The organism is Frankia sp. AgPm24 (assembly GCF_023243055.1).
Lineage (GTDB): Bacteria > Actinomycetota > Actinomycetes > Frankiales > Frankiaceae > Frankia > Frankia umida.
The window spans coordinates 1,782-59,452 of record NZ_JALKFW010000169.1 but is presented as its reverse complement, the minus strand read 5'-3'; the positions used below and the strand labels follow the sequence as shown (position 1 = coordinate 59,452).

The following is a 57,671-nucleotide window of genomic DNA, read 5'->3' as shown; positions in this document are numbered from 1 at the left end:
TGCACGATGGCCGCCACCGCGCTGACCACGATGAGGGTCACCACGCCGAGCACGACGATCCGCCCACCCCGGCCGCCCGGCAGCACGATCGGGCCGGCTGCACCGTCGTCGCCCTCGGCGACCCGCAGCCGGTCGACGACCTGCCGGGCCCGCCGCGCGGGCGGGTCGAAACCGGCCACCAGCAGACGCCGCAGCGCCACGACCAGATGGCGGGCCCGGGGCACGACGACGTCGTCCAACCGGTCAAGCGCCCCGAGTGCCCCGAGTGCCCCGAGCGCTCCGTGCCCGCCGACACCCGGGCCGGTACCGGCGCCGGCGCCGGCCCGGGCGCGGGCACCGGCCGCCTCGGTCATGTCTGGTCCCGTAGCCGTTCCAGCGCGTCGGCGAGATCAGCCGGATCGGGGCTGGTGAACGTGACCTGGCCACCGTGCCCGGGATGTTCGAACGACAGCGAGGCCGCGTGCAGCCACTGGCGGCGCAGCCCCAGCCGCTCGGCCAGGGTCGGGTCGGCACCGTAGGCCAGGTCGCCGACGCAGGGATGCCGCAGCGCCGACAGGTGCACGCGGATCTGGTGGGTGCGACCCGTCTCCAGGCGCACCGACAGCAGTGACGCGGCCCGGAACGCCTCGTCGAGGTCGTAGTGGGTGACGCTGGGCCGGCCGTCGGCGACCACCGCGAACAGGCCCGGACGCCGCGGATGCCGGTCGATCGGGGCGTCGACGGTGCCACGGGACGGGTCGGGATGGCCCTGCACGACGGCGCGGTAGCGCTTGTCCACCTCCCGCTCCCGAAACGCCCGCTTGAGCAGGGTGTACGCCCGCTCGCTCTTGGCCACGACCATGGCGCCGGTGGTGCCGACATCCAGACGGTGCACCACGCCCTGGCGCTCCGCGGCGCCGGAGGTCGACACGCGGTAGCCCATCGCGGCCAGCGCGCCGATCACCGTCGGCCCGGTGAACCCGGGGGCGGGATGGGCGGCGACCCCGACCGGTTTGTCGACGACGACGATGTCGTCGTCGTCGTGCAGGATGCCAAGCCCCGCGACCGGCGTCGGTTCGACGGTGATGGGCCGCGGCGGCGCCGGCAGGCACACCTCCAGCCACGAGCCACCACGGACCCGGTCCGACCGGCCACGGATCTGACCGTCGAGGCTGGCCTGGCCGTCCTCGACGAGGGTCGCGGCCGCCGTGCGGGACAGCCCGAACATCCGCGCGATCGCCGCGTCCAGGCGAACCCCGTCCAGGCCGTCGGGCACCGGGAGGCTGCGCAGGTCACCACTGGTGTTCACCCGCGCGGCGCCTGCTGCTCGGAGTGCTCGGACCGTTCGGAGTGCTCGGGGGTCGCGCCATCCCGGCGGGCACCGTCCGGGGTGTCCGTGTGGTGGCTGCCGTCCAGACCGACGCCGCGCAGCGACAGCAGCACCGCCAGGACGCCACCGCAGACGATCGCCGAGTCGGCGACGTTGAAGATCGGCCAGTGGTGCAGGTGGACGAAGTCGACGACGTGGCCACGCAGCGGACCGGGCGCGCGGAAGATCCGGTCGATCAGGTTGCCGATGGCCCCGCCGAGCAGGGCGCCGAGCACGACAGCCCAACCCGTCGAGCGCAGCCGGCGGGCGGTGAAGACGACCACGCCGATCACCAGCAGGGCCACCAGGCTCAGCACCACGGTGGACCCGCCGGCGATGCTGAACGCGGCGCCGGAGTTGCGGGTGAGTTCGAGGTCAAGCACACCCGGGATCACTTCGACCGGGTTGCGGCCCGACAGCTTCGCCACCGCGAGATGCTTGGTGATCACGTCGAGGGCGATCAGCGCCGCGGCGGTCGCGACCAGCAGGGCGACGGGACGGCGGGCCGCTCCCACCCCCGCCGGGCGGCTGGCGGCGGGGGCACCGCGGCCGGTGGGATCTTCGGACACGCTGCTCCCGATGCTTGTCGTCGCGATACCGGCCGGCGTGACACCGGCCGACGCCACACTGGCCGACGAGACGCTGGTGGACGAGACGCTGGTGGACGAGACCCTGGTCGACGAGACCCTGGCCGTCCCGATGCCTGTCGCCTCCCCCATCGGGTCCACTTTACGGGCCACCCCGCGGCTTGCGGACGCCCCACGCCCCACGCGATCCCGACCGGGAGAACTGTCAGCCCGGTCGACTAGACTCGGTCGTGCGCGACACAGCGTCGATGGGGACGAGTAGCGGCGAGTGCGGCCCGAGCGAGCCGGGGTTGGTGGAAGCCCGGTGGCCAGCACGTCCGCGAAGATCACCCCTGAGCTGCCGGCAGAACGGAGCCCGCGCCCTGGCACCACCCGGTGCCGCGGGCCCTCAGTAGATCCGGTCGTCACGCGCATGACGAGAGGCCGCCCGGTCCACCGTCCCCGCCGTGAGTTCCGCGGCGGTGCCGGCACCGGGCGTGCAAGGAGGGTGGTACCGCGGTACCCCCGGCTGCCCGTACGGGCGTCCGGTGGCGTCGTCCCTCTGCCTGGCACCGATGCCCCTGTCCGGCACCGATGCCCATGACAGCGACGACCAGCCAGCGACGACGACCGAGGAAGACCGGGTCCGCCACGATGAACGACGCCCCACGCACCCCCCGTTACGCCCCGCTGCCCGCGCAGGCGGACCTGCCCGCCCTCGAACGCGAGACGCTGGCCCGCTGGCAGGACACGAAGGTCTTCCACCGGTCGCTCGCGGCGAGCGCCGACCGGCCGCTGTGGCGCTTCTACGAGGGCCCACCGACCGCCAACGGCAAGCCCGGCGCCCACCACGTCGAGGCCCGCGTCTTCAAGGACATCTTCCCCCGGTACCGCACGATGAAGGGCTACCACGTCCCCCGCCGGGCCGGCTGGGACTGCCACGGCCTGCCCGTCGAGCTCGCCGTCGAGAAGGAACTCGGTTTCACCAGCAAGAACGATATCGAGGCGTACGGCATCGCCGAGTTCAACGAGCGCTGCCGCGAGTCGGTGCAGCGCCACGTCGCCGAGTTCGCCTCGATGACCGAGCGGATGGGCTACTGGGTCGACCTCGACAGCGCCTACCGCACCATGGACACCAGCTACATCGAGAGTGTCTGGTGGTCGCTGCGCCAGATCTTCGACAAGGGTCTGCTGGTCGAGGACTTCCGCGTCACCCCCTACTGCCCGCGGGACGAGACCCCGCTGTCCGACCACGAGGTCTCCCAGGGTTACACCGACGTCGACGACCCGTCGGTGTACGTCCGTTTCCCCCTGCTCGCAGACGAGCTTGGCCTGGCCGAGCGGGGCGCGCACCTGCTGGTGTGGACGACCACGCCGTGGACACTGGTGTCGAACACGGCCGTCGCCGTGCACCCGGACGTCGAGTACGTGCTGGTCCAGGCCGCCGGCGGCGAGCTGTTCGTCGTCGCCGAGGCGCTGGTGGCCGCGGCCGTCGGGGAGGATGCCCGCGTCCTCGAGCGTTTCACCGGCCGCGCGCTCGCCGGTGCCCGCTACGAGCGGCCGTTCGACCTGCTCGACGCCGCGTTGTTCGCCACCGGCACCGGTGTCCCGCACACAGTGGTCACCGCCGCGTACGTCACCACCACCGACGGCACCGGGCTCGTCCACCAGTCCCCCGCGTTCGGCGCCGAGGACCTCGCGGTCTGCCGGGCCGCCGGGCTTCCGGTGGTCAACCCGGTCGGCCGCGACGGCCGGTTCGTCGCCGACACACCGCTGGTCGGCGGGCTGTTCTTCAAGGACGCCGACGCACCGCTGAACGCGGACCTGACCTCCCGTGGCCGGCTGTGGCGTGCGCTGACCTACACCCACAGCTACCCGCACTGCTGGCGCTGCCACACCCCGTTGATCTACTACCCGCTGCCGTCCTGGTACATCCGCACCACCGCGATCCACGACCGTCTGCTCGAGGAGAACGCCCGCACCGACTGGCATCCGTCCCGCATCCGTGACGGCCGGTACGGCGAGTGGCTGCGTGGCAACGTCGACTGGGCGCTGTCCCGCAACCGCTACTGGGGCACCCCACTGCCGATCTGGCGGTGCGCGGACGACCCGTCCCACCTGGTCTGCGTCGGGTCGCTCGCGGAACTGTCGGAGCTCGCCGGACACGACCTGACCAGCCTCGACCCGCACCGCCCGTTCGTCGACGAGATCACGGTGGCATGCCGCACCTGCGGGGCGGACGCCCACCGGGTGCCCGAGGTGATCGACGTCTGGTACGACAGCGGCGCGATGCCGTTCGCCCAGTGGGGTGCCCCGCACCGGGGCGCCGAGGAGTTCGCCCGGCACTACCCGGCGCAGTACATCTGCGAGGCGATCGACCAGACCCGCGGCTGGTTCTACACCCTGATGGCGATCGGCACGCTCGTCTTCGACCGCTCGTCCTACGAGACGGTGCTCTGCCTCGGGCTGCTGCTGGACGCCGAGGGCCGCAAGATGAGCAAGCACGTCGGCAACGTCCTCGACCCGTTCGAGCTCTTCGACCGGCACGGCGCGGACGCGGTCCGCTGGCTTATGCTCGCCGGCGGCTCCCCCTGGTCCGATCGTCGGGTCGGCCACGAGGCGATCGAGGACATCGTCCGCCGTGTCCTGCTCACCTACTGGAACACCGCGTCCTTCTTCGCCCTCTACGCCGGCGCCGCCGGCTGGCACCCCTCCACCAGCACGGACACCGCCAGCACGGACACCGCCGGCACCACGGCCGCCGGTGAGACGGCCCCGGCCGGCGTGCCGGCGCGCCGACACGTCCTGGATCGCTGGGCGCTGTCCGAGCTCGCCGACACCGTCGCCGAGGTGGACGAGGCCCTGGACGGCTTCGACTCGCTGCGCGCCGGACGACGCATCGCCCGCTTCGTCGACGACCTGTCCAACTGGTATGTGCGCCGTTCCCGCCGCCGTTTCTGGGCCGGCGACCCGGACGCCCTGGCCACCCTGCACACCTGCCTGGACGCCCTGACCCGGATCATGGCGCCGTTCACGCCCTTCCTCACCGACTGGCTGTGGGCGCGCCTGTTCGCCGACACCACCCCGACCACCCCCGACTCCGTGCACCTGACCAGCTGGCCCGAGCTGCCCACCGACCTGCACTCGGCGCAGCTGTCCGCGCAGATGGAGCTGGTGCGCCGGATCGTCGAACTCGGCCGGGCGGCCCGCGCGTCCAGTGGTATGCGCACCCGTCAGCCGCTGACCAGGGCCGTCGTCGGCGCCGCGGCCTTCGCCACCCTCACCCCCGAACTGCACGCCCAGATCGCCGAGGAACTCAACGTCGGGACGGTGGAGGCGGCCACGTCCGACCTCGTCGACATCACCGTGAAGCCCAACTTCCGCGCCCTCGGTCGTCGCTTCGGCAACCGCACCAGGACCGTCGCCGCCGCCATCGCCACCGCCGGCGCACCGGTGGACGGCCACCTCACCCTCACCGTGGACGGTGAGACCATCGAGCTCTCCGGTGACGATCTGATCATCACCGAGACCCCGCGGCAGGGCTGGGCCGTTACCGCCGAATCCGGCCTGTCCGTCGCCCTCGACCTCGAGATCACCCCCGATCTGGCCCGCGCCGGTGTCGCCCGCGACATCGTGCGCATCCTTCAGGACGCCCGTAAGGCCGCCGGTCTCGACATCACCGACCGCGTCGACGTCCGGTGGGCGAGCACCCTCGCCCCCACCGCTCTCGCCCTGCGCACCCACAGCCGGACCGTCGCCGAGGAGGTCCTCGCCGTCACCTTCACCGAGGTCGACCCCGCTGACCTGGCCCCCCTGCCCACCCAGACCACACCCCTCACCGGCACCGGCACCGACCTCGGCGCCAGCACGGGCACCGGCACCGACCTTGGCGCCAACAGCGACCTCGGCTTCACGTTCAGCCTGACCCGCGCGACCCTGCCCACCCCGGCCGCCACCGCCAGCTGACCGGCGCTGCGGCGCTGCGGCCGCCCGCCGCCATGCCACGTCCCGTCCTCCGCAGGGCAGCGCAGGGCAGCGCAGGGCAGCGCAGGGCAGCGCAGGGCAGCGCAGGGCAGCTGCCGAGGGTTGTAAGGGCGCATGCCGAGGGTTGTTCGGGTAGTCGGGGCCGATTTCCCGAACAACCCTCGGCATGTCGTGATCTTCATCGCGGGCCACAGCCGCGGGGGTGCTCGTTGCCCCAGTGGCATGACCCGACAGCCGCACCTGTCCGGCCGTACCGAGCGCCCGGCAGACGGTGATCAGATCGTGCTGAGGACTGGCGACCCGGTGGTCCCTCGTACATCCAGGGGCTGGCGCGGTCAGGGTGACATCTCGTGGATGACAGAGATGGTCGAGAACCCACGGGAAGCGGCCCGGGTGAATCCCGGGGGAGGATCCTTTTCGGATACCCGAAGCAACCGCCGCACCACAGGACGACCCGGGCGGCGGGCGGGATCGCGGCGCATCCTCGCGCCGCGGTGTTCAGGGAGCGGGGGTTCGGCGCAGGGCGCCCAGGGGTAGAAGAGCCGCCGCGACCAGAACGACGATCACGGACGCGTAGACGAAGCCGCTGCTGGCGACGATACCCAGCACAGCCAGCACCAAGCCGACCGCGAGCAACGCGCCACAGAGCGTCAACACGCGGCAGACTCCTTCACAGTGTCAGGCACAGCCATCCAGCACGCGGCGCGCGCGGCCGGCCCATCCGTCGGGTCGACACCACCGACGGAACCGAGAGCGCCAGGCCGGGGTGCGTCGGGGCGTGCCGAGCCCCCGAGCTCAACCGGAAGCCCGAGGCCGGGGTCGGGGGCGTCAGTACTCCTGGATGCCGGGGCCGTCGCGGCGGGCGGGGTCGAGGTCGGGGCGGCCGTGGCCGTTGTCGCGGGCCATCGCGCCGGCGGGCATCGGGGGGCCGGGGGGGAAGGTCGGCTGGTGGCCGGGGCTCTGCGGAACACCGCCCTGACCGGGGCCGGGGCCCGGGCCCATGCTGACGGCGGTGGGCGCCGGGGTGGGGGCGCCGGGGTTGAGGCCGGGGCGCTGTGGGGCGCCGGCGCCGACGGCGGGCTGGGTCGGCATGCCGTCAAGGTCGCGCAGCTGCATCTCGAGGTAGGCGCGCAGGCGGGTGCGGTACTCGCGTTCGAAGGCGCGCAGCTGTTCCACCTGGCCCTCAAGGCGACGCTTGTCCTCCTCGAGGCCGCCGAGCTGCTCGGCGACGTGGGCGCGGGCCTCGCCGATGATGCGGTCGGCATCGGCGCGGGCGTCGCGGCGGGCACGCTCGGACTCGGCGCGGGCTTCCCGCAGGGCCTCGTCGGCGGTGCGCTGGGCCAGGACGAGCGTGCGGGCGACGCGCTGCTCGATCTCGGCCTCGCTGGCCTGGCTGGGGCCGGTGCGGGCGAGGGCGCCGCCCTGACCGACGGCGGGGATGACCGTGGTCGGCGCGCCACCCTGCTGGGGCTGGGGGGGCTGCGGGCCGGTGGGAGGTGCGGCGGCGCGCTCACGGGCGGCCTGGGCGGCCTGGGCCTGCAACTGCGCGATCTGGCGACGGGACTCGTCCACCTGACGGCGCAGGCCCTGGTTCTCCTCCAGGATCTGCGCGGGCACCGCGGGCCCTCCGCCACCGGAGCGGCGGGCCTCGTCGAGCTGGCGACGCAGGTCGCTGTTCTCGTCGAGCAGCCGGGTCAGTTCCGCTTCGACCTCGTCAAGGAAGGTGTCGACCTCATCCTCGTTGTAGCCGGTGCGAAACCGCGTCGGACTGAAGACCTTGTTCTGTACGTCCTGTGGTGTCAGAGCCACGTCGCCTCCTCGTGCGGCATCGCCGCTCCCCGAAGAGAGGGCGGTCTGCGGGCAGTCTCCCGCGCCCGCGTTCGCGGTGTGCACACAACCCCGTTACAGCTTCTGGGCGTAGCTTCGCAACACGACGATCACTAGAAACAGCACCAGAAAGCCGAGGTCAAGTTGGACACTACCCACCCTCAACGGAGGCAGGATGCGCCGGATGAACCGTAACGGGGGGTCAGTCACCGTGTACACAGCTTCGAAGATCACCAACAGCGGCCCGGTGGGGCGAAACGAGCGGCCGAGGACGAGTACCAGGTCCGTGATCCAACGCGCGATCAGGAACAGAAGGTAGACCAGCAGCAGCCACGAGAGCAGCTGTCCTAGCGTGCTGATGGCACCCTCTCCTGTGAACCAGGGGGACGCGACCAGCTCGCGAACCCCGTCATGACTGGTTGTAGAACCCACCCTCACGGATGCGTCGCTTGTCCGTCTCGGTGACCTCGACGTTGTGCGGCGAGAGGAGGAAGACCTTGTTGGTCACCTTCTCGATGTCACCACGCAACCCGAAGATCAGCCCGGCGGCGAAGTCGACCAGCCGCTTGGCGTCGACATCGTCCATGTCGGTGAGGTTCATGATAACGGGCGTGCCGTCCCTGAACTCCTCACCGATCTGGCGAGCCTCATTGTAGCTACGTGGCTGGAGCGTCGTGATCCGGTAGGGGTGTGGCTCCTCGACGGGGGCCACCCGGCGCACCGGCACGGGTCCGGCGGGGCGAAGCGGTTCGACCGGTGGACGACGCGGCATGGCGACCGACTCCTCCCGTGCGTCGATCCGGCGGACCGAGCGGTCCATCGGAACCGGATCATGCACCATTCGGCGATCGTCAAGACGCCGATCGTCATGGTCTACCGCACGACCGTCGTCGTCGTAGTCGTCATCGAGATAGTCGTCGTCCTCCTCGGCCAGACCGAGGTAGACCATCGCCCTGCGCCCGAGCCCCATGGGCGCGACTCTAAGGGACACCAGGCCGTTCACCGAACAAAGCGGTCCCGATCCGTAGGTGTGTCGCGCCCTCGGCGATGGCCGACTCGAGATCTCCTGACATGCCGGCACTGATCACCGTGGCTCCAGGGTGGTCTCTGACCAGGCGTTCCGCGACGTTCCGCAGACGGGCAAATGCGCCACGTGGCGACTCACCACGTGGCGCAACCGCCATCACCCCGCGCAGTGTCAGCCCGGGTGCCCGCGCGACGAGATCGGCGAGCTCGCTGACGGCGCCCGGATCGATGCCACCCCGGCCCGAAACGGCAACCCCACTCGAATCCGCCCCACCGGAGGCCCTCGGGGGGTCCAACGAGATCTGCAGGCAGACCGACAGTGGCCGGCCGCGCTCGACCGCGGCGCGTGACAGGCCGTCCACCAGGGCCGCACGGTCCACAGACTGCACCCAGTCCGCCCAACGGAGCACGGATCTGGCCTTGTTGCGCTGGAGTTGTCCCACGAAGTGCCACACCGGCCGGTCGGGCACCGCCAGCCCGGCGCCCGGCGTCGACGCCGCCTTCGCCGGGTCCGCCGCCGCCCGCGCCCCCGCGTCGGGTCCCCCCGCTCGTGGCGCACCGCCCCCAAGGAGCTGGTGTGTGACGAGGTTCACCTTGGGTCCGGCCTCCTGCTCCCGGTTCTCCGCGAAGTCGCGCAGGCCAAGAGTGTGCAGGATCACGGCGTCCTCGGCCGGATAGGTCTTGCTGACCGCGACAAGAGTGAGCGCGGCGGGGTCTCGTCCGGCGGCGACGGCTGCGGTGGCGATCCGTTCCCGCACCGCGGCCAGCCGGCCAGCAAGATCCGCCCGGCGCCGTTCGTCGACATGGCGCGGTTCGTCGGCGTGGCGTGGCTGGTCGGCGTGGCGTGGCTGGTCGGCGTGGTGCGCTGGTCTGGCGGTGTCCGTCATGACGGCAGCCAGGCGAGGCCGGCGAAGCGGCCGGTTCGTCCGTCGCGGCGGTAGGAGTAGAGCGAGAAGTCCTCGGCCGGACACCGAGCGGACACCGCGACGCGAGTCACACCCATCCTGGTGAGCTGGCCGAGGATGCCGGCCCGCAGATCGATGGCCGCACTGCCCTGCCGGGTGTGGGCCGCGCTGCCCGGCACGAGACGTTCGACCTCGGCGCGCAGCGGCGCCGGAACCTCGTAGCAGCCCGCGCACACGCATGGCCCGATGGTGACCTCGAGCTGGTCGGGGCGGGCCCCCAGATCGGTCAGCGCCTCGACCGTCGCGCCGATGACGCCCTCGGCCATGCCCACCCGGCCGGCGTGGGCGACCCCGACCGCGGTCGGCGCCTCGAACAACACCGGTGCGCAGTCGGCGACCATCACCGCGAGTGCGAGCCCAGGCACATCGGTGACCAGCGCGTCCGCCTCGGGCGGCGGCCCGGGATCGCGCACCAGCGCGACCCGGCGACCATGGACCTGGCGCATGTACCGGACCGGCACGCCCAGCCGGGCGGCCAGCCGAGCCCGGTTGGCCGCCACCGCGTCCGCGTCATCCCCGACATGGTCGCCGAGGTTGAGCCCACCAACCACGTCGGGCCGGCCGGCCGTGTCGAGCCCGGTGGCGGCGTCAGGCCCGCCGAAAGGTGGTGCGCTGACCCCGCCTGCCCGGGTCGTCACGAGAACCGGCATGGCCGGAGTCTCCCCTGGGTCGGCTACTTGAGGAAGTCCGGCACGTCCAGTTCGTCGTCGTCGGCGACCGGGCGGACGGGACGACGCGGCGGGTAGGTCGGCCGGGGGCCGCTGGCGCGCGGCGGCTCGGACCGGTGCTGGGCGCCATAGCCGTGATCGCCCGTGGACGGTTCGATGTTCGTCTCCCGCGCCGGCGGCGCGACCCGGGACTCGACCGTGGGGATCACCGTGGAGTCGCCGGGGTTGGCGCTCGGGCGGGTCGCCGGCGGGTCGGGCAACGGGTCGGGGTGGTAGTGCCCGACGTTGGACGAGCTGATCGGCGAGGGAGGTGCCTGGAGGTAGCTGGGCGTGGGCGCGGCGGCCTGCGCACGGGCCGGGGCCGGCGCGGGAGCCACGGGGGCCGCTGGTGGAGTCGCCGGGGGCGGCGAGGACGGCGCCGCGGTGACGGTACGTGGTGTGCCCGGGATCGTGGGCAGCGGCGGGAGGATCGTCGTCGACGCGGCGCCGGTGGCGCCGGGTGGCAGGGCCGCGCCCCCGCCCGCCGCGCCAGGACCGGTCGCACCGGGACCGGTGGCACCGGGAGCACCCGGGCGGCGCTGGGTCGCGTTGAGCGTGCGGGTACGGCGGTCCTGCACCGTGTCGAAGCCGGCGGCGATGACCGTCACCCGCACCTCGTCCCCGAGCGCGTCGTCGATCACGGCACCGAAGATGATGTTCGCCTCGGGATGGGCGGCGTCCGCGACCAGTTCGGCGGCGGCGTTGATCTCGAACAGGCCGAGGTCGGAGCCACCGGAGATGTTCAGCAGGACGCCCTGGGCACCGTCCATGCTCGCCTCCAGCAGGGGGGAGGCGATGGCCTGTTCGGCGGCCACGGTGGCACGGTCGTCACCTCTGGCTCGGCCGATACCCATCAGGGCGCTGCCGGCATGCGACATGACCGTCTTGACGTCGGCGAAGTCGAGGTTGATCAGACCCGGGGTGGTGATCAGGTCGGTGATGCCCTGAACACCGGAGAGCAGCACCTGGTCGGCGCTGCGGAAGGCGTCCAGAACGCTGATGTCGCGGTCTGTCATCGCGAGCAGTCGGTCGTTCGGAATGACGATGAGGGTGTCAACCTCGTTGCGCAGGGTGTCGATACCCGTGTCGGCCTGGGTGGCCCGGCGCCGGCCCTCGAAGGTGAACGGCCGGGTGACGACACCGATGGTGAGCGCGCCCAGCGAGCGGGCCACGTTCGCCACCACGGGGGCGCCACCGGTTCCGGTGCCACCACCCTCGCCGGCGGTCACGAAGACCATGTCGGCCCCCTTGAGGACCTCCTCGATCTCCTCGCGATGGTCCTCGGCGGCCTGTCGGCCCACTTCGGGATCGGCCCCGGCGCCAAGGCCCCGGGTCAGCTCACGGCCGACGTCCAGTTTGACGTCGGCGTCGCTCATCAGCAGGGCCTGGGCGTCGGTGTTGATGGCGATGAACTCGACGCCCTTGAGACCGACTTCGATCATCCGGTTTACGGCGTTGACACCACCACCACCGATCCCGACGACCTTGATGACCGCGAGATAGTTCTGGGGGGCAGCCATGCGGTGTCGGTCCTCCAGCGGCGTCGGTGGTCGGACGGGGATTAACCCCGCCCCTGCGGCACCGCGGGACGGCATTGCCGCGCGGCGAGCGGGGGAAACAGTCAGAGTCTCAACCTTCACCGTCAGCTAGACGGTTACAGTTATGTCAACTTCCGGCTGTGGATCGGACAGTAGGCACGGCTTAGGCACTGGTCAAGGAAGCTGCCGGCGCGTCATCCCGCTTCGTGTCCCAGCTCTCCCCAGAATCCTGACACAGCCCGCTCCGCACCGCTGACACCGCTGTGTCCCTCGCACCACCGTGCGCACCCGGATGACACGTGCGGACTCACCCGGACGGCCCTACCCGGACGCATCAGGTCAGGTACCGAGGATGATGTACTGCCCCCGTGACCCGTCAGCGGACCCAGCACGTCCACTTCCTCGGCATCGGCGGTGCCGGGCTGTCGCCCCTCGCCCAGATCCACCTGGCTGGCGGCGGTGCCGTCAGCGGAAGCGACGCGGAGGACTCACCCCGGGTGGCGACGCTGCGCGCCCGTGGCGTCCCCGTGCGCGTCGGCCCCGCCACCGGGCCGGGGGCCCTCGCCACCGAACTGGCCGGGGTGGACGTGGTGGTGGCCTCCAGCGCCCTGGCCGACGACCATCCCGAGATCGTCGCCGCCCGTGAGCTGGGCCTGCCGGTGCGCCGCCGGTCCGAGTGGCTGCCCGAACTCACCGCCGGCTACCGGCTGGTCGCGGTCGCCGGCTCACACGGCAAGTCGACGACGTCCGCGATGCTCGCCCTGGTGCTGCGCGCCGCGGGGCTCGACCCGACCGCCGTCATCGGGGCGGAGGTCTCCCAGCTCGGTGGCAACGCGCTCACCGGGGCGGGCGACGTCTTCGTGCTCGAGTCCGACGAGTACGGCGGGGCCTTCGCCGGCCTCACCCCCACCCTGGCGATCATCACCAACGTCGAGTGGGAGCATCCGGACATCTTCCCGGACGAGGCCGCCGTGCGCGCCGCCTTCACCGCCTTCGCCGGGCGCATCCGCCCCGGTGGTCACCTCGTCGCCTGTGGGGACGATCCCGGCGTGAGCGCGGTCCTGGCCGCCCTGCGCGCCGACCCCTCCTGGTCCGCCGGTGTGACCGTGACCGACTACGGTTTCGGCGCTGGTCGCCACTGGCGGGCCGTGGACGTCGTCCCCGCCGCCGACGACGACACGACCCGGGCCCGGGTGCTGCGGGCGGGCGAGGAGGTCGGCAGCCTGGTCCTGGCCGTGCCCGGCCACCACTCGGTGCTCAACGCGCTCGCCGCGCTCGCCGTCGCCACCGAGCTCGGCGTCGAACCCGCCCAGGCTCTGGGCACCCTGGCGACCTATACTGGGGCCGCGCGCCGGTTCGAGTTCGTCGGCTACTGGCAGCCGTCCGTCCGTCCGCCGGCGGAGATCCTGCCCGCGGGTGTCTCCCCCGCCGCCGTGCCCCTGACCGCCACCGCCGTGGACGGCACACCCCTGCCCGTCACCTCCGCCGCGGCCGATCCGGACGGTGTCCACAGCCTCGAGATCATCGACGACTACGCGCACCATCCCACCGAGATCCGGCTGACCCTCGCCGCGGCTCGCTCCCGCGCCGGTGACCGCGACGTGTGGGCGGTCCTGCAGCCCCACACCTACAGCCGCTTCGCGGCCATGCTGGACGGTTTCGCCGCCGCCTTCACCGACGCCGACCGCGTCTACGTGACCGACGTCTACGCCGCCCGCGAGACCGACGACCTCGGTCTGCATCCCAGCGACCTGGTGAGCCGCATCACCGCACCGCCCGCCCACTACGTACCGTGGTCGACCCTGATCGACCGCCTCACCACCGATGTCCACACCGCACTCGACGACCCCGCGTCCGTCCCCCCCGCGCCCCGTGTCCCACCGTCCAGCGGCCCCGTCGACGGCAGCCCCGCCGCCCCTGAATCCTCGGGGCGGGGAGCGACCCGGGGTGTGCTGCTGCTGACGCTCGGCGCCGGGACGATCACGACCGTCGGCCCCCGCCTGCTCGCCTCGCTGGGCATCCCCCTGCCCGCCTGATCGCGCCGCGGTCCACCAGTCCGACGCGGCGAGGCCGACCGATCCTGCGTGCCCTCACGCGGGACGGATGGTTGACTGCCGCAACACGCCCACCGCCGGCTCCGGCCGGCGGCGCCCGGTGAGAATGGATTGAGACGATGGCTGACACGCAGGTTCCCCGCACACCCGGCTTCGACCTCAAGGCCGTCAACCAGACCGTGATCGCCGAGTACCGGGCGACCGGTGGCGTCCTGGAGAAGACCCTGCCCGGCTCCCGTCTCGTACTCCTGACGACGATCGGACGGCACTCCGGCAAGGAGCACGTCACCCCGCTCGGCTACGTCGCCGAGGCCCCCACCCCCGACGCCGGCCCCGCCACCGACGGCAGCACCACAGCCGACGGCAGCACCACAGCCGACAGCAGCACCACGGTCAGCAGCGGCACCGCAGGCGAGGGCAGCAGCACAGGCGAGGGCGACCAGCCGGCCGCCGCGGGCGGGTCCGGGGTCGATGCGCGGCGATCCGACCGTCTCGTCGTGTTCGCCTCGAACATGGCATCGTCGCGCCATCCGGACTGGTATCTCAACCTGACCGCGAACCCCAAGGTCGTCGTGGAACTCGGCCACGAGCGCGTCGACGCCGAGGCGACGACCGCCACCGCCGACGAGCGGGTCCGCCTGTACGCCGCGCTGGTGGAGACCATGCCCGGTATCCGCGGCCACCAGGACCAGGTCGACCGCGAGATCCCGGTGGTCGTGCTCGCCCTGCTGCGCTGATCACCCCGCCGCGCACACCGGTCCCGTCCGGGTGGTGCGGCCCCGGACCCCCTGACGTCCACGGCCCCCCTGACGTCCACGGCTGGCGGACGAGCTCAATAGGCCAGGCCGAGGACCGGACAGCGGCCGGCAGCCGCGACGACGGCCGTGCTCAGGAGGCCGCGTGGCGGGGGCGGGAGCGACGGGTGCGCCGGCGAGTGGCGGCGGCGGTGTGGATCAGCTCGACGATCGCGGCGGCGGCACGGGGATGGCCGGTCCCGGCGCAGGCCGCCGACATCTTGGCCAGACGTTCCGCCGAGGTGAGTACCGGCAGGACGTTCTCGAGCAGCCAGTCGGGGGACAGCGCGCTGTCCTCGACGAGCAGGCCACCACCGGCCTCCACGGTCGGCAGGGCGTTGCGGCGCTGCTCACCGTTGCCGATCGGCAGCGGTACGTACGCGGCGGGTAGGCCCACCGCGGCGAGTTCCGCGCAGGTCATCGCCCCGGAGCGGCACAGGGTCAGGTCGGCGGCGGCGTAGGCGGACGGGATGTGGTCCAGGTACGGCCGCAGCTCGTAGGGAGCCGGCAGGCCGCGGGGCAGCGCCGCGGCGACCTCGTCGTAGTTCTTGGGGCCCGCGGCGTGCAGCACCTGGACGCCGGCGGTGGCCAGCGGACGCGCCACCGCGGTCATCACCTGGTTCAGACTGCGCGCACCCTGTGATCCGCCGAAGACGAGCAGGGTGGGACGGTGCGGGTCGAGGTGGTAGCGGCCGCGGGCGGCGCGCACGGCGGCGGGGGAACGATCCAGGGTGAGGATCTCCGCGCGCAGCGGGATGCCGGTGAGGGTCGCGCCACGCAGGGGCGTCCCCGGGTAGGACGTGGCGACGTACGGGGTGAAGCGGGCACCGAGACGGTTGGCCAGACCCGGCAGGGGGTTGGCCTCGTGCACGACGATCGGGATACCGCGGCGGCGGGCGGCCAGGTAGGCCGGCACCGAGACGTACCCGCCGAAGCCGACGACGACGTCGGCCCGGGTGTCGTCCAGGACGGAGCCGGCCTGGCGGATCGCGGCGCGCAGCCGCCCGGGCAGGCGCAGCAGATCGGGGCCGGGACGGCGCGGCATCGGCACCTTCGGCACCGTCGCCAGCTCATGGCCGCGCGCCGGCACCAGCCGTGCCTCGACACCGACCGCCGTGCCCAGCAGGGTCAGCCGTAGCCGCGGGTCAACGTCCCGCAGGGCATCCGCCACGGCAAGGGCGGGTTCGACATGGCCGGCTGTCCCGCCGCCGGCGAGCACCACGCTTCGCAACATCGGTCAAGACGATGACACATCACGGCGCACCGATGTCACCCCGGGCCCGCCGACGCGCCCGGCGGGCCCTGACGGCGCGCCCATCCCACGTCCCGGACGGCGCGGCCCGGTCGGCATCCGGCCACCGATGTCCCGATTGTCCACCCCCCGTGACCTGCGGCGACCTGGCGGATGGCCCTCCGGACCCACCGGGTCGTCACCGTCAGGCCGACCGCTCCCCCGCCCGGAGCCCCGCGAGCCACCCGCCGAGCGTGTGTCCCGCGTCTCACCTGCCTCCCGCCGCCCGCCGGACCCGCGCTGGCCCCCTCCACGCGGTTCACGCCGTTCACGCGGCTCTGTCGACGCACGCGGCTCGCGGCGTCCACGCGGCTCTGCCGGCTCACGCGGTGCGCGCGGCTCACGCGGTGCGCGCGGCTGGCTGGGTACGCGCGGCTGGCGCGACCTGCGCTCACGGGGCCGGCCGCGGCCACCCGAGCGGCCGGCCTCGGACGGGTCGATGCGGTTGCCCTCGATGGTCACCAGGCCGAGCACCGGACGGCGCGGACGCCGACCGGGGAGCAGCCGCTTGGTCCGCACCCGGATCGGGATGGCCCGGGCCGCCCGCCGTTCCTCGGCGCGTCGCCGCAGGTACTCGGCGGCAGCCGGTTCGGACCGGGCGAAGGCGAGCAGCATGCCCAGCGCCAGCAGTGTGGGCAGCAACGACGAACCGCCGAACGACACCAGGGGCAGGGTCACTCCGGTGATCGGCAGCAGGCCGACGACGGCGCCCATGTTCACCACCGCCTGCACGATGATCCACGCGGTGACGCCGGCGGCGGCGAGCCGGACGAACAGGTCGTCACTGCGGTGCGCGATGCGCAGCCCCGCGTAGCCGAGCACCCCGAACAGGCCCACCACCACCAGACTGCCGACCAGCCCCAGCTCCTCCCCGATGATCGCCAGGATGAAGTCGGTGTGCACCGCCGGCAGAAGGTCGGGCCACTTCTCCACGGACGCGCCGAGCCCCTCACCCCACCAGCCACCCGTCGAGAGCGCGTAGATGCCCTGAACGGCCTGGAAGCCGTCCCCGTTGGCGTCCGCGAAGGGATCGGTGAACGACAGCAGGCGACGCATCCGATAGGGCTCCAGCACCGCCAGCATCGTCGCGGCGACGATGATCGCCACGAGCATCGCGGCGTAGAAGCGCTTCGGGGTGCCGACCACCCACAGGATGGTCAGCGGCACGACGGTCACGCAGATCGCACCGCCGAGATCCGGCTCGAGCAGGATCAGCAGGTCGATGAACAGGAACATCGGCACCAGGGGCACCAGCAGGTGCTTGGCCTCCGTGAGCCGGCGGCGCTTGCGCACCAGCAGATCGGCGCACCACAGCACCAGCGCGATCTTCACCAGCTCGCTGGGCTGCACCGTGATCGGACCGACCACGATCCACTGCCGGGCACCGCCGCGGACACTGCCGATCCCCGGGACGAGCACCACCAGCAACAGGAAGATCGTGAAGCCGAGCAGCGGGTAGGCCACCCCCCGGAAGACCCGCACCGGCAGGCGGCTGGCCAGCACGGCGATCGGCACACCGATGCCCACCCAGATCGCCTGCCGGATGAACAACGTGTAGGACGAGCCGGAGTCCGCGTACGACCGTACGCTGGACGCCGAGAGCACCATGACCAGGCCGAGCAGCAGCAGCAGACCGACCGAGGACAGCAACAGGTAGTAGGACGCCAGCGGCCGGTCCAGCAGCGGCATCCGCGACGCCGACTCCCGATCCTGCTCGTCTGCCCCGCCTACCTCGCCTACCACCGCGACCGCCCGCGGCCGCACCGGAACCTCGTCACGTGGCAGCCCGGCACCCCGCGGCGACCCGGAGCCCCGTTGCGGTCCGGAACCGCGCGGTGACCCTGCACCCCGCGGCGCCCCGGAACCCCGTTGTGCCCCGGAACCCCGTTGTGCCCCAGAACCGCGCTCCGGCCCCGACCCCGCCACGCCTCACCCCTCTCGCGCGTGTACCGCCTCCGCGAACTGGTCACCGCGGGCCGCGTAGTCGCGAAACATGTCCATGGACGCGGCGGCCGGCGCGAGGAGCACCGTGTCGCCCGCCCGGGCGAACGATGCCGCAACCCTCACCGCATCGTCCATGCCGGCAGCCCGTTCCAGCGGGACATCGGGGGCGTGTCGGGCGAGGGCGGCAGCGATCTCATCCGCACAGGTACCGATCAGGACGGCCGCGCGCAGCACCCCACCGGCCCTCCGGACAAGGTCATCGAAGTCCAGGCCCTTGTTCAGCCCGCCGGCGATCCACACCACCGAGGAGTAGCCGGCCAGCGACGCGGCGGCCGCGTGCGGGTTCGTCGCCTTGCTGTCATCCACCCAGCGGACGCCGTTCACGACGGCCACCGGCGCGTTGCGATGGGCCCCGGCGCGAAATCCCGTGAGCGCCGCACCGATCGCGTCGGGCGCGATTCCCCGGGCACGCGCGAGTGCCGTGGCAGCCAGCGCATTGGAGATCATGTGATCCCCCACCACCTGAAGGTCACGGATAGCAACGATTCGGCCGCCACCAAAAGCATGATCCACAATGTGACCGTCAGTGACTGTGACGCCCTCACCAGGAAGTTCACGTCCGAACAGGACGTGGCGGCCGTGCGCCTTGGCCAGCAGACGCAGGCTCGCGGGGTCGTCGGCGTTACCAATGGCGATGGTCTGCTCGGCCGCGAAGATCCGTCCCTTCGCCGCGGCGTACGCCTCGGCACCGCCATGCCAGTCGAGGTGGTCGGGTGCGATGTTGAGCACCGTCGCCGCGAACGGGACGAGGCGCTCGGTGTAGTGCAGCTGGAAGCTGGACAGCTCGACGGCCAGCGCCTCATAGGGCGGATCGGCGTCGACGGCCTCGACGATCGGGGTGCCGATGTTGCCGGCGGTGGTCGCGCGCAGCCCACCGGCGACCAGGATCGCGCCGAGCATCTCGGTCGTCGTGGTCTTGCCGTTGGTGCCCGTGATGGCCAACCAGTCGGCCGAACCTCGCAGCCGCCAGGCGAGCTCCACCTCCCCCCAGACGGGTACCCCCGTCGCGGCCGAAGCGATGATCAACGGCGCGGTGGGGGGCACGCCGGGCGAGGTGACGACCAGCGACACACCGCCCGGGCCGGCCGGGAGTCCGCCAAGCTCGACCGTGGCGCCGAGTTCACGCAGCCGGGAGGCCGCGGCCCGCTGCCGTTCGCCATCCCCGGCGTCGACGACGCGCACCCGGGCCCCGCGGGTCAGCAGCGTCCGCGCCGCCGCCGCCCCGGACACCCCGATCCCCACGACCAGCACCGACCGTCCCGCCCACTCCGTCTGGCCAGCGGACTCGGCCTGGCCAACGGGCTCGGGCCGGCCGGCGGACTCGAGCCGACCCGTGGACGTCGCAGGGTCGGCTGGTGCCGGCCGGATGGGGTCGTTCGAGGCGCCGCCCGACATGCTGCTACCCTCCGCCGTGATTCAGGAACTCGGCGTAGAACAGGCCGAGGCCGAACGCCACCGCGAGGCCGGAGACGATCCAGAAGCGGATGATCACTGTTGTCTCGGGCCATTCGGCGAGTTCGAAGTGATGGTGGATCGGCGCCATGTTGAACACACGCTTCTTCGTCGCCTTGAAGAAGGCCACCTGGATCAGGACGGACAGGGTCTCGATCACGAACAGCCCGCCGAGGACCACCAGCAGCAGTTCGGTCCGGCTGACGATGGCGATGCTGGCGAACGCACCGCCGAGCGCCAGCGACCCGGTGTCCCCCATGAAGATCTTCGCGGGACTCGCGTTCCACCACAGGAAACCGAAACAGGCACCCATCGCCGCCGCCGCGACCAGTGCCACGTCCAACGGGTCACGCACCAGGTAGCAGCCCGACTGGTCGGCCGCCGACCCACACTGGTTACCGAACTGCCAGAACGAGATGACGACGTACGCGCCGAAGACCATCGCCGAGGTTCCGGCGGCGAGCCCGTCCAGACCATCGGTGAGGTTCACCGCGTTCGAGGTCGCCGCGATGATGATCCAGGCCAGCAACGGGAACGCGATGATTCCCACCGAGATCGACGTGTCCCGCACGATCGAGATGTACGTCGAGCCCGGCAGCAGCCCGTCGTGGTTCTTGAACCGCACCGCGAGCAGGCCGAACGCCAGCGCCACCGCGGCCTGGCCGGCGAACTTCATCCGCGCCGTCAGGCCCAGACTGCGCTGCTTACGGATCTTGATCCAGTCGTCCAGGAACCCGACCAGCCCAAGCCCGGTCATCACCAGCAACACGAGAAGTCCGGACGCGGTGAAGCCGATCCCGGTCACCAGATGGGCCAGGAAGTAGCCCACCAACGTGGCCAGGATGATCACGGTGCCGCCCATCGTGGGGGTACCGCGCTTGGTCAGGTGGCTGGACGGCCCGTCCTCGCGGATCTCCTGCCCGTAACCCTGCCGGCGGAACAGCCGGATCACCCAGGGCGTGCCCAGCAACGACACCACCAGCGCGACCAGCGCCGCTATCAGTACGCCCCTCACCCGGACGTCCCACCCGCAGGATCACGTCGATGCCGACAGCCGTCCGTCCTCATATCCCCTCGATCTCCGCACCGACCCGCGTGCCGGCTCCCCGGCCGACGCCGCTGTTCTGACCAGTTCCCCTGTCACTGCCGGCCGCACTGCCACTGCCGGCCGCACTGCCACTGCCGGCCGCACCGTCCTGCGCTGGGCCGAACGCCGCGGTCAGGTCCTGCGCGACCCGTTCCAGCCCGTACGACCGGCTCGCCTTCACCAGGACGACGTCACCCGCCCGCGCCCGCGCCACCACCGCCGCGACCGCCGCGTCGGCATCCGCGACCCACGTCGACGACCTGCCGCCACCGTCGACAGCACCGTCACCACCGCTGACAGCACCGTCACCACCGCTGACACCGCTGGTGGCCAGTGCGGTCTCGGCGGCGGCGTGGACGCGGCGGGCCGCTGCGCCGACGGCGACGAGCCGGTCGATGCCGAGGTCGACGGTGAGCCGTCCAAGGTCATCATGTGCCTCGTCGGCCGCCGTACCGAGTTCACCCATTCCACCCAGTACGGCGAAGGCCCGGCCCGACCCGCGCAGACCGATCAGGGTGTGCAGCGCGGCACGCATCGACTCCGGGTTCGCGTTGTACGCGTCGTTGACGATCGTGACCCCGGCCCCGGTCCGGCTGACCTCCATCCGCCAGCGGCTGCGTGGCCGGGCGGCCGTGAGGGTCGCCGCCACCCGCGCCGCCGGCAGCCCCAGCCGCAGTGCGACCGCCGCCGCCGCCAGCGCGTTGGCGACCTGGTGCGCGCCGACCAGCCCGAGCGTCACCGGATGCCGCTCTCCCCCGGCGACCAGCACGAAGGACGCCCGCCCGGCCGCGTCCACCCGCACCTGCCGCGCCCCGACCTCGGTCACCAGCGCCGCCGGTGGCTGCCCGCCGACGCCGGCGGCCTGGGTGAAGGTGATCACCTGGGCGGTGCGACGGACACGGGTGGCCATGGCGGCGACGAGGGGGTCGTCGGCGTTGAGGATGACGGTGTCGGTGGCGCGCTCGGCGAGTTCGCCCTTGGCCCTGGCGATCCCGGCCCGGCCGTCGGCGTACTCGCCGACGTGGGCGCTGCCCACGTTCAGCACCACGCCGACGCTGGGACGGGCGATCGCGCACAGGGCCGCGATGTGACCGAGCCCGCGCGCGCCCATCTCGAGCACGACGAACGCGGTGTCGGGTTCGGTGCGCAGCAGGGTCAGGGGCAGGCCGATCTCGTTGTTGAACGAACCCGGCGGCCAGATCGTCGGACCGATCTCGCCGAGCAGATCCGCCAGCAGATCCTTGGTGGTGGTCTTGCCGGCGGAGCCGGTGACCGCGACGACGGCCGCCGGCGACCGGTCACGCACCAGGGCCGCCAGCGCCGCCAGCGCCGCCAGCGGGTCGTCGACCCGTACCGAGGGCACCGTCACCGCGCGGGTGGCCAGCACCGCGGGGGCGCCCGCGGCGATCGCCTCGGCGGCGTGGTCGTGCCCGTCCACCCGTTCGCCGACGATCGCGACGAACAGGGTACCGGGGGCGACCAGCCGCGAGTCGACCGTCACGGCACGCACCAGGGCAGCCGGGTCCGCACCGGCCTCGAGGCGGCCGCCGGTGGCCGCGGTGACCTCGGCGAGGGTGAGCGGGATCATCCGCGCACCCGACCCGTCGGGCCCTCGGCCGCGGCCCGATGGCCCGCGTCCAGGGCGTCCAGCGCGGCCCGCAGCACGATGCGGTCGTCGAACGGGGTGATCACACCGGCCTGTTCCTGGCCGGATTCATGGCCCTTGCCCGCGACGACGACGGCGTCCTGCGGGCCGGCGGCGGCCACCGCGGCGGCGATGGCGGCGGACCGGTCCGGCCGCACCAGGACGCGACTGTCCACCCGCAGGTGCGCGGGAACACCGGCGAGCATCTCGGCCAGGATGGCCGCCGGGTCCTCGGAGCGCGGGTTGTCACTGGTCAGGATCGCGAGGTCGGCGAGTGTCGCGGCGGCCTCACCCATCAGCGGACGTTTGCCACGGTCCCGGTCACCGCCGCAGCCGAGCACGGTGATCAGGCGGCCCTTCACCAGCGGCCGGACGGTCTCCAGCAGTGTGGTCACCGCGTCGGGGGTGTGCGCGAAGTCGACGAGGGCGAGGAACGGCTGCCCGGCCTCGACCCGTTCCATCCGTCCGGGGACACCGGGCAGCGCGCCGATGCCCGCGGCCGCCCGGTTCGCGTCGACACCGACCGCGACGAGCAGCGCCAGGGCGCCGAGCGCGTTCGCGACGTTGAACCGGCCGGGCAGCGGCACCGACAGCGGCACCCGCAGGCCGTGCGGGCCGTGGGCGACCAGGTCCGAGCCGGTGGGGCCGGCGGACAGCTCCGCGACCGTCCAGTCCGCCGGGCCCTCGACGGCGAAGGTGATCGCGTCCGGGCGGCGGGCGGCGAGGCGGCGGCCCCACGGGTCGGCGACGCCGATCACGGCCACGTCGGCGCGTCCGGGCGCGAACAGGGTCGCCTTGGCCTCGAAGTAGTCCTCCATCGTCGGATGGAAGTCCAGGTGATCCTGGCTGAGATTGGTGAACAGCGCACCGGCGACGTGCAGCGCGTCCGCGCGGTGCTGGGCCAGCGCGTGGCTGGAGATCTCCATCGCGGCGGCGTCGACGCCGCGTTCCACCATCAGCGCCAGCAGCGCCTGCAGATCGCTGGCCTCCGGGGTGGTGTGGGCGCTGGCCAGCCGCTGCGCGCCGACACGGGTCTCCACCGTGCCGATCAGCCCTGTGGTGTGGCCGGCGGCCCGCAGGCCCGCGTCCAGCAGGAAGGCGGTCGTCGTCTTGCCGTTCGTGCCGGTGACGCCGAGCAGCCGCAGCCGGACCGACGGGTCGCCGTACACCCGGGCGGCCACCGCGGCGAGGTCGCGCCGCGGATCGGCGCTCACCAGCACCGGTACTGGCGCCGACCCCGCGGCCGAGGCCGGAGTCGGAGTCGGCGAACCATCGCGGTCACTGTCGGTGGCGATCAGATGGGCGCCCGCGGGATCGGTGAGCACGGCCACCGCACCCGCGGCGAACGCCTGCGCGGCGAACCGGGCACCATGCACATGTGCCCCGGGCAGGGCCGCGTACAGATCCCCCGGACGAACCTGCCGGGAGTCGTGGGTGACACCGAGGACGGCCACGGCGTCGAAAGCGGCGTCCGCGCCGGTGTCGGCGAGGATCGTGCGCAGGTCAGCCAGGGCACAGGGCGCGGTGGCGGCCGGTCGGGGTGCCGGAGAGGTCACGCTGACGACCTTAGTGGGCGCCGGCACGGGCATCCGCACGGGCGCCCGGGCATGGGGGTGGTCCCGCGCCGGACACGCCTGGACCCGGGCCCGACTCGCCGAACGAGCCTGGACACGCGGGGCATCCGCGGCTATTGGTCAAGGTCGAGGACGAGCGGGGAGGGCTTCGTCGTCGGCTGCGGCACCCCGAGGGTGGTCAACGCGAAGCTCATCACCTTCTGGAACACCGGCGCGGCGACCTGCCCGCCGTAGTACCCGTTCTTCGGGTTGTCGAGGACGACCTCGACCACCACCCGCGGGGCGTCGGCCGGGGCGAACCCGATGAACGACGACGTGTACCCCTGGTAGCCGCCGTGCACCGGGTCGGGCCGGTAGGCGGTGCCCGTCTTGCCGGCGACCCGGTAGCCGGGAACCTGGGCGAGCGGCGCGGTGCCCTCGTTGGTGGCGACCGTCTCGAGCATCGCGGTCAGCGTCGAGGCGGTCTGCGCGCTGATGACCCGCTGGCCGGGCGGATGCGCGGCGGTGGTGACGACACCGTCCGGGCCGGTGACGGCGTCGACGAGGCGCGGGGTGACCCGCACGCCGCCGTTGGCGACCGTGGCGTACACCGAGGCCATCTGCAGGGCGGTCGCCGACATGCCCTGGCCGTAGGAGATGGTGGCCGCCTGGCTGCCCGACCAGTCCTTCGAGGGTGGCAGCAGGCCGCTGCCCTCACCGGGGAAGTGCAGCCCGGTCCGGGCGCCGAGACCGAAGGCCCGCAGCGCCCGTTCGAGTCCTGCCCGCCCGACCTGGTCGGCGATCTCCACGGTGCCGATGTTGCTCGAGCGGGCCAGCACACCGGCCGTCGTCAGGTGCTCCACACCGTGCTTCTCGGAGTCCTCGATGCTCACCCCGCCGCGCACGATGGACGGTGGGATGGTCACCGGTGTCTGGTCGGTGATCAGCCCCTGGTCCAGCGCCGCCGCCATCGTGATCACCTTGTTGACGCTGCCGGGCTCGTAGGCGTCCCGGGTGGCCCGGTTACCCAGCGCGGCGGTGTCCTTGGCGGTGATGTGGTTCGGGTCGAACGTGGGCGCGTCGGCCATCGCCAGGATGTCGCCGGTGCGCGGGTCCATCACGACGACGGTGCCACCGTCCGCCTGGGACGACTGAACGGCCTCGGCGATGGCGTTCTGGGCGCTCCACTGGATGTCCCGGTCAAGGGTGAGCCGCAACGCCGAACCCGGCACCGGATCGGTCTGGGAGGTACGTCCGGAGGGGATCTCGATGCCCTCCGGGTTGGCCATCAGCTGGCGTTTGCCGTCGGCGCCGCGCAGCTGCTGGTCGTATTCGAGTTCCATGCCGCCACCGCCGACGAGGGAGTCGCCCTTGCCGCTGCGCATGAATCCGACGACGTTCGCCGCCAGCGACCCACCCGGGTAGGTGCGCCCGCGTTCCTCGGTGATCCCGATACCGGCCAGTCCCAGTCTGGTGACCTTGTCGCCGACCTGCGGGGTGAGTCGCCGGGCCAGGTAGACGAACTTGACGCCCGCGTCCGGGTCGGTGGTCATCCGCTTCGTCAGCGTCGCGACGCTCTCGCCGAGCAGCGGGGCGAGCCTGGCCGCGGTGAGCGGCACGTTCTTGATGTTCGACGGGTTGGCGTAGACGGCACGCAGCTCGACGTGCTGGGCGAGGGTGTGCCCGGTCCGGTCGGTGATGGCGCCGCGGGCCGCGGGCAGCGGGATGACCCGCAGCCGCTGCGCCTCGGCCTGGGCCGCGTACCTCGACGCGGAGATCCCCTGCAGCTGGGTCAGTCGCAGCGCGAGAATGCCGAGCAGTCCCACCATGAGCACGACCGTCACCCGGACCCGCCGACGCGGGCTGCCCAGGCGGTAGGTCCGCGGCACCACCGGCCGTGGCGGTCGCCGGCCGCCACCCGGACGCCCCCCGCCACGCAGACCGTCAGCCAGCCGACCCGCCGAGCCCCGCGTCACCGCCCCCCGGGTCGCCGACCCCCGCGGGGACGACTCCCCCCGCAGGGACGCCCGGGCGCCGACGCCACGACTTCCGGTGGTCCCGGTGCCAGCGCCGCGCGTTGCGGACCCGCGCGTCCCAGCACCTCGTGCCCCAGCACCTCGGGTCACCGAGCTACGGGTCACCGAGCTACGGGTCTGCGAGCTACGGGTCTGCGAGCTACGGGTCTGGGAGCTACGGGAGGTCGACGCCCGGGTGCCCGACGTCCGGCCGGCCGCGGATCTGCCCGATTCCGACGGGCGCGCGGCTGACGTGCGAGACCCGGAGGTCCTGCCCTCCGATGGGCGGCGGGCGTCGGAGCCTGACGGGCCGCGCTCGCTCGGGCTCACCGTCCGGTGTCACCCGGCCCGGCCTGCCCGCCGGTCGCGGCGGCGTCACCACCGGCCGCGGCGGCATCCGCGGTGGTCGCGCTCGTCCCGGTGGTCGCTGCCGTCGTGTCCCGCGGATCGACCGCCGCCGGCTGACCGGCCGTGGTCTGCGGATCGCCTGTGGTCTGCTGACCGGCTGTGGTCTGCTGACCGGCTGTGGTCTGCTGACCGGCTGTGGTCTGCGGCTCGGACGCCGTGGTCTGCGGATCGGACGCGGCCGGCTGTTGTGTCGCGGCCTGCTGGTCGGCCGGCGCGGGCACGATCACGAGGATGGCACCGCCTTCCGGCGACCGGGACAGCACCCGGGCACCGGTGGGCAGCGGCGAGCCGGGGGCGACATACTGCGGGACGCCACCGGGCACCATGCCGTCGCGGGCGGCCGCGGCGGCCAGGGCCGCCGGGTCGGAGAGCTGGTCGGCCTGGAGCATGAGGGCCTGCTGGGCGTCCGCGAGCGACGCCGCCCGGGTGCGCAGCTTGGACTCCTGGAAGGAGCCTTCCATCAGCGCCAGGTTGAGCAGCAGCAGCCCGAGCAGCCCGGCGCCGAGCAGTATGAGCAGCAGGAAGACGAAAGGACCCTTGCGGGCTCCCGGCGGCGCCGGCCGCACGACCGTGAGCCGCACCCGCACGGGTGCGCGTCGCGGTGCCGGCTCGAGGACGGGAGCGGTCGCGGCGGCCGAGCGGGCCGGTGCCGCGGTCCGCATCGACGCGGCGCGACCCGGCGGGATCGGTGGGCCCGCCGGCGGTTCCTCGGCCGACCGGGTCGCCGCGGACCGGGCGCGACCGGCCGAACCCGCCCGCCCCGACGAACCGGTACGACCAGTCGAACCGGACCGGCCCGAGGTGGCGGCGCGACCGGAGGAGGCCGGACGGGCAGCGCGATCGTCGCGGGAAAGCGGCTGCGCGGTGGCGGTCACGATGCACCTCCGATGGTGGGCCGGGCCTGACCCGGGTTCGGGGCCGTACGTTCGGCGGCCCGTAGTCGGACGGAGGCCGCCCGCGGGTTGTCGGACTTCTCTGCTTCGCTCGCGGGTTCGGCACCTCGGGTCAGCCAGCGCAGCCGGGGCGCGGCACCCGCCGGGATCACCGGCATGTCCGGCGGGACCAGCGTCTGCGCGTACGGCGCCAGCTGGTGCTTGACGATCCGGTCCTCCAGCGAGTGGTAGGACAGGACCACCACACGCCCGCCGACGTCGAGGGCATCGAAGGCCGCGGGCAGCGCCCGGGCCAGGACGTCCAGCTCGGTGTTGACCTCGATGCGCAGTGCCTGGAAGGTGCGTTTGGCCGGGTTGCCGCCGGTGCGCCGGGCCGGCGCCGGAATCGCGTCGCGGACCAGGTCGACCAGGCGGGCCGAGGTGGTGAACGGCGCGTCGGCGCGGGCTCGCACGACCGCCTCGGCGATGCGTCGGGCGAACCGCTCCTCGCCGTAGACCCGCAGAACGCGGGCGAGGGCCGCGGCGTCGTAATGGTTGAGGATGTCGGCCGCGGTCTGCCCGCCGCTCTCACCGCCGTCCATCCGCATGTCCAGCGGGGCGTCCCGGGAGTAGGCGAAACCGCGTTCGTCGGTGTCGAGTTGCAGGGACGACACCCCGAGGTCGAACAGCACTCCGCGCACGGAGGCCCGACCCAGGCGCGCCAGCACCTCGCCGATCTCGTCGTAGACGGCCTGGACCAGCCGGAACCGGCCGCCGGCGACGACATCCAGGCGGGCCTGGCTGCGCGCGAGCGCCTCCGGGTCGCGGTCGAGCCCGATCACCTGGAGCTCGGGGAACCGTTCGAGCAGCGCGGCGGTGTGCCCACCAAGACCCACGGTCGCGTCCACCACCACGGAACCCGGCATGGTCAGGGCCGGGGCGAGCAGATCGAGTACCCGGTCGGTCAGCACAGGCGTGTGCATCGCGTTCAGTGCTGAGCCTCCCTCGACCGCTCGTGAACCTCGTCTTCTTCAGCTGTGCGTGAGGGCTTCCACGCCCACCTGGCGCCGGTCGCCGGGGAAGAGGCGGCCGGTGAAGGTGAACGGGAGGCGGGCCGGGCGGACCGCGACACGCGCGGCCCAGGACGACTCAGATCACTCCGGGCAGGACCTCCTCGGACAGCTCGGCGAACGATTCCTCCTGGCTGTCCAGGTAGGTCTGCCAACGCGTGGCATCCCACACCTCGACCCTGGTGTTCGCACCGTTGACGACGCACTCTCGGACCAAACCCGCATAGGCGCGCAGCGGGCCGGGAATGGTGATTCGCCCCTGCCGATCGGGTACGTCGTCAGCGGCGGACGAGAAGAAGATCCGGCTGTAGTCACGCAACGCCTTGGCGGTTACCGGAGCTGTGCGCAGGGACTCGCTGATCCGGGTGAACTCCGCCATCGGAAAGACATACAGGCAGCGTTCCTGACCCTTGGTGATCACCAGCCCCCCTTCCAGCTCGTCCCGGAACTTCGCGGGCAGCGTCAACCGCCCTTTGTCATCCAGCCGCGGCGTGTGACTGCCGAGGAACACGGCGCCCTCGACCTCCCTGCCACGACCACTTACCGGGAGGACAGCGCCCGACAGCCCAGAACCGGCCGCCGGACCCATCCGCAGGACCCGTTCGCCGGGCCCTTCCGCCAGGCCCACCCGCTGGGCTCACCTACAGAACCCATCCGCAGGCCCATCTGCACGCTGATGCCCCCCACTGCGCGCCACTCTACTCCACTACCCCCCACCCAACGCTCCCTCGACACCCCGCGCCAACCCACCAGGAACACTCCATCAGCGGGCGCCTGCTATGCCCTGTTACGGGGTGGTATAAACCGCGAAAACCAGACAGAAACAGGCTCTACCTGCAACGCCTCGGTCGACCAGATCGCACGTCGGTGGAACGCCTCCGGCACGGGTGGGTGACCCCCGCCCGGGGGCCCCGACCAACCCCGTACCAACCCGGCACCGATCTGTGGGCGTCGGTCGAGTCCGTCCGGCGGCTGTCCGTACACAAGCGCGAGGACGTGAGATTCCGCGACCACCGTCTCCTGCGGCGGACCTGCGGATGTCACACTCAAAAGAAACGGGCACTGCCCGAACAAGCCGCGCGCCGACCGGTGACGAGACGCTCGCGGGCGGTGCCGCCCGGTGCCGAGCCCCTCACGGTCTCGGCACCCGAACGCGCGCCCGAACGCATCGACACCCGAACGACCGACTCCCGGAGGGGGACACTGGTGGTGACCGATCCTGGTCTGCGTCACTGGCGTGACCCGGTGACCGACATCGGTCATCTCGCCGAGGTGGCCGGGCGCGTGCGCGCCTCGGTCGAGACCGTCATCGACGGCAAGGGCGAGGTGATCACCACCGCGCTCGTGGTGCTGCTCTCCGAAGGCCACCTGCTCATCGAGGATGTGCCCGGCGTCGGCAAGACGATGCTGGCCAAGGCCCTGGCCCGTTCCATCGATGCCCGGGTGCGCCGCATCCAGTTCACGCCGGATCTGCTGCCCGGTGACGTCACCGGCGTGAGCGTCTACAACCAGGGCACCCGCGACTTCGAGTTCCGGCCCGGCCCGGTGTTCGCGAACATCGTCGTCGGCGACGAGATCAACCGGGCCGAGCCCAAGGCGCAGTCGGCCCTGCTCGAATGCATGGAGGAGCACCAGGTCACCGTCGACGGCGTCACCTACCGGCTCGAACCGCCGTTCATGGTGATCGCCACCCAGAACCCGGTGGAGATGGAAGGCACCCGGGCGCTTCCCGAGGCCCAGCGCGACCGTTTCACCGCCCGTATCTCGATGGGCTACCCGTCACCCGCCGCCGAGATGGCGATGCTCGACTCGCACGGCAGCAACAATCCGCTGACCGGCGTCACCCCGGTCACCGACGCCGCCGAGATCATCCGGCTCGTCGCCCTGGTTCGCACGGTGCACGTCTCCCCCGAGGTACGCCAGTACATCGTCGATCTGGTCGGCGCCACCCGCGCGCATCCTGATGTGTCGCTCGGCGCCTCCCCGCGGGCGGCGCTGCACCTCATCCGCACCGCCCGGGCGCGGGCCGCCCTCGACCAGCGGGCCTTCGTCCTACCCGACGACGTCCAGGAGATGGCGATTCCGGTGCTGGCCCACCGGCTGCTGGCCCATCCGGAGATCCTGCTTTCCGGTGAGCCGGCCACCGAGGTATGCGGCCGTATTCTGGCCGACATTCTGGATCGGGTGCCCGTTGTCCGGCCCGGCGGGGCACGCCCGCTGCGCCACGGTCGTTAGAGCTGCGTGTGCGGGATTTTGTCGCGGCGCTACGCGGCCTGACGATCCGGGGCCGCTCGTTTCTGGCGGCCGGAGCCGCCTGCGTGGTGTCCGCCGTCCTGCTCGGCGAGCAGGATCTGCTGCGCATCGGGATTCTGCTGGCCTGCCTGCCGATCCTCGCGGCGGCCGTGGTGTGCCGCACCCGGTACCGGTTGTCGTGCACCCGGCGCCTCGAACCACGTCGGGTCACCGCCGGTGACCGGGTGGCCGTGCGCATCCAGTTGGAGAACGTCAGCCGCTCGGCGTCCTCGGTGCTGTTCGTGGAGGACACCGCCGGTTCCGGGCTCGGCGGCGGGGCGCGGTTCGTCCTCGACCGGATCGAACCGGGTGGCCGCCGTGACCTGACCTACGCGCTGCGGGCGACGACCCGCGGGCGTTACCAGATCGGCCCGATGGCGATCCGCCTGGGCGACCCGTTCGGCCTGTGCGAACTGACCCGTAGCTTCCGCAGCCTGGACGAGCTGGTCGTCGCCCCGGCGCTGGAGCGGCTGCCCCGCGCGCTGCCCCGCGGGTCGGCGAGCCAGCGGGCCGAGCAGCGTCGCGTCAGCGGCCTCGTCGGGGAGGACGAGACCACCACCCGTCCCTACCGGCCGGGCGATGACCTGCGCCGGGTGCACTGGAAGACGACCGCCCGCTCCGGCGAGATGATGGTCCGCCGGGAGGAGCATCCGCACACCAGCGCCGCCACCCTGCTGTTGGATTCCCGGGCCCGGGCGTGGCCCGGCTCCCCCGGCTTCACCGGCGCCCCCGGGTCGGACGCGTTCGAATGGGCGATCGGCGCCGTCGGCGGCATCGGGATGCACCTGGCCCGCGGCGGGCATCGCGTCCGGCTGATCACCGACCGTGGCCCGGTCACGACGATCGCCGGCACGGCCCTGTCCGGCCTGCTCGACGAGTTGTCCACGCTGTCCCCGGCGCAGACGGCGTCCCTGCGTCCGGCGTTGGCCGCGGCGCGGCGTCCCGGCGCCGGTGCCGGCCAGGGCGGCATGATCGTGGCGGTGCTGGGGCACGCCGATTCCACGCTGGCCACGGCGCTGTGCGGGCTGCGTCCGACCGGCGCCCCGGCCATCGCCGTCCTCGTCGACGTGACCAGTTGGGATCCCGGCGCCGCACCCGAATCGGCGGCCGGCGACCTGGTCGCGGTGCGCGGGGTTCTGTCGCGGGCCGGCTGGGCGGTGCTCGTCGCCCCACGTGGGGCGCGGCTGGCCGCCCTGTGGCCGGGCGCCGGTGGCACTGCCCGCGGTCCGGCGGCGGCGAGCGGTCGCCTCGGCGCCACGGCTACCGGTGCGGGCGGTACGGGTGGGCCTGGCCGCCCGGGTGATCTCCCCGGCCGGGGTGTCGCGGCCGGTCGTGACGGTGCGATCGGGCCGGGCGTGTCGCCCGGGCGGGGTGCCCCGGCGGTTCCGGGGCTGCGCGGCGCGGCGGTGGGCAGGTGAACCGTCGCTTCGCGCCCACCGCGGTCACCACGGTGGCCTGTCTGCTGTCGTCCAGTGCGCTGTCCCGGCTGTTCGACGGCACCCGCTGGTGGCTGGTCCCGGTGGTGATCGCGGTGCTCGTCGCCGTGGTGACCGCGACGGTGAGCCGGCTGCTGCGGCTGCCCACCGTGGCCGGGTTGGTGATCAGCCTCGCCGGCCTGGCCGTGACGGTCACCCTGCTCTGCGCCCGTGGCACGGCGCTGCTCGGGCTGATCCCGACCCCGCTGACCGTAAGCACCCTGCGCGACCTCATCGCTGACGGCAGCTCGGACATCTCGCGGCTGGCCACACCCGTCCCGCACCGGCCGGGTCTGGTCGTGCTCATCGTGCTCGGCGTCTATCTGACCACCATGCTCGTCGAGCTGATCGTGGTGACCCTGGAACGGCCGACCCTCGGCGGGCTGCCGCTGCTGGCGTTGTACGCCGTGTCGGCGGCGATCCTGCCGGGCGGGGTCGGCGCGCTGGCGTTCGGCCTCGGCGCGGTGAGCTTCGTCGCCCTGCTCCTGCTGGATGGACGACTCGCCATCGGCCGGTGGGGCCGCCCCGTGGCCACGTCCACCGGGGCCGGCGCCGACGGGTCGGCCGGTGAACCGCCGCGCCCCCGGGTGGCCGTGACGGCCCTCGGGGTTTCGCTGGCCGCGCTGGTCGTCGCGGTCACGCTGCCGCTGGCACTGCCGTCGCTGGACGGTTCCGGGCTGGTCTCACGGCGCAGCGGCTACGGCGCTGGTGACGGCCCGAGTTCGGCCAGTGTCGTCCAGCCGATCGTCTCGGTCAGCCAGCAGCTGCACGCCGACGCCACCATCCCGCTGCTGCGTGTGCGCACCGAGACTCCCCGCTACCTGCGGCTGACCGCGCTGGAGAACTTCGACGGCCAGCTGTTCACCCTGCGGGCGCTCAACGCCACCCGCGACGACCGGGTGAGCGAGGGCCTCCCGAAACCACAGCTTGGTGGGACTACCAGCATCGCCAGCGCCGAGGTCACGATCAGCGACCGGTTCAACGAGCTGTACCTGCCAGTTCCCGGTATCCCGACGAAGATCAAGGGCCTGGTCGGCGACTGGCGGCTCGCCGATCCGACCGGCACCATCTTCTCGACCCGCACCTCGACGGCCGGTGTGCGCTACCAGGTCGAGGCGGTCAGTGCGGATCCGACCCGGGCGCAGCTGCTGAGCTCCAACGGCCGTGTGCCCGCGGACCTGGCCGTCGACACGCTGCTGCCGGCGAACCTCGACGGCCGGCTGCGCACCCTGCTCGCCACCCTCACCCAGGGTGCCGCCACCACCTACGAGAAGGTCTACGCCATCCAGGAGTACCTGCGTGGCCCCACGTTCACCTACGACCTGCAGGGCGCACCCACCACCCAGGACGGCGCACTCGCCGCGTTCCTGTTCGACACCCACCGCGGCTACTGCGAACAGTTCGCCTCGGCGATGACGGTGCTCGTGCGGATGATGGGGATACCCGCGCGGGTCGCGATCGGCTTCGTACCAGGTGAACAGCAGCCGGACGGCACCTACCTGGTCACCAACCGGCAGGCGCACGCCTGGCCCGAGGTCTGGTTCCCGTCGGTGGGCTGGCTCGGTTTCGAACCGACCCGCCGCGCTGACGGTGCGACCACCGCCCCGTCCTACGCCCCCGCCGGCGTCGAGGACCCGGACGCGGCGCTGGCGCCCGGCCCGCAGACCCAGGTCGCCCCCGAACCGGATCCCAGCACCGGTAGCGGGCAGGACCCGAGCGCGGCTCCCACCGCCACCGCCACCGATGGCGCGTCCGACACCGCCGCCGACGCTCCCCACCGCGCGACCGGCGGCGGCTTCCCCTGGTGGGCGATCGTGCTGCTCGTCGCCGCCGGCCCGGTGCTGCTCGCGCTGGCGGTGCCCGGGTTGATCCGGCTACGCCGCCGCCGCACCCGACTGCGTCCAGGCCGCCATGCCGGCGGTGCCGACGCCGCTTCCGGCGCCGGTGCGCATGGTTCGGTCGACCAGGTACACGACGCCTGGTCGGAACTGCTCGACGTCGCCGCGGATCTGGGCGTGACGATCCGCCCGAGCGACTCCCCCCGAACCGGCGTCGCCCGCCTGAGCAGCTACCTCGACGCCGAACCCACCCCCGGCGGCGGACCCGTGCGCGCCAAGGACTCCCCCGCCATCAGCGGTTCCCCCGCCCCTGACGAGCCCGGCCCGGACGACGACCTGACCCCGGACGCCGCACCGTCTCTCCGATACGCCCAAGCCCGCGAGGCACTCGGACGACTCGCGGCCGCCGAGGAACGCGCCCGCTACGCTCCGCAGGAACTCGCCAGCCCACCCCCGCCGGCCGAGATCACCAGGGATGTGCTGATCGCATCGGACACGCTGTGGTCGATCGCCCCCCGCGCACGCCGCATCATGGCCCGCCTGGCACCAGCGTCCGTGCTGTACCGCGCGCCGCGACCCGCCGCCTCGCCCACCCCGGACGCTGGTATCCCGACCGAGGAGCCTCCCGCGCCGATCGACCCACACCATCCGGACGAGTCGGACATCGGCCGCCCAGAACCAGCCATCAGCTCCCGCCGCTGATCGACGCGGGTCGCCACCGGGAGCCAGCGCGGACATGACCACGCGCCAGCCATCGCCGAACCACCCGGACGCCGACGGCTGTACCGCCGATGTCCGACATGCCACGGAGCGGATGCTCAGGGGCGGTCCTCCCAGCGGCGACGCCAACGCTCCTCGACGCGCTCCATGAACGGCGCCCTGGTGCGGGGCCGCGACTTCCCGCCGCGCCCACGGGCCACTGGACGACGCCCGCCGGTCTCCCGACCGCTGATCCGCCGTAGATCGGCGGCTCCGCGCAGGGCTGCGAGCAGCATCATCGCGAACCCGAGGATGCCCAGAATCACCGTGAGCGGCACCTGGTTGAGCACCACGCCGACGACCAGAACCACAAGCCCGAGCAGGAAGACGAACGCACTGCGGCGCACCCGGCGCAACAGATAGGTGCGGGGCTCCGTCGACCTGACTGCACTGGCGAACTTCGGATCATCCTCGACGAGAGCGCGCTCGATCTGCTCCAGCAGGCGCTGCTCGTTCTCCGAGAGCGGCATCGACGCTCCTCCCACGACCTCAGACCCGCAGTGACGGGTCCGCACAACCAAGAATAGGCATGCCGGGGCGGCGGCGGTAGGCAACCCGTCATGCCGGCCGGAACCGCGCGATTCCCTTCCCTTCCTGCGATGCCCGCAGCCGTGCCGTTCATGCTTGCTCGCGCCGGCCGGACGCGCCCGACCGGCGTGGCGTCGCGGGCCCGCCAGCCAGCCCTGGCCTGTTGAAGCCCTGGCCTGTTGAAGCCCTGGCCTGTTGAGCAGCGAGACGGGTCCGAGGGCGGCCGCACCGAAGCGTGCCCGGGCCCGGTCGGTGACCTGGTCCAGCTCCGCCCAGCCGGCGGGACGCTCACCGAGGCGGAGCTGGCGCCCGGGCATCCCGGCCGCCACGAGGTTGCCGGCGCGCACACCGAGTAACCGCACCGCCGGGAGCACCACCCCGGTGCGATATCCGTCACCAGACGGCCCCTGGTCGAGGTCGACGTCGGTGGCGTGCACCGTTCGGGTGACGTCGGTGGGCTCGTGCGGGGTCCGGGAGCGGGTCACGGTCCGCAATGGTGCTCTCCCGCGCGGCGCCACCCGCCCCCACGCACCCCTCATTCATGATCATCGATGTGGGGCTGTCGAGCCGGGCGGCGCGCGAGGACGTGCAGGTGGGCGGCGAGATCCCGGTACGACTCGTGCCGGGCGGCGGCGAGTTCCAGACGGCGCAGGCTCTCGACCACCCGCGGGTCGCTCAGCCGTTCCCCGGGCACCAGATCGGTGAAGATCCGCGCTCCGTGCACATCCGTCACCTCCCCACCGGCTCTGCGCACCAGCGCGACGGCGTCGGCCACGCTGAAGCGCCGGGATGGCCGGGGAGCCCGTCCCAGCTCCCCGGTGAACACCGCGAACGCCTCGTCGATCCGCCCGGCGAGCACCCGGTGCAGCACCGCGGCGCCCTGCCCCGCGACCAGCAGGCTGAGCGTTCCGCCTGGCCGCAGCACCCGCAGCGCCTGGGCGAGCGCGGCCGCCGGATCGTCCACGACGTCGAGAACCGAGTGGCACAGCAGCACGTCAGCCCGACCCACCCCGACGAGGTCGCCCAGGTCGCCGAGGTCGCCCTGCACCGCGGTGATCTGGTGACCGAGGCCGCGTTCGGCCGCTCGCAGCCGCAGCGCGGCGAGCGCGTCCGGGGACGGGTCGACAACGATCACCGGATATCCGGCCGCCGCGATCGGTACGGCGAATCCCCCGCTGCCGCCGCCGGCGTCCACGATCAGTGGCCTCGGCACCCCGCAGGTGGACAGCAGGGCCCAGACTCCCGGCCAGATCGCCGCCTGTCGCAGGTCGGCTCCGCTGTCACCGAGGCTGGCATCGGATGCCGCCACGAGCTCCTCGATCATGTGTCGACTCCTGCTCGCGGTACGGCGACGGGCTTGCACTGGACGGCAGGGCTTGCACTGGACGGCAGGGCTGCACTGGACGGCAGGATCAGCGGCCGACGGTGAGGCCGATCGCGACGCCCACCGCGAGCCCGCCGATCGACAGGCCCAGGACCGAGAGCCCCCAGGCGTGCCGCAGCACCCGTGCGTTCTGGGAGATCCGCGTGTCCCGGAGGATGCGTACCTCGCGCAGCACCCGTACATCCCGCATCGACGCACTCCCGCCTCGTCACCGACAGCACCCAGATGGCTGACTGATAGTGAGCGATAGTGACACAGCGCGCTGGCCGCCGACATCTGGATCATCGGAAGTCCCGGGACTGGCGGGGAACGGAGACCGACAGCGGCCACATCCGCTCGGCGATCACGTTGACCACGTCCTGCGCCCGTTCGACGCGTCCTCGCACGACAAGGGCGGTCGCGGTCCGTGCCACCGTGCGGTGGCGGGTCCACAGACCCGGCGAGCAGATCACGTTCACCAGGCCGGTCTCGTCCTCCAGGTTGACGAAGGTGGTCCCGGCGGCGGTCGCGGGACGCTGCCGGTGGGTGACGACGCCGGCGACGAGCACCCGCCGGCCGGCGAGCACGGCCCGCAGGTCGACGGCGGTGGTCACTCCCCGGGCGGCGAGGCGTTCCCGCAGGAACCGGGTCGGGTAGCCCTCGGTGGTGATCCCGGTCGCCCACAGGTCGGCCACCGACTCCTCGACCTCGGTCATCCCCGGCAGGTAGGGCGTGACCGCGCCGACGTCGGCGCCGAAGACCATGCCGTCGAGCCGGTCCGGCCGGGCCTGTGCCACCGCGCCCGCCGCCCACAGCGCCTCGCGGCGGGTCAGCCCGAAGCAGCCGAACGCGCCGGCGGTGGCCAGCGCCTCCAGCTGGTCGACGGACACCCCGATCCGACGGACCAGATCGGCCATATCCGCGTAGGGACCGTCGACCACGCGACGTTCGACGACGCGCCGTGCGAGCGCCTCCCCCACCCGCCGGACCCCGGCGAGCCCCAGCCGGACCCGCGGTGGCTCCCCGGCCAGGCTCGCCCGCGCCGCCGAGGCGTTGAGGTCGGGTCGCAGCACTTCGACCCCGTGCCGGCGGGCGTCGGCGACGAGGCTCTGCGGCGAGTAGAAACCCATCGGTTGCGCGTTGAGCAGCGCGGCGCAGAACACCGCCGGGTAGTAGAGCTTCACCCAGGAGCTGGCGTACACGAGCAGCGCGAAACTCACCGAGTGACTCTCGGGAAACCCGAAGTTCGCGAAGGCGGACAGCTTGGCGTAAAGATCGTCCGCGAGTGCACCGGTGATGCCGCTGGCCGCCATTCCGGCGTAGAGCCGACCCCGTAGCCCTTCGATGCGCCGCGCGGACCGTCTGGCACTCATCGCCCGCCGCAGCTCGTCCGCCTCGGCCGGGGAGAACCCGGCGATGTCGATCGCCATCTGCATGAGCTGTTCCTGGAACAGCGGGACGCCGAGGGTCCTGGCCAGGCTGCGCCGCAGCAGCGGATGCGGATAGGCCACCCCCTCGGTGCCGTCTCGCCGGCGAAGGTAGGGGTGCACCGAGCCGCCCTGGATCGGGCCGGGGCGGATCAGCGCGACCTCGATCACCAGGTCGTAGAACCGGCGGGGCCGCAGCCGGGGCAGCGTCGCCATCTGCGCGCGGCTCTCCACCTGGAACACCCCAAGGGAGTCGGCCGCGCAGAGCATGTCGTAGACGGCGGGGTCCTCCGGTGGAATGGACGACAGGTCCAGGTCCCGCCCGTGATGGTCGCGGATGAGGTCGAACGCCCTGTGCAGCATCGCGAGCATGCCGAGCCCGAGCAGGTCGAACTTGACCAGGCCGGCGGCCGCGCAGTCGTCCTTGTCCCACTGGATGACGGTGCGCCCGGGCATCCGGGCCCACTCGACCGGCACCACCTCGCCGACCGGCCGGTCACAGATCACCATGCCACCGGAGTGGATGCCCAGATGTCGGGGGAACCCCTGGAGCTGCTCGGACAGCCCGGTCACGGCGGAGGGGATGTCGTGTTCCCGCTCGGCGCCGCCCTGGGCGGGCAGGGACCACCGGTCCAGCTGACGGGACCAGGCGTCCTGCTGGCCGGCGGAGAACCCCAGGGCCCGAGCCACATCCCGGACCGCCGACCGCGGCCGATAGGTGATCACGTTGGCGACCTGCGCGGCCCGGGAACGCCCGTAGCGCCGGTAGACGTACTGGATCACCTCCTCCCGCCGCCCGGACTCGATGTCCAGGTCGATGTCGGGCGGGCCGTCCCGTTCCGGGGCGAGGAACCGCTCGAAGAGCAGGCCGTAGGAGACCGCGTCGACCCCGGTGACACCGAGCGCGAAGCAGACCGCGGAGTTGGCCGCCGACCCCCGCCCCTGGCAGAGGATGCGGTGCCGTCGGCAGAACTCCACGATGTCGTGGACGATCAGGAAGTAGCCGGGGAAACCGAGCCGCTCGATCAGGGTCAGTTCGTGGGCGAGCTGCTCGTAGGCGCCGGCGACCCGTTCCCGACCGGGTGGACCGTAACGGCGCGCCGCGCCCTGCATGGTCAGCAGCCGTAGCCAGCTGGCCTCGGTGTGTCCTGGCGGGACGGGGAAGTCGGGCAGTTTCGGTGCGACCAGGTGCAGGTCGAAGGCGCAGGCCGCACCGAGGCGCGCGGCCTGTTCCACCGCGCCGGGGTACCGGGCGAACCGGGCTGCCATCTCCGCGCCCGAACGCAGATGCGCGGTGCCGGCCGCCGGCAGCCAGCCGTCCATCTCCTCGAGACTGCGCCGGGCCCGCACCGCGGCCATCGTCGCGGCGAGCCGGGCCGCGCCGGGCACCGCGTAGTGGACGTTGCCGGTGGCCACCAGAGGCAACCTCGCGGCCTGGGCGAGCTCGGCGAGGGCGTCGTTGCGATCCGACTCGTGTGGATGGCCGTGGTCGGTGATCTCCACAGCCACGTTCTCCCGGCCGAACAGGGCCACCAGTTCGGCCAGGGCGATGCCGGCCGCCGGTGGCCCGCCGCGGGTGAGCGCCCGGGCGACCGTGCCCTTGCGGCAGCCGGTGAGCACCTGCCAGTGGCCACCGGCCGCCTGCGCGCACCGCTCGGGCCGGGCCACCAGCCGGCCTTTCTCCCCGCCGGCCAGGTGGGCGTCGGAGAGCAGACCGGACAGCCGCCGGTAACCCTCGGGATCACGTGCGAGGACGAGCAGATGATCCCCACCCGGGTCGGCCTGCCCGGCACGGGCGGCACTCGCGTCGAGGGAGATCTCCGCGCCGAACACGGTGGGCAGCCCCACCGCCCGGGCCGCCTCGGCGAACCGGACGACCCCGTAGAGCCCGTCGTGGTCGGTCAGCGCCAACGCGGTGAGCCCGAGCCGCACCGCCTCCTCCACCAGATCCTCGGGCTGACTCGCCCCGTCGAGGAAGCTGAACGCGGAGTGACAGTGCAGCTCCGCGTAGGCCACCTGGGGACCAGCCGGGCCGGGCAGTCCCGTGCTCGGCGGCTGACAGGGCGTGCGTCGACGCGACCAGGCCGGGGCGTCCCCGCCGTCCGGCTCGACCAGCCGAGAGCCTGTCGCCGGCGGGCCACCGGGCGCCCCACGGTTCGGCTCGCGAAGGCCCGGTGCGCTGGGATCAGTCATAGGAGGCCTCCACCCACCATCGGCCGCCCACCAGGGCGAGCAGGTATCCACCGCCGTCCGCCACGCGCAGCTGGAAGCGGGCCCGGCGCCGCGCCCCCGACTCCCACCACCGTTCGTCGACCGGCCAGGGCCCGGCCCAGCCGGTGACCGCCCGGGGTGGTTCCGCCCCGATCGTCAGCCGCGCGGGAGGTGCCGTCACCGTGCAGCGGCCGCTGACCCGCACCCGCTCGCCGGCCTCGTCCAGCACGTCGGCCGCGAGCGCCGGGCGGTGCACCAGGGTCGGGGCGGGCGCCGGCAGCGTCCCGGGCCACGGCCGATCCAGGCCAGCGGCCGCCCGGGGCTCCCCCCAGGGGACCAGCCGAACCCGGTCGGCGGGGTCACGCCCGCCCTCGACGACCGCGGTGAGCACCGCCTGCGGGCCGAGCAGCCCCTGCACCCGGGTGAGGGCGCGCGCGACGCGGGCCGCGGCCGCGCCCGGCTCCCCCCACAGGCCGAGTTGGCGACCCTCGGCTGGCACCAGCCCCACCGGTTCGATCCGCAGCCGCACCAGCCCCGCCTGGATCTCCACCTGACCCTCAGGCACCGATCCAGGTGGCGCGGACAGGGCCGTGCTGGTCAGCCAGCCGTCGAGCTGCCAGCGGACCCGGTCAGTGGTGGCCGCGGCGGACAGCGGGCCGTCGTGGCGCCAGATCCGCGTGTGCCGTTGGCCGCGGTCGGTCTCCGCCTCGATCTGGATGCCGGTGCAGGCGAGCCCGGCGGCGCGCAGTAGTTCGTGGACCTCCTCGGCGAGGCGGCGGGCGGCGAAGGCGGCCTGCTCGACCTGGCCGGCCGGAGGGTCGAAGGCGATGGCGACCCCGAGGTCGACGGACGGCTCCCGGGGTGTGACGGCCCGGGGGTCGGCGCCGCGGGCGAGGGTGTGCGCCCACGAGCCGGCCGGACCGAACCGCTCAGCGACGTCGGCGGCGGGCAGCGCCGCGAAGCTGCCCAGCGTCTCCAGACCAAGCCGGCGCAGAAGATCGACGAGATCGGCGTCGCCCAGCAGCTCCACGGGTAGCGGGGCGAGCAGGGCCGGGGTGCCACCGGGCGCGACGATGGCATCGGTACGCGCGGCGATCTCCGCCGCGAACGGCCCGTCGGCCACGCCGATCCCGACCTCGACCTCGGCACCGACCTCGACCTCGGCACCGACACCGACCTCGGCACCGGCCTCCGTCGGTGTGCCCGGCCCGGGCGCGGCGGCCTGGCTGACGACGGCCGGCCAGGCCGCGGCCAGGGCCCGGCGGACCTGCTCGACCGCGGCCCGGTCTCCCCCGAAGTACCGGGCGGCGCCACGAGCCGGGACGACACAGGTACCGGCCGCACGCACCTCCACCCCGGGGATCACCGTTTCGACGGCGCCCACCACGGGTTCGAAGACACGGGCGGCGCGACCCGGGTCCTGCGCCACGAGGGTGATCTCCGGGCAGCGGGCCTGGGCCTCCCGGCGCCGCTGCCCCGGCCGGACGCCCAGCCGCCGGGCGGCCGGCGTCGCCGCCACGATCCGCCCGCTGGCCAGCACCGCGGCGGGCACCCCCGCCGCGAATCCAGCGGCCACGACCGGCCAGTGCGGGTAGTGCACGGCCAGCATCCGCACCGGCATCAGGCCACCCCCGCCGGGCGCCGCGCCGCCGCCGCGGCCCGCGCCCCCCCCGGGGGGCCCGCCCCGGGCCGGGGGGGGCCCCCCCCCCCCCCCCCGCGGGCCGAGGACCATGACCGCCGCGCCGAGCGGCGAGCCGAGCGTGTGATCGCGCTGTGGTTCATGGTCTCGGTGGTCGGCACGGTCGGCTTCGTCATCACGAACTTCGTCGGTGACAAGCACAAGGAGTACTACACCCCGTGCCTGGGCTCCGCCCTGGGCATCGCGGTCGGCGGACTCGGCATCGGCCTGATCCTGTGGGCCAAGCGGCTCATGCCGCACGACCACGCCGTCCAGGAGCGCCACGAGTTCACCTCCAGCAAGGAGGAGATCGCGGTCACCGAGGCGGAGGTCGCCGACGGCTTCGCCGACACCGGCCTGACCCGCTTCCCGCTGCTGCGCCGCACCCTGCTCGGGGCGAGCACGGTGCTCGGTGGGCTGGTCGTGGTGCCGCTGCTGAACCTCACCAACGCCAAGCCCGGCAAGAAGCTTGACCACACGTCCTGGGTCAAGGGCGCCCGGCTGGTGACGGAAGAGGGTCGGTACGTCAAACTGGGAGATGTGTCCATCGGTGGAATCGAGACGGTCTTCCCGGCCGTTCCGGTCACCGGTGCCAGTGGTCAGGTGTCCTACGACGCGAAGACCGACGTCCAGACCAAGGCGGACAGCACCACCATTCTCATCCGGCTGCCACCGGGGGTCGACCGGCCGCGCAAGGGCCGGGAGAACTGGTCGGTCGACGGCCACGTCGCCTACTCGAAGATCTGCTCGCACGCCGGTTGCCCGGTGAGCCTCTACGAGCAGCAGACCCACCACCTGCTCTGCCCGTGCCACCAGTCGGTCTTCGACGTGCTGGACGGCTGCCGGGCGATCTTCGGCCCGGCGAGCCGGTCGCTGCCGCAGCTGGCCATCGCCGCGGACGCGGAGGGGTACCTGTACGCCCGCAACGGTGACTATGACGAGCCTGTCGGTGCCGCCTTCTGGGAGCGCTCATGACAACCGCAGCCCCACCGGACTTCGTCAAGCGGCCCGGTCCGGTCCGCAAACTCAACCGGGCGGCCGACGAACGGTTCGGCACGCAGGCCGGGCTGCGGCGCAACCTGAACAAGGTCTTCCCCGACCACTGGTCGTTCATGATCGGGGAGATCGCGCTCTACAGCTTCGTCATCCTGCTGCTCACCGGCATCTACCTCACGCTGTTCTTCGACCCGTCGAACACCGAGGTCATCTACAACGGCTCGTACGTCCCGCTCAAGGGCGTGGAGATGAGCCGGGCCTACGCGTCGACCCTCGACATCAGCTTCGACACCCGGGCGGGCCTGGTCTTCCGCCAGATCCACCACTGGGCCGCGCTGATCTTCGTCGCGTCGATCATCGTGCACCTGATGCGGGTGTTCTTCACCGGTGCCTACCGCAAGCCGCGTGAGGTCAACTGGCTGATCGGTGTCGGCCTGCTCATCCTCGGCATCCTCGAGGGCTTCGCCGGCTACTCCCTGCCGGACGACCTGCTCTCCGGTACCGGTCTGCGGATCGCGGCGTCGATCGCCCAGTCCATCCCGATCATCGGGACGTGGGCGTCGTTCATGCTGTTCAACGGCGAGTTCCCGGGCGCGAACTTCCTGCCCCGGCTCTACGTGGTGCACATCCTGCTGGTGCCGGGGGTGCTGCTCGCCCTGATCGGCGCCCACCTGGCCATCCTGTGGCAGCAGAAGCACACGGACTTCCCCGGGCCGGGCAAGACCGAGCACAACGTCGTCGGCCACCGGGTCTTCCCGATCTTCGCGGTGAAGTCCGGCGGGTTCTTCATGATGACCTTCTCCATGATCGCGCTGCTGGGCGGTCTGGCGCAGATCAACCCGATCTGGATGTTCGGTCCGTACGACCCGTCCAAGGTGTCCTCGGCGTCCCAGCCCGACTGGTACATCGGCTTCCTGGACGGATCGACCCGACTGATGCCGCCGTGGGAGTTCCGCGGCCTCGGCCACACCGTTCCGGCGGTGTTCTGGCCGACGGCGGTACTGCCCGGCATCCTGTTCACGCTGCTGGCGATCTGGCCGTTCCTCGAGGCCCGGTTCACCGGTGACACGAAGTCGCACAACCTTCTGCAGCGGCCCCGTGAGGCGCCGACCAGGACGGCGCTGGGCGCCATGGCGATCAGCTTCTACCTGGTGCTGTGGATCTCCGGCGGTAACGACGTCATCGCCAAGACCTTCAGCATCTCGCTGAACGCGATGACCTGGGCGGGCCGGATCGGCCTGCTGATCGTCCCGCCGATCGCCTACGCGGTGACGAAGAAGCTCTGCCTGAACCTGCAGGACAAGGACACCGAGATCGAGCACCACGGCATCGAGACCGGCATCATCCGGCAGCTGCCCAACGGCGAGTTCGTCGAGGACCACCGGCCCAAGCCGGCCCCCGTCTCCGACTACCCGCATGTGCCGAACGACCGGTACGCGCTGCCGGCGGCGAACGGCCACGGCGACAGCCACGGCACCGGGCTGGCCCGACGGGCCGGCAAGGCCGTCAGCGGCTTCTTCGTCGAGGAGAAGGAAAAGGACGCCGAGCCGGACAGCACCACCAAGCACTGAGCTTCACCGCACGACTGGCTGTACCCGGGCCGGTGCCGACCGCGAACCACGCGTCGGCACCGGCCCGGCCCTTTCCCCGGACGGCCTGACGTCAGCCCAGCTCAGTTCAGTGAGAGCCGGCGGTGGCGGTCGCCGCGCGGGTGAGGGCCGCGAATCGGCCGGCGGCCCGCTCGGCGCCGATGACCGGCCAGCTCCAGGTGCCCTCGAGGCGCACGAGGCGCACCCCCGGCCCGGCCAGCCAGCGGGCGAGCCGCTCGGTCTCGGCGACCGACGCGCACGGCGCGGGCCCGGGTCGGGGCAGCACCGTCTCGGCGCTGGCGACCGCCGCGTCCACCCAGGGCCGTGGGTCGATGCCGGGGGCGACCGTCACCGCCGACACCAGCCGGCCGCGGCGGATGACCGTGAGATCCCAGCCCGCGTCCGCGGTCGGGGCGGCGGCGACGAGTTCGGTGATCGCGGTCAGCGCGGCCAGTCGTTGACCGCGGGCAGCGGCGCGCACGAAGCTGACCATCCGATCGCGTTCGTGGGCTGCCTCCTCATAGCGGCCCTGGTCGGCCAGCCGGTCCATCCGCCGGGTCGCGGCGTCGATGACCGGGGTCGGGTCACCGGTGATGGCGGCCCGCGCGGCCGTGACATGACCGGCGTAGGTGGCGACGTCCTCCCGGCCGTCGCACGGTGCTCCGCAGTGGCCGAGGTCCGCCAGCGCGCAGGCGGGCCGTTGCACGCGGGGGCTCAGCCGCCCGGTGCACTGGCGCAGTGGCACCGCGGCGTGCAGGGCGTCGGCGGCGTCCTGGGCGTCGCGCACACTGGTGAACGGCCCGAGCGCCACCGCGTCGTCCCGCAGGTCGCGCACCCGGGACAGCCGCGGGAACGGCTCGTCGGTCAGGCGTAGGTAGATCGCCCGTTCGGGATGGCGCGAGCGCCGGTTGTACGGGGGCTTGTGCTCGGCGATCAGGCGCAGCTCCCGGACCTCGGCCTCCAGCGCGTGCGCGCAGCTGATCGCGTCCACCCGGTCGGCGAGTGCGATCATCTCGGCCATCCGGGTGCGGGGTTCACTGGCGGTGAAGTAGTTGCGTACCCGGGTGCGCACGGAGCGGGACGTCCCGACGTAGAGCGCCCGCCCCTGGGGGTCGCGGAAGACGTACACCCCGGGCCCGGTCGGCAGCCCGTCGGCGAGGTGGCGTTTGCGCCGCTGCGCCGGGGACACCCGGGCGCTGAAGTCGTGCAGCTCCTCGATCGTGTGGACGCCGAGGTTACCGAGGCGCTCGAACAGCCCGTGCAGCACGTCCACCGTGGCCCGGGCGTCGGCGAGCGCCCGGTGGGACGGCTCGGTGGTGCTGCGGAACAACCGCGCCAGCGAGCCGAGCCGGCAGTCCGGCGACTCGTCCCGGCTGATGACCCGCCGCGCGATGCGCAGGGTGTCCAGATGCTCCCAGGTCGGTGGTGGGTATCCGCAGCGTTCGAGTGCGGCCCGCAGAAAGCCCAGATCGAACGGAGCGTTGTGGGCGACGAGCACCGCGCCCCGAGCGAACTCCAGGAACGTCGGCACGACCTCGGCCTCGCCGGGCGCCTCGACGACCATCGCGTCGGTGATGCCGGTCAGCACCGACACCAGCGCCGGGATCGGCCCGCTCGGGCGGACCAGCGTCGACATCTCCGCCAGCACCTCACCACCGCGCACCCGTACCGCGCCGATCTCGGTGATCTCCGAGGTGGCCGCGGCGGTACCGGTCGTCTCCAGGTCCACCACGACGAAGGTGAGGTCCGACAGCGGCCGCCCCAGCTCCTCCAGACTCGCCTGCCTGGGCGCCCCGCCCGCTCCCGCGCGCCCGCCCGCGCGCGCACCCTTCGCGGACGCCGTCACGCCGGCGGGGGTGGTGGCGGGGGTGGTACCGGCGGCAGGAACGGGGTCTCGGTGCACGCGGTCACGCTATGACCAGCCGCCGACAGAATCGCCCGTCCGCTGTCCGTTGATGGTCCCTGGTGTGTCCATGGAAGCGCCGAGGAGGCCGCGACACGGACCTCTGCGGCCCACTCGGCGAGCCAACCCGCCGGGAATGCGGAATCATGCCCGGGTGGCGTGGTTTGAGACCAACGGGATCCGGGTGGGGCGCGTGGCGGTGGACTGTGCGGATGTGGATCTTATGGTGCGATTCTGGTCCGCCGCGTTGGGCTATGAGATCCTCTGGCGGGACGGGGACGCGGCGGTGCTGCGACACCCCGCGGGCGCCGGCCCGAAGCTGCTGCTGCGCCCGGGCGCCCGCGACGGTGGCGGGCCGAGCCGGCTGCACCTCGACCTCTACGCCGTCGACGCCGAGCGGGTGCTGGGCTGGCTGTTCACCCTCGGCGCGCGTCGGGTCGGTCGCTATGACGACGACGGCGAGCGGGGCTACGTCCTGGCCGACCCCGAGGGCAACGAGTTCCGCGTCATGACCGCGGGCCAGGCCGGCTTCTCCCGTCCGTTCGTCTGAGCCGTCGCCCGTGGATCACGGGTGTCGGACGGGCGGCAGGGGCTGTGACGTCCCGTCGCCGTCGTGGCCCGTCGCCGTCGTGGCCCGTCGCGGACGGCGTCGGGGACAGGGTCGATAGGGTCATGGGTCATGGCGAGTGTCTTCACCCGGATCATCAGGGGCGAACTGCCGGGGCGGATCGTGTACTCCGACGAGCACACGGTGGCCCTCCTCACGATCGCGCCGATCCGTCCGGGGCACACCCTGGTGGTTCCGCGGGTCGAGATCGACCGATGGACGGACCTGCCCGATGACGTCCAGGCCGGCGTCTGGGCCACCGCGGCGACGGTGGGCCGGGCCATCGCGCGGGCCTACCAGCCGCAGCGGGTGGCAGTGATCGTCGCTGGGCTGGAGGTGCCGCACGCCCACGTCCACCTGTTGCCGATCGAGAACGAGTCGCAGCTGGACTTCGCGTTGGCCGACCCCAGCCCGGACCCCGCCGACCTCGACGCCGCCGCCGCTCGGATCCGCGCCGCACTGTCGTGAGACGGCCGCACTGTCGTGACGGTTCCCGGTGCCGGTCATCCCACCGGCACCGGGAACGGATCACAGCTGGGGATGGATCAGAGCTGGAACTTCGCCGGGGCGACGGCGAACAGCGGCTCCCAGTTCAGGACCCCGTGACCGGGCGGTGCGTCGATCACGACATTGCCGCGGACACGCTGGCCGGCCTTGACCGTCGAGGCGGACAGGCGCGGCTCGACGTTGTCGTAGCTGCCGTCGTAGCGCGTGCCGTCCGGAGTCTGGATGTAGAAGTCCGACGGTGAGGCGGAGGTGTCGCCCCGGCTCACCTCGACGGTCACGTTGAGGATGTAGTAGGCACCCTGGTTCGGCGGGTCGCCGTAGCTGGTCACCGTGCCGGTGGTCGAGCAGACGCTGTTGAGAGTCACCTTGGCCTCGAAGTCACTGACCGAGGAGTTGGCCTCGCCGACGACGGTCCCGCCGCCACCGATGCCCGCGGTTCCCGCGGCGGGGGCCTGCGGGTTCAGCGGCACGCAGTTGGACACCCCGGCGGGGCCGGTCGCGGCCGGAGCGGACGGCGCCGGGACGGTCGGCACGGCCGGCGCGGTGAGCGAGGGGCCGGGGATCGGGGAGGTGACGTCGTCCTTCTTGTCGTCGCCACCGCCCACCGCGAGGATGATCACCACGCCGAGCACGATCGCGGCGACCACGATGATCGGCACGATGATGAGCAGCGGATTGCGCTTGGGCGGCTGGTGCGGTGGCTGCCCGGGCTGCTGCCAGCCACCGGGCGGTGGGTAGGCGCCCGGCTGCTGGTACTGGCCCGGCGGATACTGGTTCTGCTGCTGGTAGTGGTCCGTTCCCGCCGGGTAGCCGCCGGGCTGCTGGTAGCCCGTACCGGCCTGGTAGGGACCGCTGCCGCCCGCCGGGTAGCCGCTGGTCTGCGGCCAACCGCCGGCCTGGCCCGGGCCGCCCCAGTTCTGCTGGTCGGCATGGGGCTGACCCCAACCCTGCTGCTCGGCACCGGGCTGGCCCCAGTTCTGCTGCTCGGCGCCGGGCTGGGGCCAGTTCTGCTGGGCCGCACCTGGCTGGCTCGCCGCGCCGGGCTGGCCCCAGCCGGGGCCGCTCGCCGTCTGCGGTGGCCAGCCCGGCGCTGGGCCGGACTGCGGACCGGTGCCCCACTGGCCGCCGGGGTTCGGTGGTGGCGCCTGCGGGCCACTGGGCGTCTGCTGCGGTGGGGGCGTGGAGCCCGACCAGGCGAGCCGGGTCTGCTCATCCGACTGGTCGGGCCCACCGGCCCACGGCTCCCGGCTCCCGTCCCCGCTGGGGGGCTGGTGAGGGGGGTTCTGGTCGGTCACGGTGGTCCTTTCCAGCGCAGCCGGAGCTGCGTATTTCGGAATAATGCCGCGTAGGGTGCGCGCCACGTCAGGCTACATAAGTCGACTATCACATGAGACAATGCCCGCCCAGCTACGGGTGGCCGGTCGTGATCCGCGCCCACGACCCCCGCGGACCTTGTCCGACGAGGCCGATAGGCTGGGCCGTCCTCGTTGTTCCCGCTGGCTCCGGAGTCCCCACGTGCCCTGCTGCCTGGCCGGTCGGGCGAGCCGCCGGAAGCGCGGTTCGTCCTCATACCGTTGTGCTCCGGAAGCGGTGGGGTATCGCGGTGCGAACGGTCGGTCGGCCGCGGTCGCGGTCGGATCGGGGCATACCGGGGCAGGGGCGCATGTTCGGATCCACCCTGGCCCACCGGGTCCGATCCGGGTACGTATGGTCGCATTTCTGACGCGTTCCCGCAGGTTGACCGCCTACGGATCGACGTCGGCACCGACTCGAACATCAGCACCGACCCGAACGCCGACGCCGATGCCAACGCGCGCGTCGGATTCGACGGTGGTCACGGTCTGGGCCGGGGTTCGGTACCGGGCGGCGGTCGCGGGATGAGCGAGCCGTTGCCCGCCCCGGTGCGTCAGCATGTCGTGGAGCTCGCCGCGCACACCCTCGCCGATCTGTCCGAGGCGGAGGTGCCCTCGTCGCTGATCGCCGTGCGGCGGTTCACTCCGTCCAAGCGGGTCAGGCTGGGGGCGCTGCCGCTGGCCGCCGCGGTGGACGGCGACACGTTCCGGGCCCGCGTCGCCGAGTGGATCCGGCTGCATCAGCCGGAGCTGGCTGAGGCCGTCGAGTCGGCGCAGGGGCCGCCGCCGGCAGCGCCACCAGAGAAGGTCGCCGCGGTCGCCTACCTGTTGCGGGTGTCGGGCTGGCGGGAGCTGGTCGAGGCGGCCGCCGCCTCGACCACCGAGGACGAGGCGCGCCACCGGGCCGACGAGGCCGACCGCACCATCCTCCGGCTCACCGAGCAGCTCGCCACCAGCACCCGCGTCGCCGCCGCCGAGGGCGAACGGCTGCGCGCCCAGGTGGCCACCGCGCGTGCCGACGCCGACGAGGTCAGGCGCCGACTCCGCGCGTCCGGTGATCGGGTTCGGCGGGCGCAGGAGACAGCCGACGCCTCGGTGAGCGCCGCGCGGACCGAGCGGGACGAGGCCCTCGCCGCCGCCCGCGAGGCGGAAGCGGAAACGCGCCGGCTGCGCACCCGGATCGGGGAGCTGGAGTCGGCGCTGACGGGGGCTCGCCGCGACACCCGCGAGTCCCGCAGCGTCGGCGACGCTCGGCTGCGGGTCCTGCTCGACACGCTGATGGGCGCGGCGAACGGAGTGCGCCGGGAGCTCGACCTGCCCCCCACCGCCGGCCGCCCAGCGGACCTGCACGCGAGGGCGCATGACGGGCCAAGCCATGGTCCGCATGCGTTCGTCGGCGCCCGGGGCCGACCCGACGACGACCCGACCCTGCTGGACGAGGTCCTGGCCGTCCCCGGCGTCCATCTGATCATCGATGGCTACAACGTGACCAAGCGCGGCTATGGCCAACTTCCCCTGCATTCGCAGCGGGAACGCCTGCTGTCCGGGGTCGGTGCCCTGGTCGGACGGCACCCCGACAGCGAGGTCACCGTCGTGTTCGACGCGACGGCGGTGGTGGCCCGCCCGGTCGGGGTGGCGATGCCCCGCGGGGTGCGCGTGCTGTTCAGCCGGCCCGGGCGGCTGGCCGACGAGGAGATCGTCCGGCTGGTGAAGCTGGAACCGCAGGGGCGGCCGGTGGTCGTCGTCACCTCCGACCGTGAGGTGGTCGACAACTGCGCGGCCGCCGGGGCGCGCGCGGTCCCCTCCGCCGCCCTGCTGGCCCGCCTCGACCGCTAGCCCGTTTCGCCCGCTCGCCCGCCTCGACTGCTCGCCCGCCGGTCGGTGGGCAAAAAAACTGTCAGACCCGGGTCCTACCGTCGGTGACGTCGGGATGTCGGCGCGCAAGGCCTGCCGTCGGCGGCCGTGCTCGTCCGGAGCTCGGGAAGGTGAAAGCGATGTTGATCGACTGCGATTCCTGCGTCGCTCGTGGCGTGCGCTGCGCCGACTGCGTCATCACCGTCATGCTCGCCGACACGGGTGACGTGCCGCCGCCCGCCGGCGGCGATCGGCGGCACGGCCCGGTTCCCGCCGGTGGGATGCCGGGCCGCGCGGCTCCCGCCGTGAGCGGGGGGTGGGATGAGCAGGAGCGGCGGGCACTGCGGCTGCTCGGCGCCGTGGGTCTGCTGCCGCCGCTGGAAGAACTCGCGGGGTCGATCCTGGAACGCGGGTCCCGGCATGCCCCGCCGCCACGCCGCGCGGGCTGAGCCGGCGTGCGCGCCTGGGGAGGCTGACCCGGCGCGGCGGGTGCGGAGGTGGATGCGGCAGCATGGGCGCATGCGGGTACTGGTCGTGACCAACGACTTTCCGCCGCGGCCGGGGGGCATCCAGGCGTATGTGCACTCCTTCGCCTCCCGGCTCCCGGCGGGCGAGGTCGTCGTGTACGCGTCGAGCTGGCAGGGCGCGGCCGAGTTCGATGCGGCGCAGCCGTTCCCGGTGGTGCGTCATCCCACGTCGCTGCTGCTGCCGACCCCGGCTGTCGCCCGCCGGGTCCGCGATCTCGCGCGGGCCGAGGGCTGCGACACGGTGTGGTTCGGGGCGGCCGCGCCGCTGGGCCTGCTGGGTGCGGCCCTGCGCCGTGGCACGGAGGTCCAGCGGGTGGTGGCCAGCACCCACGGTCATGAGGTCGGCTGGGCGGCGCTGCCCGCGGCCCGCCAGGCCCTGCGGCGTGTCGGGGCCACGAGCGACGTCGTCACCTACCTCACCGACTACACCCGGGCCCGGATCGCGCCGGCGGTCGGTGACGGGCCGGTGCTCGCCCGGCTGCCCAGCGGGGTGGACGCGACGGTGTTCCGACCGGGTGTGGGGCGTGAGCAGATCCGCCGCCGGTACGGGCTCACCGGGCGTCGGGTGGTGGTCTGCGTGAGCCGGCTGGTGCCCCGCAAGGGTCAGGACATGCTGATCAGGGCCCTGCCGGCGCTGCGCAGGCGGGTACCGCAGGCGGCGCTGCTGGTGGTCGGCGGTGGGCCGCACCGGGCGGAGCTCGCGCGGCTGGCCCGTGCGGTCGGCGTCGAGGCCGACGTGACGTTCACCGGGTCCGTGCCCTGGGAGGAACTGCCCGCCCACCACGCCGCCGGCGATGTGTTCGCCATGCCGTGTCGGACGAGGCTGCGTGGCCTCGAGGTCGAGGGGCTCGGCATCGTCTACCTGGAGGCGTCGGCGGCCGGGCTGCCGGTGGTGGCCGGGCGTAGCGGTGGCGCGCCCGACGCGGTGCGTGACGGGCATACCGGCACCGTCATCGACGGGACGGATCTGGCCGCGGTCACCACCGCGGTCGGTGACCTGCTCGCCGACCCGGACCGCGCCGCCACGATGGGCGCCGCCGGCCGGGCCTGGGTGGAACAGCACTGGCGCTGGGACGTCCTCGCCGCCCGCCTACGCCACCTGCTCGCCACCGGAACGAACCCGGACGACGCCCCGCCACCCGCTGCTGCCTAGCGGCGCTCGCCCGTGGGGTAGAGGCTCTCGACGGCGTCGGCGTAGCGCTTGAGGACGAGCGAGCGGCGGACCTTCAGGCTCGGGGTGAGTTCGCCGCCCTCCACGGTGAAGTCCTCCGGCAGGATCACGAACCGGCGGACGCTCTCGGCCCGCGAGACCGTCGCGTTCGCCGTGTCAACGGCCTTCTGCACCTCGGCGCACAGCTGCGGGTCGTCGGCGAGGTCGGCGAGGCTCGCGGTGGCCGGCCGGCCGGCCTGGTCACGCCAGCGTTCGAACGCGTCCGGTTCGAGGGTCACCAGCGCCGCGATGTAGGGGCGGCCGTCGCCGACCAGCATCGCCTGGCTGATCAGGGGGCTGCTGGTGATGATGTGCTCCAGCGGTGCCGGTGCGACGTTCTTGCCGCCGGCGGTGACCAGCAGTTCCTTCTTGCGGCCGATGATCCGCAGGAACCCGTCGTCGTCAAGTTCGCCGAGGTCACCGGTGTGCAGGAAGCCCTCGCTGTCGAGCGCCTCCTTCGTCGCCGTCTCGTTGTTGCGGTAGCCGCGAAACAGCAGGGGTCCGCGGATGAGCACCTCGCCGTCGTCGGCGATGCGCACGGTCACCCCGGGCAGCGGCTGGCCCACGGTGCCCATCCGGATCGCGCCGGGTCGGTTCGCGGTGGCCGGCGCCGTCGTCTCGGTCAGGCCGTACCCCTCGAGGACGATGAAGCCGATGCCCCGGTAGAAGTGGCCCAGGCGCGGCGACAGCGGTGCCCCGCCGCTGACCGCGATCCGGGCCCGGCCGCCGAGGGCGGCCCGCAGCTTGCCGTACACCAGCTTGTCGAACACCCGGTGCCGCAGCTTCAGCCCGAGGCCCGGACCGCCGTGGTCGAGGGACTCGCTGTAGTCGACGGCGGTCTGCTCGGCGGCATCGAAGATCCGCCCGCGTCCCTCACCGTGGGCCTTGGTGCGGGCGCCGGCGTGCACCTTCTCGAACACGCGGGGGACGGCGAGCAGGAACGTCGGCCGGGTGTGCGCCAGATCCGCCAGCAGATCGCGGGTGTCGGGGGAGTAGGACAGTTCGAACGCGCCCTGCACCACGCCGACCTGCAGCATCCGGGCGAACACGTGCGCCAGCGGCAGGAACAGCAGGGTGGAGGAGTGCTGGGTGAACATGCTCGGCAGCATCGCGACGGTGTCATCGGCGATGAACAGCAGCGCCCGGTGGGTGATCTCGCAGCCCTTGGGTCGAGCCGTCGTCCCGGAGGTGTAGATGATCGTGGCCAGGCTGTCGGCGTTCTGGGTGGCCCGGGCGGCGGTGAGCTGGCCCTCGTCGACGGCGGCCCCCGCCTCGGCCAGGATGGCCAGCGCCCCCGCGGCGGACGAGGAGCCGGCGGAATCGTCCGTCGATGTCGCCGAAGGCTCGGCCTCGATGACGAGGACCTCGCGCAGCGCCGGCACGTCCGCGCGGATCGACGCGACCCGGCCGGCGAGTTCGGCGTCCTCGACGACCAGCACTTCGACGCCGGCGTCGGCGAGAATCCACTCGATCTGGTCGGGGCTGGACGTCTCGTAGATCGGCACGGTGACCGCCCCGGCCGCCCAGATCGCGTAGTCGAGCACCGTCCACTCGTAGCGACTGCGGGACAGGATGCCGACCCGGTCGCCGGGGGTGACGCCGCGGGCGACGAGGCCCCGGGCGGTCGCGTGCATCGCGTCCCGGAACCGCGCCTGGGTGATCGGGATGAACCGGTCGCCGTCCTTGCGACGAAGCAGGACATGGTCTGGATCGCGGCCGGCGTTGCGCAGGACGGCATCTGTCAACGTCGCGTCGTCCGCGATGCTGACAGCAGGGGCGGAGGTGTACTCACGCACAGGTACTCCTACTGGTTCGCGGGCGTGCGATCGGACGCATGGAGATGCCCGGCGGCTGCGGATACCCGGGGCGGCGTTGACCGTCCCGGGTCACCAGACGTTAGCCGTCGAGCGTCGGGTAGGCGACTGTCAGGGCCCTAAGCTTCGGATATGCGGGTGCATGTGGTCAGCGACGTACACGGGCGGGCCGATGCGCTGGCCGCGGCGGGGCGGGGCGCCGACGCGTTCATCTGTCTGGGCGATCTCGTGCTGTTCATCGACTATGCCAACCCCGGCGGGGGCATCATGGGCGACCTGTTCGGCGCCGAGGCCGTCCGCCGGATGGTGCGACTGCGTACCGACAACCGGTTCGACGAGGCCCGGGCGTGGTCGCAGTCGTTGTGGGCGGAGCTGGGCGGGGACCGCACGCAGATCGTCGAGGACGCGGTCCGCCGCCAGTACGCGCAGCTGTTCGCCGCCTTCCCGACCCCCACCTACCTGACGTTCGGCAATGTCGACCTGCCCCACCTGTATCCCGACTTCCTGCGTTCGGGCATCACCCTGTTGGACGGGCAGACCGTCGAGCTCGACGGTTGGCGCTTCGGTTTCGTCGGTGGGGGGCTGTCCAGCCTGATGCGTACCCCGTATGAGATCGACGAGGCGACCTTCGCGGCCAAGGTGGCCGCTCTGGGAGCCGTGGACGTGCTCTGCTGCCATATTCCGCCGCATCTGCCGGAGCTCGTCTACGACGTGGTCGCTGGCCGGTTCGAACGCGGCAGCACCGCGATCCTGGCCGCCATTCACGACACCCGACCTCGCTACGTGCTGTTCGGGCATGTGCACCAGCCGCTGCTGGCCGGCATTGAGATCGGCGGCACGCGGTGCGTGAACGTCGGGCATTTCAACGCCACCGGCCGGCCGTACGTCCTCGAGTGGTAGCCGGCCGCTCCGTGGTGGCCGGTCCGGCTTCCGGTAGCCTCAGGCGATCGGTCGGGGAATCATCCGGCTCCGCGAGGATGCCCGGAAAACCGGCGAGCCGGCGACGCCGTGCTCCTGCAGACGTGTCCGACAAGACATGTCAGACGAATGTGGAGGTGCTACTCGCCATGGCGGACCACGCCCGATCGACGATCGTCATCAACGCCCGGCCTGCGGCGGTGATGGGCGCGATCGCCGACATCCCCGCCTACCCGGTCTGGGTCGGGCAGATCGAGGAGGCGGAGGTGCTCGAGATCGGCCCCGACGGCCGCCCGCGCCGCGCCCGTTTCCGTATCAACGCCATCGTCATCAAGGACGAGTTCGTCAACGAGTACACGTGGACGGACAACTCGCAGGTCAGCTGGTCGATGGTGCAGGGCGAGGCGATGTCGTCGCAGGACGGCAGCTACACGCTGCGTGATCTGGGCGATGGCAGCACCGAGGTCACCTACGACCTCACCGCCGAGACCAAGGTCAAGATCCCGGGCATGCTGCGGCGCAAGGTGCAGAACGGCATCGTCGACGCCGCGCTCAAGGATCTCAAGAAGCACGTCGAGAGCTGAGCTCACGTGCGGTGTGTGCTCGTCACCGGCAAGGGCGGGGCCGGAACGACGACAGTGGCGGCGGCGACCGCGGTGCTCGCCGCCCAGCGCGGGCACCGCACCCTGCTGCTGTCCGTCGACCCGGCAGCCGGGCTCTCCGGGGTGCTCGACCATCCGGTCGGCGCGCAGGAGACCGAACTCGAACCCAATCTGACCGGCCGGCAGGTCGACCTGCGCCAGGCGGTGGAGACCCGCTGGCCGGCGGTCCGGGCGGTGCTGGCGCACACCTGGCCAAGCGTCGCCATCGACCCGATGGAGCTCGAGGAGCTCGCCTTCCTGCCCGGTGCCATCGAGACGCTCACCCTGCTCGAGCTGCGGGACGGTCTCACCGCCGGTCACCATGACGTCGTCGTCGTCGACGGTGGGCCGCTGGCCGGCATGCTGCGGCTGCTCGCCTTCCCGGAGACGCTGTCCTGGTACTGCCGGCGGCTGCTGCCGCCCGACGGCGCCTTCGCCCGCTGGCTGCGGCCCGGGTTCGGCAGATCCGTGTTCGGTGGCCGGTGGGGGAGCCTCGCCGCCCCCGCCTACGACACCGTCTCGCGCATTCACCGGGCCGCGATCGATCTGCGCGCGATCCTGACCGATCAGGCCACCACCAGCGTGCGACTGGTGCTGACCCCACAGGGTGGCGCGCTGCGGGCCGCCCAGAGCAGTCTCACCGCGCTGGCGCTGCACGGGTTCACCCTGGATGGTGTGATCGTCAACCGGATTCTGTCGCCGATCGGCGCGGATGCCTGGCGGGCCGGCTGGGCGGCCGCCCATCGCGAGGAACTCGCCGAGCTGACCAGCGCCTTCGCACCCACGCCCGTCCTGCCGGTCCATTACCGCGCGGGCGAACCCGTGGGCCTGGAGGAACTGGCCGCGTTCGGTGCCGCGGCCTACGGCGAGCTGGATCCGGCCAGTGTGCTCGGCTCCGGTCTGGCCGTGGGCGGCGACCAGCCGCGGGTCGAACGCACCGAGGACGGGTTCGCGCTGACGTTCGGCCTGCCGTTCGTCGACGGCTCGCAGGTGGATCTCGCCCGCCTGGGCGACGACCTGGTGGTGACGGTGGGCGCGTTCCGCCGGGCCGTGCCGTTGCCCGCCGCGTTGCGCCGCTGCGATGTCAGTGCCGCCCGGCTGCGCGGTGACCGGCTGGTCGTCTCGTTCGTTCCCGACCCGGATCGCTGGGTGCGCGCATGAGCTCCGCCGCCGGGACCGCCGACGAGGCCGGAGCACGTCGCTCGGCTGGCTCGGCCGGGCCGGGGGGTCCACCTGCGCCTGGGTCGTTGGCGGTCGAGGCGGCACTGCTCGCCGATGCCCTGCGTTCCCTCGCCGGTGACGAACCGGCGCGGGCGACGCCGGCCCGGCGGCTCTGGAGCGTCGTCGCCGACGTCGCCGCCGCGGGCGCCAGCGCCCTGATCGGGGTGCCGACCACCCCTGGCCGTCCGGTGCCCGACGAGTCCGGCTCCGAGCCGCCCGCGTCCCCACGAACAGCCGGACGGACGAGCACCGCGCCGGCCGCGGCCGGCCCGGGCGCGCCGTCCGCGCCGCCGGCGCGCACCTGCGACTGCCCCGGGGCGGCCCCCGGCGCCGCCCCGGCCGCCCCCCCCCCCCGCGCGCGGGGGCGCGCCGCCCGCCGCCCGCGGCCCCCCCCACGACCAGACCTGGCCGGCGGGCTCCGGCTCCGGGCCGGCCGGGGCGGCGTGGAGCTGCCCCGGCTGCCCGTGGTGCCAGCTGCTGGCCACCTTCGTCGCCGAACGGCCGGAGGTCGCCCGGCACCTGGTGACCGCCGGCGAGGCGCTGGCCGCGACAGTGCGGGCGACGGTGGACGCCGTCCATGCCGCGCGAGCGGCCAACGCTGGCACCACCCGCACCGATGACAACCATGGCACCGATGGCAGTACCAGCGCCGATCGGGACGCCGACGAAGCGATCCGGTCGGCGACGGCCGCGGGGGGGGCGGGGGCGCCGCGCCCCCCGCCCCCCGCCCCCCCCCCCCCCCCCCCGCCGCACCC

Annotated in this window: 43 protein-coding genes and 2 pseudogenes (1 of these 45 only partly in view); 17 read left to right on the top strand and 28 right to left on the bottom strand. The window is 72.9% G+C overall.

Annotated elements, in window-relative coordinates; translation table 11 throughout:
* The 3 genes in view from MXD61_RS10920 to lspA are tightly spaced (each overlapping or abutting the next) and all read right to left on the bottom strand, a layout consistent with a single transcriptional unit that may run on beyond the window.
* On the bottom strand, positions 1-353 hold the 5' portion of the coding sequence (locus MXD61_RS10920) for a hypothetical protein (protein ID WP_248812718.1). 682 nt of this gene lie to the left of the window's left edge; only the first 353 of its 1,035 coding nucleotides appear in the window; the start codon lies at positions 351-353; the stop codon falls past the left edge of the window.
* Positions 350-1,288: an RluA family pseudouridine synthase gene (locus tag MXD61_RS10915; protein WP_163548525.1), complete on the bottom strand. Its 939-nt coding sequence runs from the start codon at positions 1,286-1,288 to the stop codon at positions 350-352. The genes MXD61_RS10920 and MXD61_RS10915 overlap by 4 nt, the downstream gene beginning before the upstream one ends.
* Positions 1,285-2,067, bottom strand: a complete 783-nt coding sequence (gene lspA, locus MXD61_RS10910; RefSeq protein ID WP_248812717.1) for a signal peptidase II — start codon at positions 2,065-2,067, stop codon at positions 1,285-1,287. Before lspA ends, MXD61_RS10915 begins: the two co-directional genes overlap by 4 nt.
* A 501-nt stretch (positions 2,068-2,568) precedes the next feature.
* Here lspA and ileS point away from each other — a divergent pair.
* The gene (gene ileS / locus MXD61_RS10905) at positions 2,569-5,880 is read left to right on the top strand and encodes an isoleucine--tRNA ligase (RefSeq protein WP_248812716.1); all 3,312 of its coding nucleotides are present in this window, start codon (positions 2,569-2,571) and stop codon (positions 5,878-5,880) included.
* Positions 5,881-6,396: 516 nt separating this feature from the next.
* On the opposite strand, the gene MXD61_RS10900 is transcribed toward ileS, so the two are convergent.
* The 7 genes from MXD61_RS10900 to ftsZ all read right to left on the bottom strand — a co-directional run bounded on the left by MXD61_RS10900 (position 6,397) and on the right by ftsZ (position 11,943).
* On the bottom strand, positions 6,397-6,555 hold the full coding sequence (locus MXD61_RS10900) for a hypothetical protein (protein WP_248812715.1): 159 nt from the start codon (positions 6,553-6,555) through the stop codon (positions 6,397-6,399).
* 171 nt (positions 6,556-6,726) lie between these two features.
* Positions 6,727-7,707: a DivIVA domain-containing protein gene (locus MXD61_RS10895; protein ID WP_248812714.1), complete on the bottom strand. Its 981-nt coding sequence runs from the start codon at positions 7,705-7,707 to the stop codon at positions 6,727-6,729.
* 93 nt (positions 7,708-7,800) lie between these two features.
* The gene (locus tag MXD61_RS10890) at positions 7,801-8,055 is read right to left on the bottom strand and encodes a YggT family protein (RefSeq protein WP_248812738.1); all 255 of its coding nucleotides are present in this window, start codon (positions 8,053-8,055) and stop codon (positions 7,801-7,803) included.
* Between the two features lie 79 nt (positions 8,056-8,134).
* The gene (locus MXD61_RS10885; RefSeq protein WP_248812713.1) at positions 8,135-8,695 is read right to left on the bottom strand and encodes a cell division protein SepF; all 561 of its coding nucleotides are present in this window, start codon (positions 8,693-8,695) and stop codon (positions 8,135-8,137) included.
* Between the two features lie 10 nt (positions 8,696-8,705).
* On the bottom strand, positions 8,706-9,638 hold the full coding sequence (locus tag MXD61_RS10880) for a YggS family pyridoxal phosphate enzyme (protein ID WP_248812712.1): 933 nt from the start codon (positions 9,636-9,638) through the stop codon (positions 8,706-8,708).
* On the bottom strand, positions 9,635-10,366 hold the full coding sequence (pgeF, locus tag MXD61_RS10875; protein WP_248812711.1) for a peptidoglycan editing factor PgeF: 732 nt from the start codon (positions 10,364-10,366) through the stop codon (positions 9,635-9,637). The genes MXD61_RS10880 and pgeF overlap by 4 nt, the downstream gene beginning before the upstream one ends.
* Before the next feature lie 23 nt (positions 10,367-10,389).
* A complete protein-coding gene (gene ftsZ, locus MXD61_RS10870) occupies positions 10,390-11,943 on the bottom strand; it encodes a cell division protein FtsZ (protein ID WP_248812710.1) in 1,554 nt (517 codons plus the stop codon).
* Between the two features lie 386 nt (positions 11,944-12,329).
* Between ftsZ and murC the strand changes: the two genes are divergently transcribed.
* Both murC and MXD61_RS10860 read left to right on the top strand, forming a co-directional pair.
* Entirely contained in the window at positions 12,330-13,997 is a 1,668-nt protein-coding gene (murC, locus tag MXD61_RS10865) for a UDP-N-acetylmuramate--L-alanine ligase (protein ID WP_248812709.1), read from the top strand.
* A 137-nt stretch (positions 13,998-14,134) separates the two neighbouring features.
* Positions 14,135-14,752, top strand: a complete 618-nt coding sequence (locus tag MXD61_RS10860) for a nitroreductase/quinone reductase family protein (RefSeq protein WP_248812708.1) — start codon at positions 14,135-14,137, stop codon at positions 14,750-14,752.
* Between the two features lie 151 nt (positions 14,753-14,903).
* Here the strand turns inward: MXD61_RS10860 and murG are convergent, their stop codons facing one another.
* From murG to mraZ, 10 genes and pseudogenes are all read right to left on the bottom strand, one after another.
* Positions 14,904-16,043 (bottom strand): undecaprenyldiphospho-muramoylpentapeptide beta-N-acetylglucosaminyltransferase, encoded by a 1,140-nt coding sequence (gene murG / locus MXD61_RS10855; protein WP_248812707.1) that lies wholly within the window; start codon positions 16,041-16,043, stop codon positions 14,904-14,906.
* Between the two features lie 561 nt (positions 16,044-16,604).
* A pseudogene (ftsW, locus tag MXD61_RS10850) lies at positions 16,605-17,789 on the bottom strand (putative lipid II flippase FtsW); the annotation flags it as partial.
* A gap of 240 nt (positions 17,790-18,029) precedes the next feature.
* The gene (gene murD / locus MXD61_RS10845; RefSeq protein ID WP_248812705.1) at positions 18,030-19,499 is read right to left on the bottom strand and encodes a UDP-N-acetylmuramoyl-L-alanine--D-glutamate ligase; all 1,470 of its coding nucleotides are present in this window, start codon (positions 19,497-19,499) and stop codon (positions 18,030-18,032) included.
* A 4-nt stretch (positions 19,500-19,503) separates the two neighbouring features.
* Positions 19,504-20,571, bottom strand: coding sequence for a phospho-N-acetylmuramoyl-pentapeptide-transferase (mraY, locus tag MXD61_RS10840; RefSeq protein WP_248812704.1), 1,068 nt, complete (start codon positions 20,569-20,571; stop codon positions 19,504-19,506).
* A 49-nt stretch (positions 20,572-20,620) separates the two neighbouring features.
* A complete protein-coding gene (gene murF, locus MXD61_RS10835; RefSeq protein ID WP_248812703.1) occupies positions 20,621-22,231 on the bottom strand; it encodes a UDP-N-acetylmuramoyl-tripeptide--D-alanyl-D-alanine ligase in 1,611 nt (536 codons plus the stop codon).
* Entirely contained in the window at positions 22,228-23,844 is a 1,617-nt protein-coding gene (locus MXD61_RS10830; RefSeq protein ID WP_248812702.1) for a UDP-N-acetylmuramoyl-L-alanyl-D-glutamate--2,6-diaminopimelate ligase, read from the bottom strand. The genes murF and MXD61_RS10830 overlap by 4 nt, the downstream gene beginning before the upstream one ends.
* Before the next feature lie 131 nt (positions 23,845-23,975).
* On the bottom strand, positions 23,976-25,817 hold the full coding sequence (locus tag MXD61_RS10825) for a penicillin-binding protein 2 (RefSeq protein WP_248812701.1): 1,842 nt from the start codon (positions 25,815-25,817) through the stop codon (positions 23,976-23,978).
* Positions 25,818-26,182: 365 nt separating this feature from the next.
* Positions 26,183-27,139, bottom strand: coding sequence for a hypothetical protein (locus MXD61_RS10820; protein WP_248812700.1), 957 nt, complete (start codon positions 27,137-27,139; stop codon positions 26,183-26,185).
* On the bottom strand, positions 27,136-28,119 hold the full coding sequence (gene rsmH / locus MXD61_RS10815) for a 16S rRNA (cytosine(1402)-N(4))-methyltransferase RsmH (protein WP_248812699.1): 984 nt from the start codon (positions 28,117-28,119) through the stop codon (positions 27,136-27,138). The genes MXD61_RS10820 and rsmH overlap by 4 nt, the downstream gene beginning before the upstream one ends.
* A gap of 166 nt (positions 28,120-28,285) precedes the next feature.
* Positions 28,286-28,717, bottom strand: coding sequence for a division/cell wall cluster transcriptional repressor MraZ (gene mraZ / locus MXD61_RS10810; RefSeq protein ID WP_248812737.1), 432 nt, complete (start codon positions 28,715-28,717; stop codon positions 28,286-28,288).
* Positions 28,718-29,412: 695 nt separating this feature from the next.
* Between mraZ and MXD61_RS10805 the strand changes: the two genes are divergently transcribed.
* From MXD61_RS10805 to MXD61_RS10795, 3 genes are read left to right on the top strand one after another with little or no spacing between them, the layout of a single operon-like run.
* A complete protein-coding gene (locus tag MXD61_RS10805) occupies positions 29,413-30,441 on the top strand; it encodes a MoxR family ATPase (protein WP_248812698.1) in 1,029 nt (342 codons plus the stop codon).
* Positions 30,442-30,449: 8 nt separating this feature from the next.
* Complete coding sequence (locus MXD61_RS10800) at positions 30,450-31,916, top strand: DUF58 domain-containing protein (RefSeq protein ID WP_248812697.1); 1,467 nt, start codon at positions 30,450-30,452, stop codon at positions 31,914-31,916.
* Positions 31,913-34,513: a transglutaminaseTgpA domain-containing protein gene (locus tag MXD61_RS10795; protein ID WP_248812696.1), complete on the top strand. Its 2,601-nt coding sequence runs from the start codon at positions 31,913-31,915 to the stop codon at positions 34,511-34,513. The genes MXD61_RS10800 and MXD61_RS10795 overlap by 4 nt, the downstream gene beginning before the upstream one ends.
* A gap of 116 nt (positions 34,514-34,629) precedes the next feature.
* Here MXD61_RS10795 and MXD61_RS10790 read toward each other — a convergent pair whose 3' ends face one another.
* From MXD61_RS10790 to MXD61_RS10770, 5 genes are all read right to left on the bottom strand, one after another.
* Entirely contained in the window at positions 34,630-35,040 is a 411-nt protein-coding gene (locus MXD61_RS10790; protein WP_248812695.1) for a DUF3040 domain-containing protein, read from the bottom strand.
* A 593-nt stretch (positions 35,041-35,633) separates the two neighbouring features.
* Positions 35,634-36,422: a methyltransferase domain-containing protein gene (locus MXD61_RS10785; RefSeq protein WP_248812694.1), complete on the bottom strand. Its 789-nt coding sequence runs from the start codon at positions 36,420-36,422 to the stop codon at positions 35,634-35,636.
* 88 nt (positions 36,423-36,510) lie between these two features.
* Positions 36,511-36,672, bottom strand: coding sequence for a hypothetical protein (locus MXD61_RS10780; RefSeq protein ID WP_163547339.1), 162 nt, complete (start codon positions 36,670-36,672; stop codon positions 36,511-36,513).
* 91 nt (positions 36,673-36,763) lie between these two features.
* A complete protein-coding gene (locus MXD61_RS10775) occupies positions 36,764-40,081 on the bottom strand; it encodes an error-prone DNA polymerase (protein WP_248812693.1) in 3,318 nt (1,105 codons plus the stop codon).
* The gene (locus tag MXD61_RS10770) at positions 40,074-41,723 is read right to left on the bottom strand and encodes a DNA polymerase Y family protein (RefSeq protein ID WP_374628787.1); all 1,650 of its coding nucleotides are present in this window, start codon (positions 41,721-41,723) and stop codon (positions 40,074-40,076) included. Before MXD61_RS10770 ends, MXD61_RS10775 begins: the two co-directional genes overlap by 8 nt.
* Here MXD61_RS10770 and MXD61_RS10765 point away from each other — a divergent pair.
* Positions 41,685-42,752 (top strand): ubiquinol-cytochrome c reductase iron-sulfur subunit, encoded by a 1,068-nt coding sequence (locus MXD61_RS10765; protein ID WP_248812691.1) that lies wholly within the window; start codon positions 41,685-41,687, stop codon positions 42,750-42,752. The genes MXD61_RS10770 and MXD61_RS10765 overlap by 39 nt on opposite strands.
* Positions 42,749-44,344, top strand: coding sequence for a ubiquinol-cytochrome c reductase cytochrome b subunit (locus MXD61_RS10760; RefSeq protein WP_163547399.1), 1,596 nt, complete (start codon positions 42,749-42,751; stop codon positions 44,342-44,344). The genes MXD61_RS10765 and MXD61_RS10760 overlap by 4 nt, the downstream gene beginning before the upstream one ends.
* 106 nt (positions 44,345-44,450) lie before the next feature.
* On the opposite strand, the gene MXD61_RS10755 is transcribed toward MXD61_RS10760, so the two are convergent.
* Positions 44,451-46,208 carry a DEDD exonuclease domain-containing protein gene (locus MXD61_RS10755; protein ID WP_248812736.1) on the bottom strand — a complete coding sequence of 586 codons (1,758 nt, stop codon included), beginning with the start codon at positions 46,206-46,208 and terminating at the stop codon, positions 44,451-44,453.
* Positions 46,209-46,401: 193 nt separating this feature from the next.
* On the opposite strand from MXD61_RS10755, the gene MXD61_RS10750 reads away from it, so the two are divergent.
* Together MXD61_RS10750 and MXD61_RS10745 are read left to right on the top strand one after the other, a co-directional pair.
* Positions 46,402-46,815, top strand: a complete 414-nt coding sequence (locus tag MXD61_RS10750; RefSeq protein WP_248812690.1) for a VOC family protein — start codon at positions 46,402-46,404, stop codon at positions 46,813-46,815.
* A gap of 129 nt (positions 46,816-46,944) precedes the next feature.
* The gene (locus MXD61_RS10745; RefSeq protein WP_248812689.1) at positions 46,945-47,340 is read left to right on the top strand and encodes an HIT family protein; all 396 of its coding nucleotides are present in this window, start codon (positions 46,945-46,947) and stop codon (positions 47,338-47,340) included.
* Positions 47,341-47,417: 77 nt separating this feature from the next.
* Here the strand turns inward: MXD61_RS10745 and MXD61_RS10740 are convergent, their stop codons facing one another.
* Positions 47,418-48,674, bottom strand: a complete 1,257-nt coding sequence (locus MXD61_RS10740; RefSeq protein WP_248812688.1) for a DUF4352 domain-containing protein — start codon at positions 48,672-48,674, stop codon at positions 47,418-47,420.
* Positions 48,675-49,256: 582 nt separating this feature from the next.
* On the opposite strand from MXD61_RS10740, the gene MXD61_RS10735 reads away from it, so the two are divergent.
* The 3 genes from MXD61_RS10735 (at position 49,257) to MXD61_RS10725 (ending at position 52,265) form a co-directional block, all read left to right on the top strand.
* On the top strand, positions 49,257-50,567 hold the full coding sequence (locus MXD61_RS10735) for an NYN domain-containing protein (protein WP_248812687.1): 1,311 nt from the start codon (positions 49,257-49,259) through the stop codon (positions 50,565-50,567).
* Between the two features lie 158 nt (positions 50,568-50,725).
* On the top strand, positions 50,726-51,034 hold the full coding sequence (locus MXD61_RS10730) for a hypothetical protein (RefSeq protein WP_248812686.1): 309 nt from the start codon (positions 50,726-50,728) through the stop codon (positions 51,032-51,034).
* A gap of 70 nt (positions 51,035-51,104) precedes the next feature.
* Complete coding sequence (locus MXD61_RS10725; RefSeq protein WP_248812685.1) at positions 51,105-52,265, top strand: glycosyltransferase family 4 protein; 1,161 nt, start codon at positions 51,105-51,107, stop codon at positions 52,263-52,265.
* Here the strand turns inward: MXD61_RS10725 and MXD61_RS10720 are convergent.
* A complete protein-coding gene (locus MXD61_RS10720) occupies positions 52,262-54,118 on the bottom strand; it encodes a long-chain fatty acid--CoA ligase (protein WP_248812684.1) in 1,857 nt (618 codons plus the stop codon). The two genes, MXD61_RS10725 and MXD61_RS10720, sit on opposite strands and share 4 nt — an antisense overlap.
* Before the next feature lie 150 nt (positions 54,119-54,268).
* Between MXD61_RS10720 and MXD61_RS10715 the strand changes: the two genes are divergently transcribed.
* From MXD61_RS10715 to MXD61_RS10700, 4 genes and pseudogenes are all read left to right on the top strand, one after another.
* Complete coding sequence (locus tag MXD61_RS10715) at positions 54,269-55,036, top strand: metallophosphoesterase (protein WP_248812683.1); 768 nt, start codon at positions 54,269-54,271, stop codon at positions 55,034-55,036.
* A 167-nt stretch (positions 55,037-55,203) separates the two neighbouring features.
* Positions 55,204-55,638, top strand: a complete 435-nt coding sequence (locus MXD61_RS10710; protein WP_248812735.1) for an SRPBCC family protein — start codon at positions 55,204-55,206, stop codon at positions 55,636-55,638.
* A 6-nt stretch (positions 55,639-55,644) separates the two neighbouring features.
* Positions 55,645-56,856 carry an ArsA family ATPase gene (locus MXD61_RS10705; RefSeq protein WP_248812682.1) on the top strand — a complete coding sequence of 404 codons (1,212 nt, stop codon included), beginning with the start codon at positions 55,645-55,647 and terminating at the stop codon, positions 56,854-56,856.
* Between the two features lie 582 nt (positions 56,857-57,438).
* A pseudogene (locus MXD61_RS10700) lies at positions 57,439-57,671 on the top strand (hypothetical protein); the annotation flags it as partial.

Bases quoted from the DNA above. Each gene is read 5' to 3' on its own strand.
- lspA (WP_248812717.1), bottom strand. From the start codon at position 2,067: ATGGGGGAGGCGACAGGCATCGGGACGGCCAGGGTCTCGTCGACCAGG.
- ileS (WP_248812716.1), top strand. From the start codon at position 2,569: ATGAACGACGCCCCACGCACCCCCCGTTACGCCCCGCTGCCCGCGCAG.
- MXD61_RS10885 (WP_248812713.1), bottom strand. From the start codon at position 8,695: ATGGGGCTCGGGCGCAGGGCGATGGTCTACCTCGGTCTGGCCGAGGAG.
- MXD61_RS10880 (WP_248812712.1), bottom strand. From the start codon at position 9,638: ATGACGGACACCGCCAGACCAGCGCACCACGCCGACCAGCCACGCCAC.
- pgeF (WP_248812711.1), bottom strand. From the start codon at position 10,366: ATGCCGGTTCTCGTGACGACCCGGGCAGGCGGGGTCAGCGCACCACCT.
- ftsZ (WP_248812710.1), bottom strand. From the start codon at position 11,943: ATGGCTGCCCCCCAGAACTATCTCGCGGTCATCAAGGTCGTCGGGATC.
- MXD61_RS10860 (WP_248812708.1), top strand. From the start codon at position 14,135: ATGGCTGACACGCAGGTTCCCCGCACACCCGGCTTCGACCTCAAGGCC.
- murG (WP_248812707.1), bottom strand. From the start codon at position 16,043: ATGTTGCGAAGCGTGGTGCTCGCCGGCGGCGGGACAGCCGGCCATGTC.
- murD (WP_248812705.1), bottom strand. From the start codon at position 19,499: ATGTCGGGCGGCGCCTCGAACGACCCCATCCGGCCGGCACCAGCCGAC.
- murF (WP_248812703.1), bottom strand. From the start codon at position 22,231: ATGATCCCGCTCACCCTCGCCGAGGTCACCGCGGCCACCGGCGGCCGC.
- rsmH (WP_248812699.1), bottom strand. From the start codon at position 28,119: ATGCACACGCCTGTGCTGACCGACCGGGTACTCGATCTGCTCGCCCCG.
- MXD61_RS10790 (WP_248812695.1), bottom strand. From the start codon at position 35,040: ATGCCGCTCTCGGAGAACGAGCAGCGCCTGCTGGAGCAGATCGAGCGC.
- MXD61_RS10785 (WP_248812694.1), bottom strand. From the start codon at position 36,422: ATGATCGAGGAGCTCGTGGCGGCATCCGATGCCAGCCTCGGTGACAGC.
- MXD61_RS10780 (WP_163547339.1), bottom strand. From the start codon at position 36,672: ATGCGGGATGTACGGGTGCTGCGCGAGGTACGCATCCTCCGGGACACG.
- MXD61_RS10775 (WP_248812693.1), bottom strand. From the start codon at position 40,081: ATGACTGATCCCAGCGCACCGGGCCTTCGCGAGCCGAACCGTGGGGCG.
- MXD61_RS10760 (WP_163547399.1), top strand. From the start codon at position 42,749: ATGACAACCGCAGCCCCACCGGACTTCGTCAAGCGGCCCGGTCCGGTC.
- MXD61_RS10750 (WP_248812690.1), top strand. From the start codon at position 46,402: ATGCGGAATCATGCCCGGGTGGCGTGGTTTGAGACCAACGGGATCCGG.
- MXD61_RS10745 (WP_248812689.1), top strand. From the start codon at position 46,945: ATGGCGAGTGTCTTCACCCGGATCATCAGGGGCGAACTGCCGGGGCGG.
- MXD61_RS10735 (WP_248812687.1), top strand. From the start codon at position 49,257: ATGAGCGAGCCGTTGCCCGCCCCGGTGCGTCAGCATGTCGTGGAGCTC.
- MXD61_RS10730 (WP_248812686.1), top strand. From the start codon at position 50,726: ATGTTGATCGACTGCGATTCCTGCGTCGCTCGTGGCGTGCGCTGCGCC.
- MXD61_RS10725 (WP_248812685.1), top strand. From the start codon at position 51,105: ATGCGGGTACTGGTCGTGACCAACGACTTTCCGCCGCGGCCGGGGGGC.
- MXD61_RS10715 (WP_248812683.1), top strand. From the start codon at position 54,269: ATGCGGGTGCATGTGGTCAGCGACGTACACGGGCGGGCCGATGCGCTG.
- MXD61_RS10710 (WP_248812735.1), top strand. From the start codon at position 55,204: ATGGCGGACCACGCCCGATCGACGATCGTCATCAACGCCCGGCCTGCG.